51 protein-coding genes and 1 other RNA gene (1 of these 52 running past the window's edge) are annotated in these 57,671 nt (G+C 41.1%); 20 read left to right on the top strand and 32 right to left on the bottom strand.

Annotated elements, in window-relative coordinates:
- The 4 genes from GUY17_RS02185 to GUY17_RS21265 all read left to right on the top strand — a co-directional run.
- A protein-coding gene (locus tag GUY17_RS02185) for a YifB family Mg chelatase-like AAA ATPase (RefSeq protein WP_101087270.1) crosses the window boundary here: on the top strand, positions 1-288 show its 3' end. 1,236 nt of this gene lie to the left of the window's left edge; only the last 288 of its 1,524 coding nucleotides appear in the window; its start codon lies off the left edge, out of view; the stop codon is at positions 286-288.
- Between the two features lie 79 nt (positions 289-367).
- Positions 368-1,264: an acyltransferase gene (locus GUY17_RS02180; RefSeq protein ID WP_101087271.1), complete on the top strand. Its 897-nt coding sequence runs from the start codon at positions 368-370 to the stop codon at positions 1,262-1,264.
- 6 nt (positions 1,265-1,270) lie between these two features.
- Entirely contained in the window at positions 1,271-2,176 is a 906-nt protein-coding gene (locus GUY17_RS02175) for an acyltransferase (protein ID WP_162022164.1), read from the top strand.
- Positions 2,177-2,462: 286 nt separating this feature from the next.
- On the top strand, positions 2,463-6,923 hold the full coding sequence (locus GUY17_RS21265; protein ID WP_101087315.1) for an EAL domain-containing protein: 4,461 nt from the start codon (positions 2,463-2,465) through the stop codon (positions 6,921-6,923).
- Positions 6,924-7,056: 133 nt separating this feature from the next.
- On the opposite strand, the gene GUY17_RS02165 is transcribed toward GUY17_RS21265, so the two are convergent.
- Both GUY17_RS02165 and GUY17_RS02160 read right to left on the bottom strand, forming a co-directional pair.
- The gene (locus GUY17_RS02165; protein ID WP_101087273.1) at positions 7,057-8,148 is read right to left on the bottom strand and encodes a branched-chain amino acid aminotransferase; all 1,092 of its coding nucleotides are present in this window, start codon (positions 8,146-8,148) and stop codon (positions 7,057-7,059) included.
- Positions 8,149-8,385: 237 nt separating this feature from the next.
- Positions 8,386-8,739, bottom strand: coding sequence for a RidA family protein (locus tag GUY17_RS02160; protein WP_162022163.1), 354 nt, complete (start codon positions 8,737-8,739; stop codon positions 8,386-8,388).
- A 172-nt stretch (positions 8,740-8,911) separates the two neighbouring features.
- On the opposite strand from GUY17_RS02160, the gene GUY17_RS02155 reads away from it, so the two are divergent.
- Positions 8,912-9,133: a cell division protein ZapB gene (locus GUY17_RS02155; RefSeq protein WP_011635901.1), complete on the top strand. Its 222-nt coding sequence runs from the start codon at positions 8,912-8,914 to the stop codon at positions 9,131-9,133.
- On the opposite strand, the gene GUY17_RS02150 is transcribed toward GUY17_RS02155, so the two are convergent.
- The 7 genes from GUY17_RS02150 to GUY17_RS02120 form a co-directional block, all read right to left on the bottom strand.
- On the bottom strand, positions 9,130-9,342 hold the full coding sequence (locus tag GUY17_RS02150; RefSeq protein ID WP_101087275.1) for a DUF1107 domain-containing protein: 213 nt from the start codon (positions 9,340-9,342) through the stop codon (positions 9,130-9,132). The genes GUY17_RS02155 and GUY17_RS02150 overlap by 4 nt on opposite strands.
- Before the next feature lie 502 nt (positions 9,343-9,844).
- A complete protein-coding gene (locus tag GUY17_RS02145; RefSeq protein WP_101087276.1) occupies positions 9,845-10,462 on the bottom strand; it encodes a thiol:disulfide interchange protein DsbA/DsbL in 618 nt (205 codons plus the stop codon).
- Between the two features lie 131 nt (positions 10,463-10,593).
- Entirely contained in the window at positions 10,594-11,595 is a 1,002-nt protein-coding gene (locus tag GUY17_RS02140) for a serine/threonine protein kinase (RefSeq protein ID WP_162022162.1), read from the bottom strand.
- Positions 11,596-11,605: 10 nt separating this feature from the next.
- Positions 11,606-11,908, bottom strand: a complete 303-nt coding sequence (locus GUY17_RS02135) for a DUF3630 family protein (RefSeq protein ID WP_101087278.1) — start codon at positions 11,906-11,908, stop codon at positions 11,606-11,608.
- Positions 11,909-11,933: 25 nt separating this feature from the next.
- On the bottom strand, positions 11,934-13,415 hold the full coding sequence (locus GUY17_RS02130; RefSeq protein WP_162022161.1) for a YdiU family protein: 1,482 nt from the start codon (positions 13,413-13,415) through the stop codon (positions 11,934-11,936).
- Positions 13,405-13,737: a hypothetical protein gene (locus GUY17_RS02125; protein WP_162022160.1), complete on the bottom strand. Its 333-nt coding sequence runs from the start codon at positions 13,735-13,737 to the stop codon at positions 13,405-13,407. Before GUY17_RS02125 ends, GUY17_RS02130 begins: the two co-directional genes overlap by 11 nt.
- Positions 13,738-13,844: 107 nt before the next feature.
- Positions 13,845-14,807: a hypothetical protein gene (locus GUY17_RS02120; protein WP_162022159.1), complete on the bottom strand. Its 963-nt coding sequence runs from the start codon at positions 14,805-14,807 to the stop codon at positions 13,845-13,847.
- A gap of 358 nt (positions 14,808-15,165) precedes the next feature.
- On the opposite strand from GUY17_RS02120, the gene GUY17_RS02115 reads away from it, so the two are divergent.
- The 3 genes from GUY17_RS02115 to GUY17_RS02105 all read left to right on the top strand — a co-directional run bounded on the left by GUY17_RS02115 (position 15,166) and on the right by GUY17_RS02105 (position 17,307).
- Positions 15,166-15,558 carry a nitrous oxide-stimulated promoter family protein gene (locus GUY17_RS02115; RefSeq protein ID WP_101087282.1) on the top strand — a complete coding sequence of 131 codons (393 nt, stop codon included), beginning with the start codon at positions 15,166-15,168 and terminating at the stop codon, positions 15,556-15,558.
- 64 nt (positions 15,559-15,622) lie between these two features.
- Positions 15,623-16,564: a hypothetical protein gene (locus GUY17_RS02110; protein WP_162022158.1), complete on the top strand. Its 942-nt coding sequence runs from the start codon at positions 15,623-15,625 to the stop codon at positions 16,562-16,564.
- 161 nt (positions 16,565-16,725) lie between these two features.
- Entirely contained in the window at positions 16,726-17,307 is a 582-nt protein-coding gene (locus GUY17_RS02105; protein WP_101087284.1) for a lipid-binding SYLF domain-containing protein, read from the top strand.
- A gap of 729 nt (positions 17,308-18,036) precedes the next feature.
- Here GUY17_RS02105 and GUY17_RS02100 read toward each other — a convergent pair.
- Both GUY17_RS02100 and GUY17_RS02095 read right to left on the bottom strand, forming a co-directional pair.
- The gene (locus GUY17_RS02100; protein WP_162022157.1) at positions 18,037-18,462 is read right to left on the bottom strand and encodes a GNAT family N-acetyltransferase; all 426 of its coding nucleotides are present in this window, start codon (positions 18,460-18,462) and stop codon (positions 18,037-18,039) included.
- Between the two features lie 1,084 nt (positions 18,463-19,546).
- Positions 19,547-20,089, bottom strand: a complete 543-nt coding sequence (locus GUY17_RS02095; protein WP_254439902.1) for a hypothetical protein — start codon at positions 20,087-20,089, stop codon at positions 19,547-19,549.
- A gap of 72 nt (positions 20,090-20,161) precedes the next feature.
- On the opposite strand from GUY17_RS02095, the gene GUY17_RS02090 reads away from it, so the two are divergent.
- Positions 20,162-20,350 (top strand): hypothetical protein, encoded by a 189-nt coding sequence (locus GUY17_RS02090; protein WP_162022155.1) that lies wholly within the window; start codon positions 20,162-20,164, stop codon positions 20,348-20,350.
- 1 nt (position 20,351) lies between these two features.
- Here the strand turns inward: GUY17_RS02090 and GUY17_RS02085 are convergent, their stop codons facing one another.
- Positions 20,352-22,673 carry a YgiQ family radical SAM protein gene (locus GUY17_RS02085; RefSeq protein WP_162022154.1) on the bottom strand — a complete coding sequence of 774 codons (2,322 nt, stop codon included), beginning with the start codon at positions 22,671-22,673 and terminating at the stop codon, positions 20,352-20,354.
- 202 nt (positions 22,674-22,875) lie between these two features.
- Positions 22,876-23,271: an MAPEG family protein gene (locus GUY17_RS02080; protein WP_101087288.1), complete on the bottom strand. Its 396-nt coding sequence runs from the start codon at positions 23,269-23,271 to the stop codon at positions 22,876-22,878.
- 163 nt (positions 23,272-23,434) lie between these two features.
- On the opposite strand from GUY17_RS02080, the gene GUY17_RS02075 reads away from it, so the two are divergent.
- From GUY17_RS02075 to GUY17_RS02065, 3 genes are all read left to right on the top strand, one after another.
- The gene (locus GUY17_RS02075) at positions 23,435-24,655 is read left to right on the top strand and encodes a threonine/serine exporter ThrE family protein (protein WP_011635884.1); all 1,221 of its coding nucleotides are present in this window, start codon (positions 23,435-23,437) and stop codon (positions 24,653-24,655) included.
- Between the two features lie 254 nt (positions 24,656-24,909).
- Positions 24,910-26,589, top strand: a complete 1,680-nt coding sequence (locus GUY17_RS02070) for a ShlB/FhaC/HecB family hemolysin secretion/activation protein (RefSeq protein ID WP_162022153.1) — start codon at positions 24,910-24,912, stop codon at positions 26,587-26,589.
- 495 nt (positions 26,590-27,084) lie between these two features.
- Entirely contained in the window at positions 27,085-29,238 is a 2,154-nt protein-coding gene (locus GUY17_RS02065; RefSeq protein WP_162022152.1) for a TonB-dependent receptor, read from the top strand.
- A 100-nt stretch (positions 29,239-29,338) separates the two neighbouring features.
- Here the strand turns inward: GUY17_RS02065 and GUY17_RS02060 are convergent, their stop codons facing one another.
- From GUY17_RS02060 to rsmI, 3 genes are all read right to left on the bottom strand, one after another.
- A complete protein-coding gene (locus GUY17_RS02060; RefSeq protein ID WP_162022151.1) occupies positions 29,339-31,474 on the bottom strand; it encodes a TonB-dependent siderophore receptor in 2,136 nt (711 codons plus the stop codon).
- A 445-nt stretch (positions 31,475-31,919) separates the two neighbouring features.
- Positions 31,920-32,274: RNase P RNA component class A (gene rnpB, locus GUY17_RS02055), an RNA gene on the bottom strand.
- 54 nt (positions 32,275-32,328) lie between these two features.
- Entirely contained in the window at positions 32,329-33,171 is an 843-nt protein-coding gene (gene rsmI / locus GUY17_RS02050; RefSeq protein WP_162022150.1) for a 16S rRNA (cytidine(1402)-2'-O)-methyltransferase, read from the bottom strand.
- A gap of 89 nt (positions 33,172-33,260) precedes the next feature.
- Between rsmI and GUY17_RS02045 the strand changes: the two genes are divergently transcribed.
- The 4 genes from GUY17_RS02045 (at position 33,261) to GUY17_RS02030 (ending at position 36,696) form a co-directional block, all read left to right on the top strand.
- Positions 33,261-35,084 (top strand): penicillin-binding protein activator, encoded by a 1,824-nt coding sequence (locus tag GUY17_RS02045; RefSeq protein ID WP_162022149.1) that lies wholly within the window; start codon positions 33,261-33,263, stop codon positions 35,082-35,084.
- Positions 35,081-35,407 (top strand): YraN family protein, encoded by a 327-nt coding sequence (locus tag GUY17_RS02040; protein ID WP_162022148.1) that lies wholly within the window; start codon positions 35,081-35,083, stop codon positions 35,405-35,407. Before GUY17_RS02045 ends, GUY17_RS02040 begins: the two co-directional genes overlap by 4 nt.
- A gap of 129 nt (positions 35,408-35,536) precedes the next feature.
- Positions 35,537-36,130 carry a phosphoheptose isomerase gene (locus GUY17_RS02035; protein WP_011635877.1) on the top strand — a complete coding sequence of 198 codons (594 nt, stop codon included), beginning with the start codon at positions 35,537-35,539 and terminating at the stop codon, positions 36,128-36,130.
- A complete protein-coding gene (locus GUY17_RS02030; RefSeq protein WP_101087298.1) occupies positions 36,127-36,696 on the top strand; it encodes a BON domain-containing protein in 570 nt (189 codons plus the stop codon). Before GUY17_RS02035 ends, GUY17_RS02030 begins: the two co-directional genes overlap by 4 nt.
- Before the next feature lie 36 nt (positions 36,697-36,732).
- Here GUY17_RS02030 and GUY17_RS02025 read toward each other — a convergent pair whose 3' ends face one another.
- Positions 36,733-37,608 carry a DMT family transporter gene (locus GUY17_RS02025; protein ID WP_162022147.1) on the bottom strand — a complete coding sequence of 292 codons (876 nt, stop codon included), beginning with the start codon at positions 37,606-37,608 and terminating at the stop codon, positions 36,733-36,735.
- 141 nt (positions 37,609-37,749) lie between these two features.
- Here GUY17_RS02025 and GUY17_RS02020 point away from each other — a divergent pair, with 141 nt between their 5' ends.
- Entirely contained in the window at positions 37,750-38,619 is an 870-nt protein-coding gene (locus GUY17_RS02020; RefSeq protein ID WP_162022146.1) for a LysR substrate-binding domain-containing protein, read from the top strand.
- Positions 38,620-38,664: 45 nt separating this feature from the next.
- Here GUY17_RS02020 and trpS read toward each other — a convergent pair whose 3' ends face one another.
- From trpS to rpe, 3 genes are read right to left on the bottom strand one after another with little or no spacing between them, the layout of a single operon-like run.
- The gene (trpS, locus tag GUY17_RS02015) at positions 38,665-39,663 is read right to left on the bottom strand and encodes a tryptophan--tRNA ligase (protein WP_101087300.1); all 999 of its coding nucleotides are present in this window, start codon (positions 39,661-39,663) and stop codon (positions 38,665-38,667) included.
- Between the two features lie 40 nt (positions 39,664-39,703).
- Entirely contained in the window at positions 39,704-40,393 is a 690-nt protein-coding gene (locus GUY17_RS02010) for a phosphoglycolate phosphatase (RefSeq protein ID WP_162022145.1), read from the bottom strand.
- A gap of 30 nt (positions 40,394-40,423) precedes the next feature.
- Positions 40,424-41,095, bottom strand: coding sequence for a ribulose-phosphate 3-epimerase (gene rpe / locus GUY17_RS02005; RefSeq protein ID WP_101087302.1), 672 nt, complete (start codon positions 41,093-41,095; stop codon positions 40,424-40,426).
- A gap of 273 nt (positions 41,096-41,368) precedes the next feature.
- Between rpe and GUY17_RS02000 the strand changes: the two genes are divergently transcribed.
- Both GUY17_RS02000 and GUY17_RS01995 read left to right on the top strand, forming a co-directional pair.
- Positions 41,369-41,746 carry a hypothetical protein gene (locus GUY17_RS02000; RefSeq protein ID WP_242445156.1) on the top strand — a complete coding sequence of 126 codons (378 nt, stop codon included), beginning with the start codon at positions 41,369-41,371 and terminating at the stop codon, positions 41,744-41,746.
- Positions 41,746-41,925 carry a DUF2970 domain-containing protein gene (locus tag GUY17_RS01995; protein ID WP_162022144.1) on the top strand — a complete coding sequence of 60 codons (180 nt, stop codon included), beginning with the start codon at positions 41,746-41,748 and terminating at the stop codon, positions 41,923-41,925. The genes GUY17_RS02000 and GUY17_RS01995 overlap by 1 nt, the downstream gene beginning before the upstream one ends.
- A 32-nt stretch (positions 41,926-41,957) precedes the next feature.
- On the opposite strand, the gene GUY17_RS01990 is transcribed toward GUY17_RS01995, so the two are convergent.
- From GUY17_RS01990 to GUY17_RS01950, 9 genes are all read right to left on the bottom strand, one after another.
- A complete protein-coding gene (locus GUY17_RS01990) occupies positions 41,958-42,794 on the bottom strand; it encodes a Dam family site-specific DNA-(adenine-N6)-methyltransferase (RefSeq protein WP_101087305.1) in 837 nt (278 codons plus the stop codon).
- Positions 42,795-42,926: 132 nt separating this feature from the next.
- On the bottom strand, positions 42,927-44,330 hold the full coding sequence (locus tag GUY17_RS01985; protein WP_162022143.1) for an ATP-binding protein: 1,404 nt from the start codon (positions 44,328-44,330) through the stop codon (positions 42,927-42,929).
- A 50-nt stretch (positions 44,331-44,380) separates the two neighbouring features.
- Positions 44,381-45,457: a 3-dehydroquinate synthase gene (aroB, locus tag GUY17_RS01980; protein ID WP_162022142.1), complete on the bottom strand. Its 1,077-nt coding sequence runs from the start codon at positions 45,455-45,457 to the stop codon at positions 44,381-44,383.
- 8 nt (positions 45,458-45,465) lie between these two features.
- Positions 45,466-45,981, bottom strand: coding sequence for a shikimate kinase AroK (aroK, locus tag GUY17_RS01975; protein WP_011635865.1), 516 nt, complete (start codon positions 45,979-45,981; stop codon positions 45,466-45,468).
- Between the two features lie 446 nt (positions 45,982-46,427).
- Positions 46,428-48,476 (bottom strand): type IV pilus secretin PilQ, encoded by a 2,049-nt coding sequence (locus tag GUY17_RS01970; protein WP_162022141.1) that lies wholly within the window; start codon positions 48,474-48,476, stop codon positions 46,428-46,430.
- A 21-nt stretch (positions 48,477-48,497) separates the two neighbouring features.
- Positions 48,498-49,016, bottom strand: coding sequence for a pilus assembly protein PilP (locus GUY17_RS01965; RefSeq protein ID WP_101087309.1), 519 nt, complete (start codon positions 49,014-49,016; stop codon positions 48,498-48,500).
- The gene (locus GUY17_RS01960) at positions 49,016-49,633 is read right to left on the bottom strand and encodes a type 4a pilus biogenesis protein PilO (protein WP_101087310.1); all 618 of its coding nucleotides are present in this window, start codon (positions 49,631-49,633) and stop codon (positions 49,016-49,018) included. The genes GUY17_RS01965 and GUY17_RS01960 overlap by 1 nt, the downstream gene beginning before the upstream one ends.
- Positions 49,630-50,214: a PilN domain-containing protein gene (locus GUY17_RS01955; RefSeq protein ID WP_162022140.1), complete on the bottom strand. Its 585-nt coding sequence runs from the start codon at positions 50,212-50,214 to the stop codon at positions 49,630-49,632. The genes GUY17_RS01960 and GUY17_RS01955 overlap by 4 nt, the downstream gene beginning before the upstream one ends.
- Entirely contained in the window at positions 50,202-51,281 is a 1,080-nt protein-coding gene (locus tag GUY17_RS01950) for a pilus assembly protein PilM (protein ID WP_101087312.1), read from the bottom strand. Before GUY17_RS01950 ends, GUY17_RS01955 begins: the two co-directional genes overlap by 13 nt.
- Before the next feature lie 186 nt (positions 51,282-51,467).
- Here GUY17_RS01950 and GUY17_RS01945 point away from each other — a divergent pair, with 186 nt between their 5' ends.
- Complete coding sequence (locus GUY17_RS01945; protein ID WP_162022139.1) at positions 51,468-54,053, top strand: penicillin-binding protein 1A; 2,586 nt, start codon at positions 51,468-51,470, stop codon at positions 54,051-54,053.
- A gap of 79 nt (positions 54,054-54,132) precedes the next feature.
- On the opposite strand, the gene yjjG is transcribed toward GUY17_RS01945, so the two are convergent.
- The 3 genes from yjjG to GUY17_RS01930 all read right to left on the bottom strand — a co-directional run bounded on the left by yjjG (position 54,133) and on the right by GUY17_RS01930 (position 57,404).
- Positions 54,133-54,834 (bottom strand): pyrimidine 5'-nucleotidase, encoded by a 702-nt coding sequence (gene yjjG, locus GUY17_RS01940; protein WP_162022138.1) that lies wholly within the window; start codon positions 54,832-54,834, stop codon positions 54,133-54,135.
- A gap of 133 nt (positions 54,835-54,967) precedes the next feature.
- Positions 54,968-56,038 (bottom strand): phosphotransferase enzyme family protein, encoded by a 1,071-nt coding sequence (locus GUY17_RS01935; RefSeq protein WP_162022137.1) that lies wholly within the window; start codon positions 56,036-56,038, stop codon positions 54,968-54,970.
- Positions 56,039-56,114: 76 nt separating this feature from the next.
- The gene (locus tag GUY17_RS01930; RefSeq protein ID WP_162022136.1) at positions 56,115-57,404 is read right to left on the bottom strand and encodes a DUF805 domain-containing protein; all 1,290 of its coding nucleotides are present in this window, start codon (positions 57,402-57,404) and stop codon (positions 56,115-56,117) included.
- Positions 57,405-57,671 lie beyond the last annotated feature (267 nt).

Genomic DNA, 57,671 nt, shown 5'->3' with positions numbered 1-57,671 from the left:
GTCAAACAAGCACGCGATCTACAACTCAGCCGCGCTGGGGTATTAAACAGTGAATTAACCCCAAAACAACTCAAACAAGATGGCGCTATAACTCAACCAGATCTCGCTTTTTTGGAACAAAGTGTCGTGAGCTTAGGATTGTCTGTACGTAGTTTTCATCGGATTCAACGGGTATCTCGTACCATTGCCGACTTACAGCAATCCCCTACAACTGAGCGCAGTCACATAGCTCAAGCCCTTGGTTATAGGGCCATGGATCGATTACTGGCAAAATTGAATCAGCAATAAACGTAATTTAACCTATCGTATAGATTGAGCAAAACTGCGACTACGAGTAACATAGCCCTCCGCTTAATAGGAGAGAAAAATGTCGCTGCTTTCGAAAATCAAAGGTTCAATTGCATTCTTATGCTATTTATTTAATACCATTTTTTGGACCATCCCTATCTTGGCGTTCAGTATTGTAAAATTGATCCCGATTGGCATTTGTCAAAAAATATGTAGTTATATTCTCGATAATTGCGCTACTGCATGGATCAGTGTCAATACGATAGTAGAATCAATTTTTCATCCAATGCGTATCAATGTCACTGGCGACCAATCTTTTTCTGAACAAGAATGGTACATGGTTATTGCTAACCATCAATCGTGGGTCGACATCCTCATTTTACAGCGAGTATTTAACCGCAAAATTCCCTTTTTAAAGTTTTTCCTCAAACAAGAACTGATTTTTGTCCCAGTACTTGGCCTCGCTTGGTGGGCATTAGACTTTCCATTTATGCGCCGTTACAGCACATCACAGTTGCGAAAAAATCCTAAATTGAAAGGTAAAGATATCGAGATTACTCGTAAAGCATGTGAAAAATTTAAAACGAAACCTGTGAGTATTATGAACTTTGTTGAAGGCACTCGTTTTACGGCAGCTAAACATGATAAACAAGGCTCGCCTTTTCAGCACCTTCTAAAACCTAAGGCTGGAGGAATGGCATTCGCATTATCCGCTATGGGAGAGCACATTAATAAACTGGTTAATGTCACCATATATTATCCAGATACCGTACCGACTTATTGGCACTATATTTGTGGTGGATTATCAGAGGTAAGAGTGGACATTAAAATCACTGATATTCCTCAGCGTATGCGTGGTGATTACCTAAAAGATCGCGAATTTAAAATTGAATTTCAAGAGCAGCTCAATCAACTTTGGCTAGATAAAGACCTGCAGTTACAAAATTTTGCGTCACAAGCAAAACAAGAGGGTTAACAAAATATGCTGGCTTTTTTACCTGGTCCAATACTGTTTATTATCAGTCTGACGCTATTGATCATCAATACCATTGTATGGAGCTCATTATTAACCATTGGCGGTGTGGCTAAATTATTACTGCCGTTCTTGCCTGCTCGCCGATTATTAACGCGAATAATGAACCGTTTTATGTGGTCATGGGCCACATGCAATGGCGGTATTTTATATTTGATATCCAACATTGAATGGGATGTAAAAGGGTTAGATAAACTCGACCCAAACGGTTGGTATTTACTGATCAGTAACCATGTCAGTGGCTTTGATATTGCAGCCCAAACGTATTTATTGCGTAACCATATTCCAATGTTGAAGTTCTTTTTAAAAAAAGAACTATTATATGTACCAATAATGGGCTTAGGTTGCTGGGCGCTCGACATGCCGTTTATGGATCGTACGAGTGCAGCAAAACTGAAAAAAAATCCTAAATTGAAAGGCAAAGATCTGCAAACAACCCGCAAAGCTTGCGAGCGTTTTAAGGACATGCCTACATCGATTATTAATTATGTTGAAGGCAGTCGGTTTACCGAAGAAAAACGACTACGTCAGAATTCACCTTATCGCCATTTATTACGTCCTAAAGCCAGTGGGATAGCTTTTACACTCTCAGCAATGGGCGAACAGTTTACCGGCCTGCTAAATATCACCTTGGTTTATCCTGAAACCTCGGAAAAAGTATTGGCGAATGTGATGCACGGACGCACTAAAAAAGTGGTGATCCGTATTGAAACTCTGCCAGTACCCAAAGTGGACTCAGAGGTCTACTTTTCAAGCCCAGAAACTCGTGTCGAATTTCAGCGGTGGTTAAATCAGCTTTGGCTTGAAAAAGATCAGCAAATAGATGACATAATAAAAGCTTACCGACAGCAGTAACTGCATTGAAGAGGTTAAACTGTCATAAAACCGACAAATGACGATTTTCTGTTGCGTTAGAGGTGTAAAACTGTCAGTTTTATAAGGAAAAAGAGTTTATCGATAACTCAATTGATAAAATTAATTAACAATTGAATGTGTAAGACTTAATGTCGGGTTTTATTGTTAATATAATTGAAAGTTGTCACAGCCTTTCCAATAAATTTTTTATAGGTGAAATTTGAATTTTCGTGCATTCACGCTTTTAACACACTGGCTAATTTTAGTCATAACATTGAGTTTTTCAGTGTCTGTTTCAGCGCAAAAAAATGATCCTTATGACAGCTTAACCGAAGTAAAATTTGACCATTTCAGTACCGAAGGGGACCTTAATCAAAACTCGATTACTCGTCTGTTTATGGACAGCTCAGGAATGCTTTGGATAGGGACTCAAGACGGTCTACACAGCTATAATGGTGTTGAGTTTGATTTATACTTAAAACAGCCAAAAAATACCAACTCTATTTCAGGCAATTTAATTACTGATATTTTGCAGTCACCTGACGGCGATTTATGGATAGGCACCTTCAACAATGGACTCAATCGATTTAACCTTACTACAGGGGAGTTTACTGCGTTTAAACAACCCCAAGGCTTAACTGAACTTCAGGTAACCCATCTTGCCGTGATTGGCGATACCTTATGGGTAGGTACTCGTTCGGGTTTGTACATACTATCTTTAAAAACCGAAAAAATTATTCTCGTCAGTTTAGGCAATAATATCACGCCCAATATTACCAGCATTGCCAATATTGACGATAAATACATTGTCGTTGGCACTCAATCACATGGCACATTTGCCATTGATAGTAATACTATTATTCGGCTTGATATCCCGCTCAATATGACGGTAAACCAAATCAAATCCAGCTCTGTTTATTCCGTCTGGCTGGCCATCGACAACCAAATTTGGCGCTACAATCTCGATACCCATAAAAAAGAACTGATATGGTCGCATGATGATAGTTTTGGCGATAACCGTAAGATAATTGATTTTATCGTGGTTAATGCCAATCAAATTTTTGCTATCGGCAACAATACCGGTTTATTCAAACTCGATTTTATGGGTGGCAAGTGGCACAGCACGCTTTATAAACATGATCCGCAAAAACTCAATTCCATCAGTGCTAATACACTACAAAGCCTAATGCTAGATCAAAACGGCACCCTATGGATTGGTACAGGTTATTCGGGCATCGATAAACTAAATCTCAGCCATCAATATTTTAGCCATTTTTACGACTACCAAACCAATGCTCCGGGCATGGCAAACATGATCCGCGTCATTTTCAGGGACACACAGCAACGCCTGTGGATAGGCACCGATGGTGCTGGACTTAAGTATTTGGCCCCCGATGATAACCAATATCATTACATCAATGATTTATTTGCAAAAACATTAGCGATACCTACAGAACAATTATCCTTGATAGTGCATGACATTAAACAAGATAAACAAGGTTTACTATGGTTTGCCACCAACGTAGGGCTGTTTACCTTAGATAAGAGCAATACCCTGCAGCAAATTAAACCGGCAAACGCACAATTTTATGCCGATACCCAAATCCGCAGTTTAGCCTTTGATGACAAAGACCGTTTATGGATAGCCAGCTCACAAGGTTTGTATTTTATCTCTGAGTATACAAATCGCATGATGGCTTATAACTTCGGCTTTCAAGCTGATTTTTCGCCATTCAAATACCAAATTATTAAACTTTATTTTAGCCAAGGTTATTTATGGCTAGGCACTATGGGCGGAGTGGTAAGGCTTTCAGCTGAAGCACAAAAACTAGACTTTTTGAGCCATGATTCAGAAAACCCTTACAGTCTGAGTGACAATCGTGTCAGAGACTTTTTGTTAGCAGAAAATGGCGACTTTTGGGTGGCTACACATGGTGGTATAGACAAGCTAACAATAGAATACGGCACGTTTAAATTTGAAAGAATGGACGTCAACGCAGACAAAAGCAGTAATACAGTTTATGCGATTTTAGAAGACGAAAAACACGATTTATGGCTGAGTACTAACTCGGGTATTTCACGTTTTACCCCGAGTAATAAAAGCTTTATTTCTTATAATAAATTCGAAGGTTTGCAAGCCAATGAATTTAATGGTTCAGCTAAGTTTAAAGAGCTTAACGGTACCTTATGGTTTGGTGGTATTCGAGGCCTTAACCAATTTAACCCAAGCACTATTCCAAGCCAAAGGTCTGAGAACAAACTGGCGCTGACAAAATACACGATTGGTGAAACCCAACACCCTATTCGCGACTTAAGCCATGCTCCGCGCATTATCATGCCTTATGAACAACAACTCATCAGCTTTGAAGTCGGCTCGCTCAATTTCAGTTACCCAGGATTAAGCCGTTTTAGCTACTTTTTAGACGGTTATGACAACGATTGGCGCGAATTATCCCATGGCAACGAAATCACCTATACCAACTTACCACCTGGTGAATACAAGTTAGTGGTTCGTCATGCGCTAGGGACGAATAGATACAGCCAATACACACTTAATGTGAACGTGTCAGTAGTGCCACCAATGTATATGAGCAACACAGCTTATATTCTGTATATTACGGTCGGATTATTAATTATTGTTTGGTTTTTTTATGCCCGAAAGAAAAAACAGGCCAAGCAACGTGAATTTGACAACAGTATTCGCGCCTCTGAAGAGCGTCTAAAACTGGCACTTTGGGCTTCTGGCGATGGTATGTGGGATTGGAACATTAAAGACGATAAAGTCTATCGAACTAACATGATCGAGCCGATGAGTTTTTCGTTAAAAGATCAGTTATTGAATAAAAATATTGATCCAGAAGACCGACCACGAGTGCAAAAACTGCTTAACGATCACCTTAACGGTGAAAGTGAGTTCTTTGAAGCAGAGTATCGCGTTGAAACTAAACCTGGAGAATGGGCTTGGGTGTTAGATCGTGGTCAAATTGTTGAACGTGATGGCAATAATATTCCAGTGCGAATGGCTGGAACTCATAAAGACATTACTAGCCGAAAAATCACAGAAAACGAACTCAAGCTATCATCGCAAGTCTTGTTTAGTATGAACGAAGCCGTTGTCGTTGGTGAACTAGACTATCAAATACGCTCAATCAATCCAGCTTTTAGTCGCATTACTGGCTTTAAACATCGTGATGTTGTCGGTAAGCATTTCTTGTTTTTAACCATGGGAAAGCAGTCGCGCGAGTTTTATAACTCAGTTGAAACCCAGCTATTAAGACACAAACATTGGGCCGGTGAAATTCACATTAGAACCCGCAACCGTCGCGGTATTCTTGCATGGCTAGAAATTAACCAAGTTATCGATAATAAAGGTGAAACGAGCCACTTTGTGGCGGTGTTCACCGATATTACTGCCCGTAAAAAAGCCGAAGAAGATTTACGAGTATTGGCTAACTTTGATCCACTGACCGGACTGCCTAACCGCACTTTATTCCAGGACAGGCTCAACCAAGCCGTGACGAAAGCACACCGTGCCAATAGCATCGTAGCATTGTTATTTTTAGATCTTGACCGATTTAAACATATCAATGACTCAATGGGCCACCACATCGGTGATTTACTGCTTAAAGCCGTCGCGCATCGCCTGCAAAATGCTGTACGAGATGGCGATACCGTTGCACGCTTAGGCGGAGATGAATTTACCATCATTTTAGAAGGTGTTGCCAAAACGAAAGCCGCCACCATTATTGCCGAAAAAGTGTTACACGCTTTTCAAACACCTTTTTTACTTGACGATAAAATACTGACTATATCACCGTCGATTGGTATCAGTTTGTACCCAGAAGATGCAGATGATACCACCTCATTGATTAAGTATGCTGATACCGCCATGTATCACGCAAAATCACTGGGGCGCAATAACTTCCAATTCTATACCGAGCAATTAAACCAATATGCTACACGTCATGTTCAGTTAGAGGCCGGACTTAAAAAAGCGATTCAAGACAATGAGCTATATTTGGTTTATCAACCTAAATACGATGTAAAAACTGAAAAAATTATCGGACTGGAAGCGTTAATGCGCTGGGAAAGCCCAGAACTTGGTTTTATTTCACCGGTTGAGTTTATTCCGCTGGCGGAAGAAACAGGCATCATCAATCAGATTGGTCAATGGGCTATTCAACAAGCCTGTAACCAACTGGCGCAATGGCATCAACAAGGTTTTGAGCATATATCTGTCGCCGTTAACCTTTCAGCCAGACAATTGAAAGCCGATATCATTTCGACCATAGAAGTCGCATTAGCGGTATCTGGATTACCGGCAAGCGCCTTAGAACTCGAATTAACCGAATCGATGATTATGGGTAACCCACAGGATTCCGTTGCCGTGCTATCGCAACTCAAAGCATTAGGCTTAACCATTGCGATTGATGACTTTGGTACCGGATACTCAAGCTTAAGCTATTTGAAACGCTTCCCAATTGATACCTTGAAGATTGATCGTGAATTTGTACGTGATATAACTGAAGATCCTGACGATGCTGCCATCACTAGCGCCATTATAACCTTGGCACACAGTTTAGAGCTTAACGTTGTTGCTGAAGGTGTTGAAACCCAAGCGCAATTGAATTTCTTACGTGAGGGGGGGTGTGATCAAGTACAGGGCTTCTTGCTCAGTAAACCACTGAGTGCGGTTAATTGCCTTGCATTATTAACGCAAGACAAAGTTAAGATTAGTCATTCATAAGGCAAAATAAAAGCTCCATTTAGGAGCTTTTATGTGTATTTTACTGATTGAATAAACTATAAGCTATAAGCTATAAGCTATAAGCTATAAGCTATAAGCTATAAGCTATAAGCTATAAGCTATAAGCTATAAACTACGGTGCAACACGTTCAACGCGTTTTACCCAGCCTTGCGGTGCAGTAACGTTGCCTTTTTGTAGCTCAGTAAACAGCTTATAAATACGCTGAATATTAGGACCTACCTTACCGTCGCCAACGGTCAAAACCCGACCATCTTCGAAGATATATGAACTGACAGGCGATACCACCGCAGCAGTACCAAATCCACCCGCTTCAATAATTTCACCCGCTTCAATATCAGCAATGAATTTATCTAACATCACCGTTTCTTGTCTCACTTCACAACCCAGCATATCCCCAAGTTCCATAATGGACTGAGAGGTAATGGATTTTAAAATGGTGTCTGTGAATGTCGGAATAATCACAGTGCCATCTTTTAAAATGTGAAAGTGATTCATCGCGCCAGCTTCTTCAATTTGAGTATTAGTTGAATCTAAATACAATACCTGCGATGCGCCATATTCTACAGCGGCTTTACCTGCACGCAGTGAAGCAGCATAGTTACCAGCAGCTTTTGAAGCACCAGTACCACCAGATACTGCACGGTGGTACTTAGTACTGATTAACAAGCGAATACCATTATTAACCCCAGAGGCATAATACGCTCCAGATGGGCTTAGCATGACGCAGAATGTATATTGCTGACTAGGGCTAACAGACAAACGATCTTCTGTTGCAAAAATAAAAGGTCGAATGTATAAACACGCACCTTGTTGCTGTGGGAACCACAAACGGTCAACATCAATAAGGGCATTAATTGCCTTTACTTGCATACTTTCATCGATATTCGGAATACACACGATATCGGCAGAACGGTTCATGCGCTCAGCGTTTTTATTTAAGCGGAAGGTGTAAATCTCGCCATCTTCGTGCATAAAGGCTTTAGCGCCTTCAAAAATTGATTGGCCATAATGCAATGACATTGCACCGGGTGCCATTTCAAACGGGCCGTAAGGAACTATGCGCGGATCGCACCATTGACCATCACGATAATCCATCAAAAACATGTGATCAGTACGAAGCTTACCGAAACCCACATCGCCTTCAGGCTTAAATGGCTCTGTGCGGCGCTCTGACGCTGATTTTAAATTATATTTTATGTCCATTGCATACCACCTTAAAAACTGAGCTTGCAGACTATGGAGGCTAGAGAATAATGTCAAGTCGCAGCCCTAGATCCTAAATCAAAATACGTCAATTGAACGTAACAAGCATCAATATATTTATTCATACTGCAACAGACAAACTGTCAGTGCATATCTCATTCTGTCACTAGCCTAATCACAACGCATCAATCAAGATTAATCAAAGTTATGTCACCAAGAATGATTATCCATTTATGGCTAACTTGCCACTGCTGCAATCACCGAAATTTCAACCAAGTATTCAGGTTCGGCAATCGCTGCTTGTACACAAGCTCTTGCTGGGGCATGCCCTTTGGGTAACCAGTTGTCCCACACTTGATTCATTGCATCGTAATCAGCCATATCTTTAAGGTAAATAGTGGCTGATAAAATATGATCGCGTCGACTACCCGATTGTACGAGCAAGCTTTCGACCTCTTCAAGCATGGTAATAGTTTGGGTATTAATATCGGTGAACTTATCTTTAGCCACCTGGCCGCACAGATAAACGGTATTGTTGTGGATCACAATACTGCTCATGCGAGTGTTAACATCGAGTCGGGTAATTGTCATAAAAAGGTCTTTTACTGTCTTGGTTAGCAGATGAAAATAGCGCGATCTGAGATAAAGCACAATATAGTACGATTTATTGAATATATTTTAGCCACTTAGTTTTAAAGGCTATTCCTATAGGCCTTGTCACTGCTAGAATCGGGTTTCCATCCAGAAACGTATAGGACTCCCCATGAGCCTTGAATTATTGTCCCAACTGGAAACCAAAATCCAGGCAACTCTCGAAAATATTGAGCTACTAAAAATGGAGCTTGATGAAGAGAAGCAAAAGAACGAAGCGTTGCTTTCACAGCAACAAGAATTGACACAAAAAAACCAACAATTGCAGCAAGACCTAAACTCTTGGAGTGATAAGGTCAACGGCCTTGTTGGTTTATTGAATAACGAAATCTAAATGGATTGATACTGCTTTGATTGTATTTCAATCAAGGCATTTAATTCACTGATAGCCTGCTTAACTTTCGGCAGGCTTTTTTTCGTCTGTAAAAAGCGCCCTTTATCAAACTCGAGTAACCCTAAGTCTTTTACCCAAATCACGCCACTCAAAAAGATCCTAGCATGCTTAACTATCAATTTAGGTGCATAAACAGGGAACATTCTCATACGACTTCCTCCAAGAAAATACATGCACAAGGTGCAATGAAATAACGACGATAAGCCATGTATAAGTCGGAAATGTAAATGTTCAAAGCAGATATAAACCACTATTCACTTTCTTGTTAAGCACAACTTCAATGTCATCAAGTTTGACCACATGATGCCGAAAGAGTTTCATTAACATGCTATTTTTTATTGTTCTGATAAATCCCATAAATCTCAAGTGACACTTTAATGCCGCTTGCCAATATTTTGACGCCATGTTAAGATCTTTGATGTTACTCAGGGTAAAAAAGAGTCATTTGACTCATCTCCGTATCGTCTTTTATAGACATACGGTTTTTTTTTGCCTGCGATAAACTTCCATTCCGCGCAATCAACATCCCGCCTAAATCACAGCATCAGCCTCTTGTTTAAAAATATGAGTATTGTTTGATAACCTTTGCTGAAATTTAGACAACAAAAAAGGAGCCGAAGCTCCTTATTTAACAAACATAAGTTGTGTAGATTACTTTTTGTTCATTGATGTTAAGTAAAATGCGATATCAATTAATTCATCATAAGATTTAATCGAGCTGGTTTCGACGCGATATTTGCCGTTAACTACTAATGTTGGTACACCAGAAATTTTAGCATTTTCAGTATCACGCTTCATTTTCGACATCTGTGCGTTAACCATAAATGAACTTGCCGCTGCATCGTAAGCTTTACCATCTACGCCGTTAGCGATAAATACTGCTCTGATATCGTCTGCGCGAGTAAATTGCTGACGCTTGTCGTGGATAGCGCTAAATAAAGCTGCGTCCATTTTTTTCTCGACATTTAACTGCTGAGCAACCGCAAAAGCACGTGACATTTCTACGCCCATTTCACGACCGATAAACTCAACGTGGGACTGATTAAATGTGACACCTTCAGGTAAGTTCGCTTCAATTTTAGGCACTACTGTTTTAGAAAAATTAAAACAATGTGGACAATAGAATGAGAAAAACTCAGTAATTTCTGGCTTGGCAGTTTCAGGGCCGTCATTAATAACCGTGTAATGTACACCTTCTTTATAATCGGCAGCCATCGCAGCCATAGGCGCTAGCAGGAGTGCAGCAGCCATCAGTAATGCTTTTTTCATTTTACTTCCTTCTAAATAGGCAAAAATATAAATACGCTGGCTCTATCATAGTCTAGCGTTAGCCTGTAACTCAATCGCTAGTCAATTGTATTTGTAACTAAATACTATTAGGTAGTGATTATGAAATATTGTTAATTAAAACTAGGTAAACTCAATGGTGGCTCATTAAGCGCAGATAACTGCTCCTTAAACGCCAGAGTTTGTTGTTCCCAATACTTAATATCGCCAAACCATGGAAAATTCATCGGGAATGCAGGGTCATCCCAGCGCTTGGCTAACCACGCATTATAATGCACCATCCGGAAAGCCCTTAACGGCTCAATGAGTGCCAACTGTCTCGCATCAAAATCACAAAACTCTTGATATCCCTCTAATAAAATATCAATTTGTAATAATTGCTGCTGACGATCTCCGGTCAACATCATCCATAAATCTTGTACTGCTGGCCCTTGCCTGGCATCGTCTAAATCAACAAATCCAGGTCCATCTGGTGTCCATAAAATATTACTAGGGTGTAAATCTCCGTGCAAGCGTATAGAGGTAAAATTGTGCTGCTGCCATATCTGCTTGGCTTTCTCTAAAACTTGCTCTACTACGGTGAAAAAAGCTGTCTGCATCGAACTGGCAACAATACCACTTTCGCGTAAATAGCGATAAGACTCATCGCCCAAAATGGCAGGGGTCAGCGATTCACGGTATTTAAAAGGCTGCATTGCGCCATATTGATGAATTCGGCCAATAAAGCGGCCAACCGATTCAAGTTGTTCAAGATTGTCTACTTCAAATGCCCGCCCGCCAATAGACGGAAAAAGACCAAAACGATAACCTTGATACTCAAATAAGGTTTTACCTTCAATAACGACAGGAACGGCAATAGGAATATCTTCTGCCGCCAATGCCAAGGCATAATCGTGCTCTTCTTGAATTTGTTCATTGCTCCAACGATGCGGCCGATAAAACTTCACCACATAACGAATGCCTTGATCGCAGCGGAATTGGTACACCCTATTTTCGTAACTGTTTAATGCTAATAGCCCCGTCTCAGGGAAGACGCCGATGCTTTCGATGGCATCTAAAATGAGATCGGGTCTCAATGCCTGAAAATGAAACTCTGCGCCTGTACCGTTGTCCATGTATACCTTCTTAAGCAGTTTGAATATGTGGGGCAAGTAGCGTTAATAAAAACGCTAATACGTCTAACTCATTTGCGCTATCGGTGGAAATCCAACAAATATCACCATAAAACTCATAATGTAACCATAAAGGGCTGCCTTCAAAGTTGAGTAACCATTGATGACGATCTGCGCCCCATTGGCGCTCTCGAATATCACAATCAAGTGCAGCCGCTAGCGGTTCTGCAAATCGTTCAAATTGCTCAAAATCCACTTCAGCTTGAATAACAATACTCAATGCTGCGGGATCTAATTTGGCTGATAATAATTTCATAATCGACTCAGATAAAATACATCAATTAACTGCTACAAGACATTATTAAGCCTTGTCCCCATTTAGGTGGGCGTTTGGCAAAATCTTCCATCTCGGGTTGTTCGTCAAAAGGACGTTGCAAAAGTTGTTGAAGTTGCAATGATTTACTGTTGTCGCCATTTTCTTCAATCGCGATAATAGCTTCCTGGGCGAGGTAATTGCGCAAAATATATTTAGGGTTGGCACTATTACGATCACTTTGCCATGTATTCACATCCGCCACCTCACCGACTCGGTTTTGGTAAGCTTTATACCAAGTGTCAAAACCAGCAAGGTCGAGCATATCGTCTCGCAAACTAGAATGTGCGCTACTCGGGTCTAGTTGGCCAAAACGGCGTAAACTATTGGTATAATCAAGTTGGTTAGTTTCGAGTAATCCGGTTAATTGCCCCACAAGCTGCAAATCTTTGTTATCGAATTCGGCCTGTTCCTCTGCATTAACAACATTTGGGTTAATATTGGATTGAGAAAGGCCTAACTTAGCGCGCATGAGTAATAAATACTGCTGAACTAATTCAAATTGATAAGTATTTAGCGCTGCGATTAAATCATCCGACTCGATAATAGGCGTTAATGTTTGCGCCAAACGCTTGAGGTTCCATAATCCAATTCCTGGTTGCTGTCCAAAGGCATAACGACCTTCGTGATCGGAGTGATTACAGATAAAGTCTTCTTTAAAGGTGTCTAAGAAAGCAAATGGGCCAAAATCGAAGGTATCACCAAGTATCGACATATTGTCGGTATTCATCACCCCGTGAGCAAAACCAACAGACTGCCAATGAGCAATCATTTTAGCGGTAGACTGCACCACCTCATAAAACCATTTTTTGTAACCTGCTGCATCGGTTGATAAATGTGGAAAATGCTGTTGAATGGTAAAATTAACTAATTGAGTCAGTTTGGCTGCATCGCCTTGCTCGCTATGAAAGAAATATTCAAAATGGCCGAACCGAATGTGACTTTTTGCCAAACGTACCGTTATTGCGGCCGTTTCTTGGCTTTCGCGCCATACGGGTAAATCGGAACCAATAACGGCTAACGCACGGCTGGTAGGTACATTTAGCGCAGCAAGCGCTTCGGATACTAAAAACTCTCGTACTGCTGAGCGCATTACCGCCCGACCATCACCTTGGCGAGAATACGGTGTTGGACCGCCGCCTTTTAACGCGACATCCCAAGCCCCATTTGGACCAATAGCTTCACCTAATATAATTGAACGACCATCGCCCAATCTTGGTGTATAGCCACCAAATTGATGGCCACTATAAACTTGAGCGTAATAACAGGCACCAGGAGCGGCATAGTTGGCCGATAATTGCATCAACAGTTCAGTATTGGGTTTTTCTAAACCAATTAATTGAGCCGCGTCATCACTCCAACCCAGCCAATGAGGATTACTGATGGGTAAAGGATAAACTTGCGAATAAAAGCCTTCTAGTTGCTCAAAAAAATCTTGCTTAAACTGCATTATGCTTTGTACCCACGACCTGATTCTCACACTGCAATTGTTGCTTTTCATCTATCTGACACAACTCGCCACATGCAAACGCTTGCTCTGCAGGCACTGACGAGGCTTGCAAGCGTAACATTCCAGCACCTTTAGCTTGGCATTGCTCCAATGAATCGTAAAAACCGGCAATGTGGTCTTGCAGTACTATTTGGGTCGGTATAGGCGTTCTGTCTGCAACATAAAATAGGGTCCATTCAGGTGTACGAATACAACCGGCAAGTAAAACTACTGTGGCAGTAAACAGCAATGTTTTTGTTAATGTACGAGTCATTAATGTCATTTTAAACCTTGAAAGCATTGGATTTGAAGCAACAAAAAAGCGAACCAAGGTCCGCTTTCCTTTTGAATATCATACCTGATATCCATCCAACAGTATTGATTAGCCTATTAGCTCGCTTTGGTTTTGGCCTTTTCTATCCGCTTTATGCGTCCTTCAAAGCCAGTGACAGTGCCGTCGGTTAGCTGGTATTCAAGCGCTTGCTCGCACACCTTAATCGCCTCATCAAACTGACCAACATCATTTAACAATGTCGATAACTGCATAAACGCTGGCGATTTGATTTCATCAGTGCTTTTTTGAGAGACATATTGTTGATGTAATGAGCGATATAACCATACATAGGTTAATTGTAACGCCGCACCATATTGACAATAATCGCTCTGTTTACGCATTTTATAGCAATGATTAATCACACTGGCTAAGCCATTATGCTGGCTTTGAAGATCGTTAGCGTTATTGGCAGCATCAACCTGTTGCAGAAAACTTTCGCTGGCCCAATCGCCTTCAACACGGTTTAGACTCAAGGACAAGCCTTGATCACTTGGTGCATCAACCTCTGCAGTAGCAGATACTTTAGGCTCGGCATCTGCATTGCTCACGTTAGCATTGTTCTCGCTAGCATTGTTCTCGTTTGCCGTAGCAACATCCTTAGGGGCAACTTCAGGCGCAGAAACCACCTCAGTGACTATACTTTCGGATTTAGGAGTTTTGGGCTTAGTCGGTTCCGGAGCAATTTCGACAGCATCAACTGGCTCACTAAGCAGCTCAACTGGCGCTGTTGGCTTTTCGCTGAACTCGTCAACAGGATCAACATCAACTGAAATAAGTTCATCGGTCTTCACTGTAACCTCAGTTAATACCTCATCTGCTGCCGACTTATCCATAACGACATGCTCAGACTCTGCCATAGTCGTATCGTCTGCTGCCGTTAAAGGTTGATCAACCTCACTGGATGAATGCGATGTGGCATTACGATCGGTTTTATCACGTTCTTGTTTTGCCACCGCTTGAGTACGTCTGTACAAATACAGAGCAATTGCAATCAATATGACAGTTAAAATTACCTTCATTAGGCTTCCACCTTGCTGATTATGTGCCAGAGCACATTGTTTTAACTCACTCACAACAGCATTCATTGTGAGGCAATGTAATGGTTTAATGATACTGCGCTGTTTTTTTAAGCACTAGCCATTATTATTTCAATGTACACTATAAAATCAAGTATTTATCTATTTTAATCTGTAACAAGTCGTAGACCACTCGCCATTTCGCATCAGTTTTAATCATTTTTGCGATCTCAACCTCAAAAAAAGGACATTTTGAGCCAAAGATCAAAGTTAAATAAGCGGAGTTTGTCAGCTACTATTGCCAAGTTTACACTACTAATATCCGACTGTTTTACTAAGGTATTTAATAAGAGATAACACTATGGATGATACAGAACTATTAAGCGGTAAATTACTCTACGAATTTCGAACCATGCAAGCTATGGTCGAAATCTACTGTAAAGCGCACCATCCTCTTAAACCCTCCCAGGGTGTATGCCTGCAATGTAGTGAGTTTTTAAGCTATGCCAATACTCGACTCGATCGGTGCCCCTACGGCCAAGACAAACCCACTTGCAATAAATGCCCGGTGCATTGTTACAAACCTCATATGAAACAAAGAGCACGTGAAATCATGATGTATGCAGGGCCAAGAATGCTGTTGCCTCATCCAATTTTTGCCATTAAGCATTTATTGGCAGAACGCAAACCGGCACCAGGCCTGCCGCCAGAAAGAGTTTCAAACAGACATTTACGTAAAGTAAAGCAAAGTTAATAACCGAGAACTACTCGGTTTACACAAAGTAGGTTAGTATTCACTATCGTCAAAGAGAGTGAAAATGAACCAATTTAACGATTTATTCATTCAAACATACTGGTGGCTCTCCTTGCTAGGAGGCATTCATTGTCTTGGAGTAGGCTTGTATGTTCATTATATTTACCAAAGTGCCACCCGCAGCCATAGCCTGTTGGCTGGGATCTTTTTACTTATCGGCTGTTATTTTTTAACCGGTTTACTTACCCCTGAAACCACCCCTATCCCGATACATTTAACCCTTACACTGTTTATCCCTATCTATTTTTTACTAATGCCAATGCTGTATTTATATTGTAAAAGCAGCCTAACAGCACAAGATTACCAACCACTGTTAATCAAACATTTTGGCTTTGCCATTATCATCGCCTTAGTGACCAGTTCAACCATATTATTTCATATTGGTATCGATCCAAAAAATTCCAATAACACCATTGGAACTCTGGGTGAAATAAACAGTATTAATCTATTAGCTGTGGTTTTACCCATCCTATTAATGCTACAAACCTTTGGCTATTTTGGGGCTATTTATCGTTTATTATCCCACTATCGCCCACAATATTTGGCCAATAGGCAGCCTAACTTACAAGTAATACGATTTCGCTGGCTAAGTGTATTAACTATCGGCATTCTCATTAATTGGATACTGCGTATCGTGTTGGTCTATTTACCGTTTTACTTAGGCGACTCCGTTTTATTATTAACCCAAGCGGTAACACGTTTAAGCCTATTATTAACCGTATATGTGTTGGCGTTATATGGCATCCAGCAAGTCACCCGATCGGCCTATTTGCGAGGGTCGCTCAATGCCTCCAACCAAGCTACACCATCAAGCAAAGAGCCGCACACTGATCCACTGCTGGACGAGGAAGAAATAACTTACTTACATCATTTAATGGTCGATGAGGATGGGCGCGACCCAAACGATAATTCAGCTGTAGAGAGGGATAAAAAAAAGGATGAGTAAGACAGAAAACTGACTGATTTCCCCGTACACATCACACTGAAAAAATGTTCAACCGTTTACCGATGTTCGCCGAGTATAAATGTTTATTAACTCGCACCCATTAGGGGTTATGCTACTCTATGGCGAGTTTTACCATGACAATTTAGTCACTGAGGTTATTTATGAAACGTTCAATTAGCTTAGTTTTTTCCAGTTTACTCGTGTTATTAAGCTTCGCGTTTTCAGCTCCTAGTTTTGCAAACGAAGATGCTTATAACGATGCCATCACTAATTTTAAAAAGGCCAATGAAAGCCGACATTTATTTAATACGGCTTATGGTTATGCAGTCTTCCCAACCGTAGCCAAAGGCGGTATCGGAATTGGTGCCGCATATGGAAATGGTCGTGTATACCAAAGCGATGCTTATATGGGGGATTCCACATTAACCCAACTATCTATTGGCTTTCAGTTAGGCGGACAAGCCTATAGTGAAATTATCTTCTTTAAAGATGCCAAAGCTTATAATGAGTTCACCAGCGGTAGCTTTGAATTTAGCGCGCAAGCGTCAGCAGTGGCCATTAACGTTGGTGCCAATGCGCAAGTTGGTACTACAGGTAATTCAGCAGGTGCAGGACAAGCAGGCAGTAATCATGCCGCAGCCGCAGCCTATATAAATGGTATGGCGATATTTACCGCCGCTAAAGGTGGATTAATGTTTGAAGCCGCTCTCGCAGGTCAGTCATTTACCTTTGATGGTAAGTAACCACTGCGAGTCTTAACACTCGTTAAGTACATAACATTCAGGCTGCCATTGGCAGCCTGAATTATTTGGAATAAGTGGTTTATTATCGCAGAGTCCAAACAATGGCATTAGCATATACACAGTGGTCAAATTAACCTTGCTGATACATTTGTGGACAACCTTCTTGTCATCCCGGTAATGCTTTTGAGCCGGGATCCAGGTTTATTCTTTTATGTTTGGTATTGATGGCCTGCGGCCACTAACGTCGTGGCGCTTCGCCCACACCAGACTAACATCGCAAGGTTCCACCCTGCACGGGCCAAAAGGGGATCAACAGCAATCCCCTCTTGGATCACCCCTGCCGTTCCGGCAACATTTTCGCTATTTAACCAAACAACAGCAGCGAAAAAATTGCCACGGAAATTTATCCAGCTTGAAACCTCATTGACATCCTACCTCGGCCTTATTCAAAAATGCTAACGCTTCCGATGGTACATCCTGTACCGCGAAAGCTAAGCTCACATCCATGTGAGCTTCACGCTATTTTCTTCAACGGCCTCAAGTTCAGAGGTAAATTTATCCATTTTCAATCATAACTTCTGACTCATTTATGGACATTTCCGAGTTAGATCTTTAACTCTAATCCGTGAGTTTCAGGTTAAATTTTCTATGGGTAACACTTAATATAACTGGAAATAACGAACGTTTTTGGGCGAAGCCCAGCGAGTGATTTTCCAGTTGATGTTTTTGCTAGTTGCCAATGTTTAAATAATACCTCAATGACGCTTTATTAAAACCTAAATGCTCGTAGTACGCTTGTGTGGCTTCACGAGACAAAGAAGTCGTAACTTCAAGTTGTACGCATGAACTACTTTGTGCCTTGGTAGCCGCAAACCGAATTAACTTTTTTCCGATACCTGAATTCCTAAGATTTTTGTCAACAACAATCGCAGTAATGCGGCAGACATGTTTTTGCAAAGGGAAGTAGTAAAAATAAATAAGCGACATGAAAGCAACTACCTTCGTTGAGGAAACAACGACAAATGCTTCGGACTCATTATGCGGTAATTCTAATGCTGAGATTAAACCTGTTTCCTCACTTTCATAGCCCAGTTGCTCTAAAAGATTTTTGATAGATGAAACATGAGTATGGTCTGCCTTGATAATATCTATCATTGTCAAATTCCCTTAGAGGCAACTAACGTTTTAGTATTTATGCGTTGCGCTGTTTGCGACGCATAAATCGCTTGCTTGACTTGGCCGATGCCTAGTCCAGATTAATTGGTACGCTTTATGCTACAGTAATTTGATTTTTTTGATGCTAGCTCTGGGCTGTAGAGCAGTTTTGAACTGATTCTGTGGCTTGATTTTTACGTGTTTCATTGAAATTCCTTTGTCATTGTGGTGTTCCATCACATATCTTTAAATCTAGCTGACTCAATAAGGATAATATACTCGATTGAGTCATCATTTGGCTCCGCGCAGCGGCTTAGTTCAACAGCTTATTGAACGGCTCGCCAAATAAAGTCGGCCGCTTAAGTTATTGATTAATATCATCCTACATTTCCTATATCATTGATGTAAAGCGATAAATCATTATCAAAACCCAAAAATAAAGCGAGGTTGCCTAAATAAAGTCATACTATAAAATAATTAAGCTTATCCATTTAACTCTCACTTACCACTTCAGGCTTATTTATTGAGCTGTTTTATTAGAGTTAAGCTAAAACTCGTAAATGAGTAAATAATGGTCTCTGTAGAAGAGCAATATCGATTAGCTTTTGTATGGAAAACGAAGGTAAGCACTGTTAAATAGAGCTTTGGTCCTAAGTAGTTTTGGGGCAAAAACGAGTTAGTTTTCTTTACTTGAAAATGGACCGATTCAACTCTGAACTTGAGGACGTTGAAGAAAATGACGTGAGCTGGCCAAGGATGGCCAGCTAGCTTTCGAGGGGAAGGGACGCCCCATCGGAAGCGTTAGCATTTTCGAATAAGACCGAAGAACACTAAAATAGAGTTTAAAGCTGGATTCAACCACGTATCGAAATTATCGTTTTTCAGATGATTTTGATGTGGCGGCTGGGAGTTCCAAGAGGGAACAGCCGTTGGTTTCCTCTTGGTCTGGTGTGGGTGAAGCGCCACGACGTTAGTGGCCGCAGGCCATAAGTACATAAGCATAAAACACAAAAAAATAAACCTGGATCCCGGCTCACGAGCATTGCCGGGATGACGATTAAATTAGCCTGCGTAAGTAGACAACCTATTTATATCCCCAAGGTGCTGGCGGTAATGCTACAGGCTTAGAGAGGTCAAACTCGACTTTAAAATCTCGATCCTCACGACTTAAACGATAAGTAAAAGTATGCGCTTCAATCATCATCTGCCACTCATTAGTGACCGATTGCGTTAAGCCATGTTGCTTGAAGTTGGCAATAGACTCATCGTCCACAGGAAACGTTTGCAAGTTGGCAGTACCAGTATCGCGGGTCTCTCCACCATACATGGTCACTTTGTCATCGGTGCCATCTTTATGGCGATGATCATGCTTTAAGCGCAATCCGGTATCAGTTTGAGTTATCACCCAAGTGCGAGAGTGATCATCGCCAACATGAAATGGAATACGCAACTGATGATCGGTGCAATCTCTTACATGCATAATTAATGTTTTGCCACTAAAGCCATCTCCTTCACTGCCACCAGCAGTGATTTTACCGGCAAAAGCTTTGCCACAAAGAGCGCTAATAGCTTCAAAAAATTGCTGTTGCTGTACCGAGTTTGCGGCATAAGCAGGATTAACCAACATAGCGCTACCACACAGTAATGCACCACTGAGATATGCGCTAAGCCTAATTAACGTTGGCATAATGATCATTCCTTGTTTATCAAACCATTGAGTAATTTAATCAATAAAGTGCAGTCGTGTAACACAACGGCTACTGAGCAGACTAAATTAAAAGACGAAAGTACCGAACAAGATTACCTTGTTATTGAATCTATTGCTGCTAGAAAAACAAAACCCGCAAACGTTAATGCGGGTTTTTATGACAAGAAGTTAACGTGTTAGCTTACTTAGCGTATTTAGACTTAGTCGCCCAAGTGGTCGCTTTAGCTGGACGCTTGGCGCCTTGGCTTGTGGGCGCTTGCCCTTTTGCCGCTTGGCCCGAAGCCTTAGCTGGAGACTTTGGTTTCTGCCCTACTGGCTTAGCACTGCCTTTATCCGCTTTAGTGTTACCTTTACGGTCTTCAAACTGATCGGCAGAAAAACGGGTCATGGCTTTTTGGCCGCTTTGTTCTTTCGCTTTAGCCGATGGCTTTTGGCCCCACTTCACTTTAGTTTGCTCGTTACGCGTTTCGGGTGGTACCAAATGATTTGGACCATTACCAATTAACGACTCTTTACCCATCGCAACTAAGGCTTCACGGATCATCGGCCAGCCCATTGGGTCGTGGTAACGCAACAAGAATTTATGCAATTTACGCTGACGACCTTTTTTAGGCACTGTCACTTGTTCACTATCATGCTTAATGTTTTTCAGTGAGTTAAGTTCGGTATGATAAATCGTGGTCGCATTTGCCATCGGAGATGGATAAAAGTTTTGCACCTGGTCGAGCTTAAATTTCTGCCCTTTTAACCATAATGCCAAATTAACCATGTCTTCATCGGTAGTACCAGGATGCGCCGAAATAAAGTACGGAATTAAAAACTGTTCTTTACCCGCTTCTTTAGAAAACTTATCAAACAGTTCTTTAAACTTGTCATAGGTTCCCATACCTGGCTTCATCATTTTACTGAGCGGGCCTTCTTCGGTATGTTCAGGAGCAATTTTTAAATAACCACCCACATGATGTTTAGCTAACTCTCTAATATATTCAGGGTTTTCGATCGCCAAATCGTAACGAACACCCGAAGCAATTAACACCTTTTTAATACCAGGTACTTCACGTGCCGCTTTGTATAAGTCGATGGTGTGTTTATGGTCGGTGCCTAAATGGCCGCAAATAGACGGGAACACACATGATAAACGTCGACAGGTTTTCTCCGCTTTCTCACTGGTACAACCTAAACGGTACATGTTCGCCGTTGGGCCACCCAAGTCAGAAATAACGCCGGTAAAGCCTGGCACTTTTTCTTGAATATCTTTAATTTCTTTGATGATCGACTCTTTCGAGCGACTTTGAATAATGCGTCCTTCATGCTCGGTAATCGAACAGAATGAACAACCACCAAAACAACCACGCATGATATTAATTGACGTCTTAATCATGTCGTAGGCAGGAATTTTTTCTTTGCCGTACACAGGGTGCGGGATGCGTTGATAAGGTAAATCGAATACTGCATCCATTTCGTCGGTGTTTAATGGCCACGCAGGTGGATTTACCCATACACCACGGTTGGCATCATGTGGCTGAAACAGCGCACGAGCACAGCCAGGGTTTTGCTCTTGGTGCAAAATACGCGAGGCATGGGCATACAAATACTTGTCTTCGCTGACCTTGTTATAGGCAGGAAGCAGTACATAGGTTTTTTCCCATGGCTTTGGACGAGGCGGTTGAACGCTAATGGCTTTAGGTGCCTCGTTATCAAAAATCTTTTCGTCTGTTGGACCTGACAAATTACTGCAACCAACATCATCAGCACCATATGGGCTAGGTAATGGCTCAATTTTATGTAATTGGTCAATTTTGCGTGAATCCATGCCACGCCAACCGGGCATAGGTTCTTTACGCATTGTTGCGGTACCACGAACATCGTCAATATCGCCAATGGCCTCACCCGCAGCAATACGGCGTGCAACTTCCATTAATGGTCGTTCAGCATTGCCGTAAATTAAAATATCGGCTTTGGCGTCAAAAATTACACTGCGACGCACTTTATCTGACCAATAATCGTAATGGGCAATACGGCGTAGGCTGGCTTCAATGCCACCGATAACAACCGGTACGTCTTTAAAGGCTTCTTTACAACGCTGGGTATACACGGTCACGGCACGATCGGGGCGTTTGCCGCCAATATCACCAGCAGTGTAAGCATCATCATGACGTAACTTACGGTCAGCGGTATAACGGTTAATCATCGAGTCCATGTTGCCAGCGGTTACCCCAAAAAATAGATTTGGGCGACCTAGCTGCATAAAGTCTTCTTTGTTTGACCAATCAGGCTGCGAAATAATACCCACACGGTAACCTTGGGCTTCTAACATTCGCCCAATCACCGCCATACCAAAACTTGGGTGATCAACATACGCGTCGCCAGTCACGACAATAATATCGCAACTATCCCAACCTAAAATATCCATCTCTTTACGAGACATGGGTAAAAAAGGTGCTGTTCCGTAGCATTCAGCCCAAAACTTTGGATAATTAAATAACGTTGACTCAACTTGCATGTATATGACCTACATAAATGGGGAAAACCAGCCTAGCTGATCCGATGACAACATCAGCCTACGGCTGAATTTAACGGACGCGGAGTATAGCAGTAGAGCGACACTAAGTGTGACTAAAAAAACACCAAAAGTGAAATATTTTTATCCTTTTATAACCTTGTAAAACACGTGGGAATATTGCTATTCCCTTATGCTTTCAATGTTATAACCCAATAAAGAAGCCAATATTAGCAACCGCTAAGATTAATAGTACTATCCAAGTCGTTAATACACCCCAAAAACGGCCGAAGTGATGGCCGCCTTGACCTTGGTTTAATCCAATAGCATGTAATAAACGCGCCACAATCCAAGCTGTGCCCAAACAGTGTATCAAGTAAACCGGCATGCCATTCAATTCAGCCAGTGCTAACAAAATGAGTACTATGGGTGCATTTTCAATTAAATTGCCATGAGCTCTGATCGCAATGGATAATCCTTGATGGCCACCATCACCAATACCTATTTTATTCACTCGACGAAATTTAACCACTTTGTAAGATAATGCTAAAACCAACAAAGCTGTTAGGCCTGCATATAAACCCGATATCATCAATGTCATGTGTTATTCCTTAAGTCGTCTATATTATTGTTATTATACTAATCTTTGATTTGTTGATGTTATCACTACATTTTGAATCAGTTTGGCTGTAAACACACGCCTTAATCGGTTAATATTCGCGCCAAAATAAGCTCAATACCTTAACAAGAGTGACTACTGCCCAGTGGATAATCAGGATTTTTTAGAAAAACGTAGATTTATCATTAAACTAGGTAAGTACCTGCATAAATTTGGTACTCCTGCGTATCGCTTAGAATCCCACTTGCAAACGGTATGTAATACCCTTGGTATTGAAGGATATTTTTTAATATCGCCCACATCGATGACATTTGTACTCCAACATGACACTGAGCAAGAATACAATCACGTTGCACGCGTTAAACCTGGCGACTTAGATTTAGGCTCGTTAGCACGTACCTTTGAATTGGTTGAAGAGCTCAGTTCTGGGCAGCGAACCTTGCAAGAAGCATTAGAACGCTTAGAAGAAATCGCCAATAAACCCAATCCTTATGGCCATAAACTGACGCTGTTAGCTTTTGGATCCAGTGCGGGTGCTTTCGCCATGTTAATGGGTACCGGTTGGCATGACGTTTTTTGGTCAGCTATTTTTGGTTTACTGGTATACAGCTTAGTTTTTTGGGCTGAACGCTCAAAACGTATCGCAGAGATGCTCGAACCCATGGCGGCGGTAGTTTGCGCTATCTTAGCGTCAGGGATTGCGCAATTGGACCCGAGTATCAATTTACCCGTAACCATTTTATCGGGGATTATTATTTTTGTTCCCGGTCTTGCACTCACTCTCGGCTTAGCGGAACTTGCCGCCCGCGATTTAATCTCCGGTACGGCACGTATCATGGATGCTGTGATGCAGTTATTTAAACTGTATTTTGGTGCTGTGCTTGGCATGACCATTGGTAAAGCCATCTTTGGTGAAACTATCTATGTAGAACCTATACCGTTGCCTCGTTGGGCGATTTGGTCTGCGGTGCCGTTATTGTCGATGTCGTTGGTTATTATCTTTAAAGCACGCTTAAAAGATTCCCCTTGGGGCATATTTGCCGGCATTGTGGCATTTTTCTCTGCCATGTTAGGCGGGATTTATTTAGGTGAATCTATTGGTATTTTTGTCGGTGCACTAGCCGTGGGCATCTATTCAAATCTGTATGCGCGTTGGATGAAGGCGCCAGTGTCGATTGCGTTACTGCAAGGCATCGTTATTCTGGTCCCTGGTAGCAAAACCTATATTGGTCTCAATGCATTAATTTCGGGCGAAACCATGCTCAATCAAGCCCATTTAGGCTCACAAATATTCTTAATTTTTATGTCCTTAATCGCTGGGCTTATTTTTGCTAACGTTATCGTGCCCCCTCGCCGTTCGTTATAAATCTTACAAGTTAACATTACCTTCCTATCGGTATTAAAGGGCAGCTATAAATGCTGCCCTTATTTTTTAACAACTCAAATACCCACATAATTTAAATGGATTAATGAAATATTTATTCAAGCTAAATGCTTGACTATTATGTTATTCAGGTATGATATGAAACAAAGAGGCAACATAAAAAGTTCATATTGAAAACAATAGTTCTATTCTTACAGGCCTCTCAAAAACATAACAATAAAAATAAGGACGAAGCTATGCCAATCATATTTATGGCAGTATTTTTTTTCGTCATCCTGCTTTCTTCGTCTGCTGTTCAAGCAACTATTGCTGACAGTGAAGCACAGTTAAAAGCCAACGATGACTCTGTCACCACGCCCTCTAGTCCGTCGACAACGAATAAACATGATGTCGAAAAAGTCGCGAACATTGTAGTCGTTAGTCATCCTATTTTTGATGAGTCAGCTCCGGATGCTATTTTCCTTCATCGTTGGGCAAACTATCTGCATATCAATACCAAAGAGTCGACTATTCTCAATAGCTTAAGCTTTGAAAAAGGTGAAAAAATCACTCAGAAAGATCTTCAAGAAGCGCAGCGATTATTACGCTATGAACCTTACATTCGTGATGCTGATATCAACATTGCCAGAAAAGATCCACTCGCCGACGACAACGTTGAAGACGTGGTATTAGTCGAAACGTGGGATAACTGGTCATTACTGCCAACGGTCAGTTTGAGTAAAAATGGCGGCGACACTAAATACTCGTTTGGCATGAAGGAAGATAACTTACTGGGATTAGGGGTTAAAACTAAAATAAAATACCAGTCAAGTGCCGACCGCACCGGGTATAAGTTTGCCTTTGATGCTCCAGTAAGATGGATTAAACACGGTAATGTGTCGGTCGATTTTTACGACAACAGTGACGGCCAAGCGTCTGCTATCGCCTTTAATAAGCCCTTTTATACTCTTGATACTCAGAACATGTACGCCCTGTCATGGTTAACGGATACCCGCATCGACACCGTAAGACAAAATGGCCAAGACATTAACGAATTTGAACATGTTATCGATTATGCTAACGTCGGATTTGGTTGGTTAGTCGATAAAACGCCAGATCAATTGCACCGTATTAGCCTAGGGATAACCCAAGACCAACATCAATTCAATAACATCGACGAATACCCCATTTCACCGTTACCTTTTGATCGTGAGTTTGTTTACCCTTGGATCAGCTACGAATACCTGCAAGACCAATACACAGTGCTGAACAATATCCACCTGATTAATAATAACGAAGACTTTAACTTAGGTTGGCATCACACAGTAAGTTTAGGATTGGAAACCAATGACGTTGCCGACAATGCTGCTGTGGGCTATCACATAACGGCTTCAAGCAGTCGCGGTTGGCAGGAAGACAATCAATTATTGCTAATGACCGTTAATGCTCGAACAGATATTCAAACTGGCCAACAAGACTTTTATAATGTCGGTTTAGCCGCTGAATTCTTTCACCAAATCAGCCCTAAGTGGACCGCTTACTCCAAGGCGCGTATCGCAACCTCACACAATAACTATCTTGATCAAACGTTTGCTCTTGGCGACGAAACAGGTGTACGGGGATATCCCAACGACTACCAACATGGTGACAATCAATGGTTGCTCACGAGTGAAATCCGATACTATCCAAACATTAATTTATATCAATTGGCCGAGTTAGGTTGGGCTGTATTTGCCGATATAGGTCAAGCAAGCGGTGGCCCAGATGAACAAAATGAAGTTGATGGCCCTATTGGTAGTATTGGTATTGGCGCACGGATTTACTCTTCTAAATCCAGTTACGGTAACGTAGCCCATGTTGATATTGCCGTCCCGATCACTACGGGCAACGACATCAACGCTTGGGAGTTCAGATTTCAAGTGAAAGACCATTTTTAATTAGGTAAACCGTTCAATTGTTATCGTGTCTAACGAGAACGGCTGGCTAACGTGTGAAAAATGTAGATTAAACGCTAAAAACACACCAAGTGCAGCTGATCTTTAGTGATTACGATTCGCCAACAAAACGGTTTGCTTTATACAGAAATGCGCGACAAGGTTGCATAATCATTATTCACGAATCACTTGTCGTAAACTTTTACTACAAAAATAAGCAAAAACCGCTTAACAGACCTCTTCTAACTGAATTTATAGTCTCTTGCTTCTGCGTTATCGCCTACACCTACAGAGCAACGACATATCTCACAATCAGATGTTTATAAACGTCCATAAACCACAGTTAAATTCATTATGAAGATCTGTGGCTCTTAGTTAAGTGAATGATTAATATCTAACTGATTTAATGCAAAAAAGTAAAAAATGTAAATAATGTGTACTTTTTAATGATAATGAATATCATTACCTTTTATTCATTATTTGTTAATCGGTATACCTATGTTATTCAAGCCTAGCCAACTGGCTATTGCGACACATTGTGCATTATTTTTATTAGTACTCCCTGCAACGCATGCCAATGCAGAATCTTCAACACAAGCCACAGAAAACAAAGCTTCAATGGAGCGAATGATTATTACAGGCAGTCGCTCTGCTGAACGGATAGATGAAGTCCCTTCTTCTGTCACACTTATTGAACAACAAACCCTCGAACGAGATATGTTAGTCACCTCGCAGTTACAAAATTTACTCGCATTTCGCGTTCCTGGATTAGCACCAAGTACGGGCACATCAAGTAATTCTGGGCAAAATCTTCGTGGTCGCGCAGCGTTAGTGATGATTGACGGCGTGCCTCAGTCAACGCCATTACGTAATGGTCAATTAGGCATAAGCTCTATCGATGCCGGTGCCATTGAACGTATCGAAGTGATTAAAGGAGCCACCTCTATTTATGGCAATGGTGCCTCTGGTGGCATTATTAACTACATCACTAAGCGTGCCAGCGAAGACAAAGCACGAATTAATGTTGGGGTTTCCAGTAAATTTAGCGCAGTAAAATTACAAGATAGTGCCGGTTATCGAGTCGATACGTCCATAGACGGTACGATTGATGACTTTAGCTATGTATTTAGCGCCATTACTGAAAAAACAGGTTTAGAACGTGATGCCGAAGGCGACGTTATCGGATTGGTCTATGGTTTATCAGAAACTAAATCGAATAATTACTTTACTAAACTCGGCTATCAACTCGACGATGACAAGTCAATTCAACTGACTTATAACTACTACGAAGCCCAACAAGACGCAGACTTAATTGATGTTATTGGCAGTGTTAACTCTGGCGAAAAAACCTACGCCATTGAAAATACTAGCGGCATAGTAAAACCCGGTGTACCTCAAGGGCCGCGCGGTAATCATAACCTAATGTTAAAATACGTCGACCAAGAGATATTTATTAACACCCAATTAACCGTTGATGGTTATATGCAAAAAATAGAAAATATGTTTTTCTTCTCAACTGCGTTAGCTAATCCAAGTGAAGGTTACGAAGGAGGTCAATCAATCATCAAGTCCGAAAAGAAAGGCTTACGGATTAACTTTGCTAGCCAAATTGACTGGGATAACATCGAATCAACCTTTATCTACGGCATTGATGCACTTGAAGATGTTAGCTCACAACCTTTGGAAGATGGTCGAATTTGGGTACCAGAAATGGACATGCGCAACTTAGCGGCCTATTTGCAAACCAAGTTTGTTGTTGCTGATGATTGGGTTTTTAAAGCCGGTATTCGCCAAGACAGTGTCGACTTAAGTGTTGAAGATTATCAAACATTGAAACTATGCAGTACCGCAAGCACTTGCTCAGTACCTTTTGATGTTACAGGCGGCGAGCTTAACTATGACTCCACCACCTATAATGTTGGTTTGCGCTACAATATGAACCCGCTATTTAGCCCTTTTATTAGCTTCTCTCAAGGTGCTGACATATCAGATATCGGTCGCCTGTTACGCTCAGCCACGGTTAATGATATTGCCCTAATCCGCACCGAAGCATCAATTGTCGATAACTACGAAGTTGGCTTTTCAGGTCAGGTCGGTGATGTAACTTATGAAATTGCCGCGTACCGAAGTGAATCAGAACTCGGCACCAGTAATACTTTTGATGCAACTACAGGCGTGTATTTACCGGTTCGTGCACCGCAAAAAATTTGGGGCTACGAAGCACAGCTAGACTACCATGTACAAGATAATCTGAGTACGGGTTTAAGCTATAGCTGGATTGAAGGTAAAGACACTGAAAATGATACCTATCTAGATGGTAGCACCATATCTGCGCCTAAATTTACTGCTTATGTAAACTGGCAACCAGTTGAAGATGCGAATGTCGGCATTAATTACATGTATGTCGGTGACCGCAAACGCTTTGAGCAAGTTAATGGCCAATATGTTGGTAGCCAAGGTCCTATAGAACATTATAACGTTGTTAATCTTGCCAGTAGCTATCAGATCAATAACTGGCAATTATCACTTGGAGTAGAAAACTTACTCAATGAAGATTACTTTTCAGCAAGATCACAAGCTTATACTTACGGGGGATACAATACTAAATCTCTGGGCACCACCATTAATGTGGGCGTAAAGACCAGCTTCTAAAGCTAAAAAGTCACCATAAGAAAGGGCGTAAACAATAATTTGTTTACGCCCTTTTTTAAATTCAGCAAGGCGTTAATGCAACCCCACGAGTAGTCCAGCATTAAAAGTGATGCGATACCTGCAACACCACTTCTCGTGGTGCACCCGGGAAATGACCATTACGTTCAGAGAAACCGCTCACGGCATATTCTTTATCAAACAGGTTTTTCACATTTAGCTGAAACTGGGTATCTTGCCACGTAGTTGTCCAGCTCATATCAAACACGGTATAGGGTTTAACACGCTGCGCATCTGCACTCATTTGCTCACTGACATAATCTGCACCCAGTGCAATAGCAGAATTCAAACTGTCAATATCATAACGCGTCCACAAACCTGCTTGATGACGCGGCGCATTAATAAACTTACTGCCATCGGCATAGGTATCGCCAATATCGCCTTGAGTAACACGAGTATCGTTATAGGCGTAATTAGCCATAACAGTCCAATTAGGTGTTATATCTCCCACCAACGTAAACTCAAGTCCTTTACTTTCAACTTCACCTAAGCTTACTAACGCAGGGATTCCGTCATCATTGCCCGTGTCAGCAGGATTATTCATGGCGACATCTTTTTTATTAATTTGATACACAGCTAACGTGGTCATCATGCTGCCATTAAACCACTGATTTTTTATCCCTAGTTCAACTTGTTCACCCATTTCAGGTTCTAAGCTACTGTCTTCACTCGCCGTTTCTTGATCGCCAAGCGAGGTCGGATTAAAACTTTCTGCATAATTAACATAAAATGATGTATCGGTGGAGTATTTATAAACAATACCACCACGCGGTGATACATGATTATCACTAAACTCAAATCCAGTTTCTTTATCAAAATCGTTAAAATGATCGTAACGTAGCCCCACCAATAACAACCATTTCTCGCTTAAACTGATTTGATCTTGAACATATAAACCCGCGCGTTCGGTTTTAGTGCCATCACGTTCTTGGTCTTGTAAGTTATAAGTCGAAGGATCAGTTTCACCGTAATTAAGATCAAAAATGTTTAGATTAGCGACACCATCAGCCTCATAACGGGCACGCCAATAATCATAATCGCTGTTTACGTGATGGTAATCTGCTCCAAATAATAAGGTTTGCTCAATACCAGTATCTAATCGATATACAAAATCTGAAGTCACACTGACTTCTTGGTTAGCGCGATACTGTTTACGATATTCACGTTTAATGGTTTTATCATCAATATTGGCTTCGCCATCACCATTAACGTCAACCCAACTTTGTGATTCGTGATATCCCTGAACACGCTCGTTATCAAGGTAACGCACTGTGGTATTAACACTTAACTCATCGCTAAAATGATGCTGTAAGTCAGCTTGTAATATTGTTGCTTCAAGGTTTTGATAGTCGGATTTTTCATTAGCGTTATAGCTTGGATCAACCAAAAAGTTACCATCATCGTCAACGGGAACGCCACGCAAACGATTACCACCTAAGTCTTGTTTGATATAATCAATCGTTGTTGTGAGTGTAGTGTCATCGTCAAGTTGAAATAATAATCCACCTGTTAACTCGGTATTTTCAGAGTCGGCATTATTTCGAAAACTGTCTTTTTGCTCATAAAAACCGCCTAAACGATAAGCAATTGAATCCGTTAAACCACCTTTAGAATCAATTGACCCGCCCATACGGTCGTTATCGCCTGTGGTTAATGTCACTTCAGTATCTTGGACAAAACTCGGCTTTTTGCTGACATAATTAATCATCCCGCCAGGCTCACCACCACCGTATAACGCAGCTGCTGGACCTTTTAACACTTCAACTCGTTCAATATTAAATAGCTGTGGTACCCCGAAACCAGAAAAAGGGTCGCCTCTTACACCGTCATAAAACACATTGCTGTCATCACGAAAGCCACGAAAGGTCACCCCTGAATAACTATAAGTGCTCACACCCGCAATAGAGCGGTATAAATCGGTGATTTCGCGTGCTGCTTGGTCAACTATCAACTGTTCATTCAACACCTGCACCGATTGCGGTAAATCCATAATATCGGTTTCAACTTTGGCACCCACAGACGTAGAAGATTCACGATAAAAGGTTTGTGCCCGCCCCATTACAGTTATTTTCTCAATCGACTCAGTCAAATCAACGTCGGTCGCTTTCTCGTTCGCACTGACACTCAGTACAGGTAGCAGTAGACTTAACATCCCAATATTAATGACGTTCAAATGCATAACAGTTTACTCATCGGCAACAGTAAAATTTGGCCGCAATATATCACCAAACACTAATGAAAACCATTCTCATCTGATAATTTACATTTGTGCTTGTTTGTTAACGATAAAGTCAGTTTATGTTTAAAGGTTTTGTTGTTGAATGAGTATTTATTATCGACTAGGTCAGGAAGATCGAGGGGCATAGCTAACAATAGAGTAGAACACTCGTGTTAATAAATCATCCATTTGTAAATACTTAGCGTTCCGACGACGTTTACTGAACGGATGTAGTCAACTCCAACAGTAGATCGACTGCCGCAAGTATTGGATAGTAATGAAGCTAAAACATAGAGAAACAATAACCAACATCAACTTGGGTTGACTATTATAAGGTTACGACACCAATATTTTCGTACTAACGATAAAAAAAGGCCTCGCATTGCTGCGAGGCCTTTTTTATAAAGAGGTGAGTTGGCCGATAAGCCGGGTCCTGTCGTGGACAGTTATTCATCTAGGCCTGCAATCGCTCACAGGCTCAAGCAACCTACCCGGTTCCAACGCGAGCAGCGCCATGCGGAACCCTATTTGGTCTTGCTTCGGGTAGAGTTTACCTTGCTACGGACTATTGCTAGCCGCACGGTGCGCTCTTACCGCACCCTTTCACCCTTACCATCTTTAGCCTAAGCCAAAATGGCGGTTTCCTCTCTGTTGCACTTGTCGTCGGTTCACACCGCCCAGGCGTTACCTGGTACCCCGCTCTTTGAAGCCCGGACTTTCCTCCCCGTACTTGCGTACGCGGCAACTGTCTGGCCAACTCGGCGCGGATTATAGCCTAAGCAGCGCAACAAACCAATGCCAAAGCGAGCGGCTTTTTATAAATCCAGTTCTAAACCGTATTTATATAGGGCATTTTTCTTTAAACCATGAATTTGCCCTGCTATAGCGGCGGCTTTTTTAAGCGGCAACTCTTCACAAAGTAACTTTAGGGTAGCAACGGCAACCGCTGGAATACCTTCTTCATCAGATAATGTAAAGCCATGGCACATAATGACCATTTCGCCTTTTTGCTGATTATCATCAGCTTCAACCAGCGTTAATACCTCTGCAGCGGTGCCAGATAAGAAGGTTTCGAAGGTTTTAGTGACTTCTCGTGCCATTACCACTTGCCTATCGGCGCCTAAAACGTCAACAATAGCGGCGAGGCTATAAAGAATACGGTGAGGAGATTCGTAAAATATCAAAGTACGAGGATCTTCTTTAAGAAATTCAAGTTTATCGATACGGGCTTTTTCTTTTGACGGTAAAAAACCTTCAAAACTAAAGCGATCAGACGGTAAGCCTGATGCACTTAAGGCCGTAATCGCTGCGCATGCCCCAGGCAAAGGTACGACTCGATGGCCAGCTTGACGAACATGGTTAACTAAATGGTAGCCGGGGTCAGAAATTAACGGCGTCCCAGCGTCAGAAATGAGCGCGATTGATTTGCCTTCATTTAATTGTTCAACTATCCATTGTGCTCGGTCACGTTCATTGTGATCATGTAATGCCGTTTTACGGGTTTCAATACCAAAGTGACTTAGCAGCCTTCCGCTGTGGCGAGTGTCTTCACAGGCGATTAAATCAACCTGTTGCAGCACCTCTATTGCCCGAGCGCTGATGTCGCCAAAATTACCAATTGGGGTGGGAACAATATACAGCGCGACCATTTGGTCCATAATTACCTCGATAATGAATCTACCTGATACTTTCGCCAAGCGTAAGAGCAGGTTAAACTAGTGACAGCATCTTACCAGAGTGAAGCCAAGTGTTAAAAAGACTGAATACTACAAAATTCGTGTGCGCGTTGATTTTCTCTGTATTGGTGGTCGGTTGTGCCACCAAAAAACAGCAGGATAATGTTGACGCTAGCGCATCGCTCGTTGCCGCTGAACATCCAGCTAAAATTTATTTGGCTGAGGCAACGAATAGCAGTTTACCAGAAAAGCGTGATCGTTATTTATTACTCGCCGCTCATGCTTATATCAATGATGGTAACTTTAATTCTGCCGCTAATGTATTAACGTCAATGCAGAAGTCGATGGTGAACGTTCCCTCGCTTCAAGCGGAGCATATTTACTTGCGCGCTCGCATTGTCGAAAAAACCAATAGCAGCCAAGCCGCATTAGATATTTTACAGTATCCACCACATTGGCAACTACCACGCTGGCAAATGGCAAGTTATCACCAATTTAAAGCCAAGCTGTACAAAAATACTCAACAGCCAATTGATCAGGTTAAGCAGTTAAGTCTATTAAGCAACTACTTACCAAAATCTGAAACCACAGCGATCAATAATGTTATTTGGAAGTTACTACAACCTTTATCCGAAGAAACTGTGCAGTCGTTTATGCGCGATCAATCGAATCCGATTTTTGCTGGTTGGTTACAATTAACCTTTATCGCTAAACATTACGCGGTTGAGCCGACGCAATTGGTGCGTTATTTAGGTGAGTGGCAGCGTAATAATCCTTATCATCCAGGCGCGGTTAAGTTACCTGCTGATTTAGAAAAAGCGCTTAATGCCAAACCGTTTAGACCGCAAAATATAGCGGTATTATTACCGTTAAGTGGCCCACGCGCTGTGGTTGCGGAACCTATTCGTCAAGGTCTTTTATCGAGCTATTTATCTGATTTTGATAGCAATGTCTCACTTAACTTTTATGATACTCAGCAAGGGGTTGCGGCCGCTTATCAACAAGCTGTAGCCAAAGGCGCAGAATTTGTCATTGGGCCATTGTTACCCAATGAAGTTGAAGAACTACAGAAAATTAACGATAAACAAAAGACCACAGTGCCACAGCTGTATTTGAACCAAACAGATACGTTTACGCCACAACCAAACCTGTTTTACTTTTCATTGTCCCCAGCACAAGAAGCCAGTGACGCTGCACATAAGCTCTATAGCGATGGGGTAAAGTTGCCACTATTATTGGCCAGTAACGATCCGATTGGCAAACGTATGGCCGACAGCTTTAAGCAAACTTGGCAAACCTTAACCAGCAATGATGCCGAAGTGTATTTCTATGATGCTGGCGACCAAATGAAGGTAACAGTTCAAGAAGCATTAGGTGTGAAAGATAGTCAAGCGCGTATTAGCAGAATGCGTGATTTATTGGGTAGCCGCTTAGAATCAGATTTTCGTTCTCGCCAAGATATTGATGCGATTTACATGATTTCGGGTTCACAAGATTTAGCCCTGCTAAAACCCTTTTTAGACGTTAACTTTAGTGTGTTCTCTGAACCCGTAACCTTATATACCACTAGCCGTAGCCGTCTTGAAAGCGAGTCAGCGCAGTCGGCACAAGAGTTAAATAACTTGATCATTAGCGATGTACCTTGGCTAATGCAACCTAGCAGCGAAACACAGCTGGTTTCTGAGCTTTGGAGTGGTTGGAATAACAGCCAAAAACGCCTATATGCAATGGGTTTTGATGCCCTTGAATTGGTTAATCGTTTAGCGCAAATGCGCGCTTTCCCGGGATACCAATTTATTGGCCGCAGTGGTGCATTATCAGTGAAACCTAATGGAGTGATAGATCGTCAACTTTCTTGGGGAAAATATAGCCAAGGACAATTAACACCACTATGAACAGTGGACAATTAGCTGAGCAACGTGCGCGAACTTACCTTGAACAACAAGGTCTAACGTTTGTAGATGCTAATGTTCGATACCCATTTGGTGAAATAGATTTAATTATGCGCCAGCAAGATGTCTGGGTGTTTGTAGAAGTAAAATTTAGGTCGTCAAATCAGTTTGGTGGCGCCTTAAATGCGTTAACAAGTAAGCAAATCACCCGGATAAGATTAGCCGCTGAGCATTATTTACAACGACAAAAATTAAATCCACCTTGTCGCTTTGATGTCATTGCGATGAATATTGATGAAATAAACTGGCTACAAGGCTGTTTTTAAGCGGCAATTGATTACCATAACCTTGATTTATGGCATCATATAGTCAAATTACCGAGTCTAACTGATGAGCGACGATAAAAAAGCTGATCAGAGACATACGTAGACATAATTTAGCGTAAGGATTGTTGCATGTTAGAACGTATTAGAGATAGTTTCACCGAATCGATTCAGACTAAAATTGATGCTGCTGAAGCATTACCTGAGTCTATTGAAAAAGCTGCAGAGATGATGGTGCAATGTCTACTTGGCGGTAATAAAATTCTGTCATGTGGTAATGGCGGCAGTGCTGGCGATGCTCAACACTTCTCTGCTGAATTATTAAACCGTTATGAAATTGAACGTCCACCGCTGCCTGCTATTGCATTAAGCTGTGACACTTCAACGATTACTGCTATCGCCAACGATTATAGCTACGATGAAATCTTCTCGAAGCAGATTTTTGCACTGGGTCAACCAGGCGACATTTTATTGGCTATTTCAACCAGTGGTAACTCTGGCAACATTATTAAAGCCATGGAAGCAGCGTTAAGCCGCGACATGACTATTGTTGCACTAACCGGTAAAGATGGCGGCGCAATGGCGGGCTTGATGAGCGCAGGAGATGTCGAAATCCGCGTACCGTCAAATGTTACTGCACGTATTCAAGAAGTTCACTTACTGGTTATTCACTGTTTATGCGATAACATCGACCGCACCTTGTTCCCACAGGATGAACAAGCATGATAAAAAGGTTACTCATCATCTCAGTCCTGGCGATGCTGCAGGGGTGTGCTGGTGCAGTCATGGTTGGTGCCGTTAGCGGTGCCAAGATGGTTAACGATGAGCGCAGCATGGGCACTCAAATCAGCGATACTAATGCAGACTTTGTTATTGCTAGCGCGCTATCAAAACATGATGACCTTAATAATCAAACCAATATCGCCGCGGTTGTGATGAACAACAATGTATTGATGATAGGTCAAGCACCTAACTCAATGCTGCGTGATAAAGCGATTAAAGTGGTGCAAGATTTACAAATTGGCGGCAAAATACATAACCAAATTCGTATTGGCACGCCAACGTCATTTACCACTCGCAGCAACGACACTTGGGTAACAACCAAAGTCAAAGGCCGCATGTTAAATGAAAAATCGCTCGATATTACTCGAGTGAAAGTGATTACCGAAAACGGCGAAGTCTTCTTACTTGGGTTAATTGACCGCAAGCAAGCTGATTTGGCGGTTGATATCGCGCGAAATACTGCAGGCGTTCGCAAAGTGATTAAGGTTTTTGAATACACTGAATCTTAATCCTGCAGTACATTTTTATTATCGCGATTTAGAAATTCATCCTGCATTTTGCTCGATGAATTTTTTTTGGGATCTTTTGGCTTGTATCCACGGGATAATCAGCGACGGCAACACAATAAACCCAGCCCCAACCCAACTTAAACCATCAAGCCATTCATCAAAAAACAACCAACCAAAAAAGACACAAAATAATAGTCCTGTGTATTCAGCCACCACAATTTGACTGGCTTGTGCTTGGCGATAAGCCAACGCGCAAAACCACTGATACGCCAATAAAAACACATTACTCGACACCGCAATAGCCACTAAAGACCAACCAATTGCCTCTATGCCTTGCACCAATGCCATGACCAACACCAAAGGAATACTGAGTAAGTTATATAGCATTAACGTTACAACAGGGCTTTCGGTACTGGGGAGTTTGCGCAATGCCAACTGGTTTATCGCAAACATAAATGCAGAGATGAGTACTGCAATTCCAAACCAATTAATTTCACTTGGTCGTAGCAAAATAATGATGCCCAGAAATCCTAAAATAGCTGCCAGCCAATGTGCAGCGGTGACGCTCTCTTTTAAAAATAGAAATCCCATTAATACAATCATTAATGGCGCCGAATAAAACAACGAGCTTACAGTGGCGATAGGTAGCGCAATTAACCCCATAATTAAGCATACAGCTCCAATAGCGCCAGTATTAGCTCGCACTAAGTGCACCTTTATATGGCGACTGATTGGTTTTTTAGCTACAAACCACAATGGCAGTAACATTAATACTGATGTTAACTGTCTGATTAACAGAAATGTTGCAGCGCTACTGCCCTCTGGAAGCCATTTTATAGACACATCATACATAGCACTAAAAAGGTTACCGACAACTAATAACATCATGCCAATCGCTATTGTGGATTTCATTACACTTACAACCTTAGGACCAATAATTGGCTGCATCATATAGTTATCAATTAATAACGAATAATGATGTTTTTAATCCATTCATGAGTTAAATTCATACCTCATAAATTTCAATAAAATAAATTCATATTTGAGGTGTATATGCGCAAACTGCCGCCATTGCGGGCACTACAAATTTTTGAAGCGGCCGCAAGGCATGCTCACTTTTCTCGGGCGGCAACTGAACTGTGCATTACTCAAAGTGCGGTATCGCACCAAGTAAGACTGCTTGAAGCGCATTTTGGCGAACGATTATTTATCCGCGAAGGTAGGCAGCTCTGCTTAACCAGTAAAGGCAATGTGCTTTACCATGAACTGGAGCGAATATTTAATGAGTTGAATGATTTAAGCATGCAAATCACTGGCGATTGTAATGATCAGCTCCGCTTAGCGGTATACAGTTCATTTGCCATTAAGTGGCTGATTCCTCGCTTAAGCGATTTCCATCGCTTACATCCACAGATTAAAACTCGCCTGGATATGATCACCGATGACCCGCTGATGAGTGATAGTGTTGCTGATATGTTTATTACTGGTCAAAGTGGACAACCGGGTTATGTGCATCGCATGTTACACCAAGAGAGACTGATCCCAGTGATCTGCCCGGGGCTATTAAATACCGACCACTCGGCGCTGAGTGTATTACGGCAACATGCATTACTCACTGTAGATGAAGGGCCAATTGGCTTTGATTGGGAGCGTTGGTTAAAGGTTAACAGCATCAGCATAGCGGCTACGCAACAACAGCATGTATTTAGCCATGTGTTGTTAGCTATTGAAGCGGCAATTGCAGGTCAGGGGATCGCGCTGGCATCAGATTTTATGGTAGAACGGGATATTAGTAAGGGAGCATTAGTCGCACTTGATTTACCCGCTATGTTGACTGGATTTGAATTCAATTTTAGTTGTAAACAGCGACGTTTAAAGGAGCCCGCTATCGCTGCATTCGTGCAATGGTTAACCAAAAAATAAGCCAGCACGTTGCTGGCTTATAGATAACATTAGCTGAAATAATACTTACACAATCAGACCAATTTTTTCGTACACTTTTTTAATGGTGACTTCTGCACGAGCTTGAGCTTTTTCAGCACCTTCCGCCATCACTTGGCTTAGATATGCATTATCGGCGCGGTACTCTTTAAAGCGAGCTTGTAATGGCTCAAGCATTCCTACGACAGCTTCACCAGTAGCCACTTTTAAATGACCGTACATTTTGCCTTCAAACTCTGCTTCTAAAGACGCAATCGACTGACCAGTACAACCTGACATTAAGCTGAGTAGATTCGACACACCTGGCTTTTGTTCCATATCAAAACGCACTACTGGTGGCTCTTCGCTGTCGGTCATGGCTTTTTTCACTTTCTTTAAAATCGCTTTAGGATCTTCAAGTAAACCAATGACGTTATTACGATTATCGTCAGACTTAGACATTTTCTTAAGCGGGTCCTGCAATGACATGACCTTAGCGCCGTGTTCAGGAATAAACGGTTCTGGGATAGTAAACGTGTCGCCGTAAGCATTGTTAAAACGAGTTGCGATATCGCGGGTGAGTTCTAAATGTTGCTTTTGGTCTTGCCCAACAGGGATCTCATTGGCTTGATAAAGCAAAATATCTGCAGCCATTAGAACAGGATAACCGTATAAGCCAACGTTAATGTTATTGGCATGCTTTAACGATTTATCTTTAAACTGGGTCATGCGGTTTAACTCACCCATTTGGGTGTAACAGTTTAATACCCATCCGAGTTGAGTATGCTGCGGTACTTGCGACTGAATAAACACGGTGCTTTTTTTAGGGTCAACACCGCAAGCAAGGTATAACGCTAACGTATCTAAACACGCTTCACGCAGTGCTTTAGGATCTTGACGCACGGTAATGGCATGTAAATCAACAACACAATATAGGCAATCATGGCTATCTTGCATGGCAACCCATTGACGAAGTGCGCCCATATAATTACCTATGGTTAATTCGCCTGATGGCTGCGCACCGCTAAGAACTATGGGTTTGGTCATGTGTTTATTGCTCCAGATTATCTTTTTAAAATTCAAATTATTATGAAAGTAAGTATTGCTCTATATCAGCAAAGTTTTCGCATATCGCATGCGGGCTGCTAAGACCGATATCTTCGCCGTAGTTGTATCCGTAGGTCAAGCCAATAGACATAACATTCGCAGCTTTAGCCGCTAAAATATCATTCTTTGAATCACCTATCATCAGTAATTGCGATTCATCCAACTGCCATTGTTTAAGCAAATGTTGTAATGGCATTGGGTCTGGCTTCATTTTGGCCAATGAATCACCACCGAGAACTTCAGAAAATAGGTCATCAAGACCAAAAGCTGTTAGTAACGGCACGGTAAAACGATATGGTTTATTGGTAACGATAGCCAGTTTAAAACCTGCTTGTTTTAACTGCTGTAACGTGTCGACAACTCCCGGATATAAACGACTATGTTTTTGTAAGTGCTCACCATAATGATGCATAAATTGTGGCATAATTTGCTCAAGTATTACCTGCAGATCAGGAGCATCTTCTGGCATAGCAGACACATAACTTAACGCACGTTGCATTAATACTTGAGCACCATTACCTACCCAGCTACGAACCAATGCTTCAGTCACTGGTTGGTATTGGTTCTGTGCTAATGTGGCGTTTGTGGCCGCTGCCAAATCAGGCACACTGTCGATTAACGTACCATCTAAATCAAAAGCGATTGCGCGAATATTTGACCATTGCATCATGTAAAGTCCCACTGGATATGGATAAAGAAATTATGATATCGAAGCGAGTTCGGCACGCATTTGATCAATCACCACTTTATAATCGGGTTGATTGAAAATTGCCGAACCAGCTACAAACATATCTGCACCCGCGGCCGCTATTTCAGCAATATTATCGACCTTAACGCCACCATCCACTTGCAAGCGAATATCAAAACCACTGGCATCAATAAGCGCGCGAACTTGGCGAAGCTTTTCTAGCGTATGTGGAATAAATGACTGACCACCAAAACCAGGATTAACTGACATCAATAAAATAACATCGAGCTTGTCCATTACATGATCTAAATAATGCAGTGGTGTGCCAGGATTAAAGACTAATCCAGCCTTACAGCCAGATTCTTTAATCAACTGCAGTGTGCGATCAACATGTTCTGACGCTTCTGGATGAAAAGTGATAATTGAAGCACCGGCTTTGGCAAAATCAGGAATAATGCGATCAACGGGTTTAACCATTAAATGTACATCAATATCAGCGGTGATCCCGTAATTACGCAACGCAGTGCATACCATTGGGCCTATTGTTAAATTTGGTACATAGTGATTGTCCATAACGTCGAAATGAACAACATCTGAACCCGCATCTAATACGGCTTTAACATCGTCACCTAAACGGGCGAAATCAGCAGACAAAATCGATGGTGCAATTAAAAATGGGCGCATAATCTTCTCTATTGGCAGATCAAAGTGACGACATTTTACCCTTTGCAGCCGCAAGCCTCTAGTCTAACAAGGGAAATAACCACTATCCTCAATAGAATTTAGTTAAAAACTAGACCATAAGTCGGATTTGCTATCTTTTATACAGAAACCAGTGTTCAATAACTAAGCTATTTTGCTATAATGTAAAAAGTTGTTATCTTATAGTGGTCCAACTGAATATTTAATACCTGTTGTAGCATCAATCGAGTTTACACCATGGATAGGGCACCCTTTATGGTAAAGCAATTATTACGCAAGTTTTCTGGTCGTGATGGCAAATTATTGTCAGCACCGGTTTTTGCTGTATTTGCTACGTCTGCATTGGCGTTATTGTTAAGCCAAGTATTGATGGCCAACGAAAGTAATTCGGCCAATAGTAAGGCCTGCGTCTGCAACAGCACCACCAACTACAATGCAAGTTTACCCAGTAGTCACCCTACAAATCGTTGTGCAGAGCAGTCGAATGATGTCAGTTGGGGTAATTGGATTACGGGTAATAGCCGTTCAAGCCAGTTTCACTTTATTGATTTACTTGAGTTAATCCACGGTCACAAAGACAAACCTTTGAATGACATGCCAACCTCAGGCAACCCAACTCAGATATCGCGTTAATGTCACTTTGGCGGGTATTTAGCAGCACTGTAGCGGCCTTTTTTGGCGTGCAGACAGAAAAAAATCGCCAAAAAGATTTTCAAAATCAATCCCCATTACCGTTTATCATTATGGGCATTATCTTAGCCATTGCCTTAGTCATTTCCCTAATACTCATCGTAAACCAAGTATTAAGTTAACGGATAGCTTTCGTTATCCGCTCTTTGCAGCATTACTCTTCTTCACGATAATGATGATCATATAGCGCCATAATTTCATCCACTTTATTGCGTGAACCGCCTTTAGGGCTAATATTACGCTGTACCGAAATCGTTGAACAAGATGCACCACGATATAATTCTCGCGTTAACGGAATATCATGATTACTGATCAATACCGGAATATTTCTCTCATGGGCAATAAGCCGTGAATGACGAGCAAGTAATGCTTGATCATCTAAGCTAAAACCCGGACCTGCATAAGTGGTGAAACTGGCTGTAGTTGATAACGGCGCATAAGGCGGATCACAATAAATAACGTCACCGCTGTTCGCCATATCAAAGGCTTGTTCGTAACTGATACATTTAAAGGTCGCTTTTTGCGCTTTTAATGAAAAATAACGAATTTCAGTTTCTGGAAAATAAGGCTTTTTGTACGAACCAAACGGCACGTTAAAACCACCTTTGCGATTATATCGACATAAGCCATTAAAACCATGGCGATTCATGTACAGAAAATATACCGAACGAATGAAAGGATCGCTACAGAGATTAAATTCAGCACGAATACGGTAATAAGCATCTTTGTCATTCATATGATCGACAAACATGGCCTTTGCCGCTTGAATATATTTATCTGGCTGTTGCTGAACAATTTGATATAAATTGATTAGGTCTTGGTTGATGTCACACAATAAATAGTCATCAAACTGTGTATTGAGGAATACCGAACCTGCCCCAACGAAAGGCTCAATCAGTCTATTTCCAGCTGGAAGGTGTTTTGCTAGCTCATCAACGAGCTTATATTTACCGCCTGCCCACTTTAGAAAGGCTCTATGCTTTTTTATCATGAATAGGAATTATGCCAGCAAAATTAAAGCTGATGATTGTACTCTGTTTAACGACAATTATCATCGGATAAAGCAGATTTATTCGTTGATTTTTCATCCTATTGACTTGGATGCTGCAGAATATGAAGATTGTTAATCTTGTCGCTTATAATCACTTAAGTCAGCCCACTTTCTTACCCAGGGAGCCGCTAATCCATATTGTTTCTGAAGGCTTTTAGCTTTTGCGGAGGCTGCCGATGCGGTTTCAAAATCACCCAGCAATATAACGTGGCGTTGTTTGTAACTCATTATGTAAACTTGCGGCTCTTTTGCCAGTTTAACTAAAATCGGTGTAAGTGAATCTTTGTCATTCACACTGGCAAGTTGCAGCGTAAAACCTTTCACTTTTAAATTCGGGGTATTATCTCGCTCAACAATATCATTCGGCTTACTTACCGTATTAACTTGCGCTTTGGGTAACTTACCTTGGAAAGATAAGCCTTTTAATGATGAATTAACCACTATGTCAGTATGATTATCTGCAAGAATATTTTCTATGAGGTTAGTCTCACCTTCCTCTACTAGCGAACTGTCAGCAATGATTTGCTGCTCTATGATTAAGTGCGCTTGTTCATTGGCTCTCGACTTAGTTAAGGCCAATTGCCTATGGGCAAAATAAGCGCTTAATGAACTGTCGGCATAACCAATGACATATTGAGCTGCTTTAACACGCACAGCGGATTGTTCTGCTGTTAATACTGGCGACAATGATGCCGAAATAGGAGGAGGTAATTGTGTACTTATGCCCCACCAAAGCGACACACCAGCCAATACTGTGATAAAAGCTATCATCATTCTAACTGACAGAGACCAAGATGATTGCTCTGTTTGTGGCTCTTCTAATGCTAACGCTAATAATTGAACCACTTCAGCTGGCGTCCCCTGCTGCTTCTCTAATTGCTTATGGATAATTTCACGTGGAATAAACGGTGTTTGCCGACTCCGCAATAATAAACTTTGATAGAGGCCATCGCGCTCGGGTACCGATAAAGGTTCAATAGTCACAGGCAGTAATCTAGCACGAATATCATCAGTTAATTCAGCTACTAAGGTATGCCAAAAACTGGGGGTAACAGTCACTGTAACTGCAACAGGTTTACCTGCACAATGAATTTGGCTCAGCAGAATACACTCAGCCCAAATATCTTTAGGCAATAAATCGGCATCATCGATGATGATATGTAATGGTTTTTTTAAACTAGATTGGATTCTCAGTACGGTGTCCATCAAAGGACGTTCATCATCAAAAATTGGCGCGGAGATTAATTGAACCAGAATTTTTCGACGAATTTCAGCGCTATCAGCGTGTTGAGGACAAATGATCAATGCTGAATTGTAGTCATCTAGCTCACTGGCTAATGCAGCCGTCAGTGTCGACTTACCTGAACCGTTATCACCACAAATAACCAACAACTGTTCGCTATAACTAGCAATATGCTGTAAACGCTGAATGAGCGCTTCTTGGGTAGGGAGTAACAATAGTCCTGGAGTCGTCAATGATTCACCACACTATAATTTATAGCTAGCATAGTTATATGCGGAATAATTTATACGCAGCTAATAACCCGTTTCAATAAGTCTTCACTCACATCACTAAAGACATCAGCTTTGCCTATTTCTGTAGGTAATACTAAGCGGATTTTACCACCTAATACTTTTTTATCTCGACGCATATGCTTGATAAACTGTTCAAAACCCATCGACTCTGGAGCCGTTATAGGTAAATCAAACGCTTGCATCAATCGACAAATACGCTCGACACTTTGCTCATCTAATAGATTGAGCTTACATGCTGTTTGAGCCGCTAAAACGGTACCAGCAGAGACAGCTTCGCCATGTAACCAAACACCGTAGCCCATTTCAGCTTCGATAGCATGCCCGAAGGTATGCCCAAGGTTTAATAACGCTCTTACACCTTGTTCAGTTTCATCTTGTGCGACAACATCTGCTTTAATCTGACAACATTTAGCAATAGCATAATTTAACGCGTCAGTTTGAAGCGATTTTAACGCATCTACATTTGCTTCAAGCCACTGGAAAAAGTCAGCATCCCAAATAATACCGTACTTAATCACTTCAGCCATACCTGCAGCAAACTCATTTGCGGGTAATGTCTGTAAGCAAAGCGTATCGATAATCACTGATTTAGGCTGATAAAATGCACCAATCATATTTTTCCCAAGAGGATGATTAACAGCCGTTTTACCACCAACTGAAGAATCAACTTGGGACAGTAATGTAGTTGGCACTTGAATAAACTCAATTCCACGCTGATAACACGCAGCCGCGAAACCAGTCATATCACCAACAACACCACCACCTAGTGCGACTAATACCGAGTCTCGGGCAAAGTTATGCTCAAGTAATGCGGTAAAAATATAATCTAGATGTTGTAAATCTTTAAATTTTTCGCCATCCGGCAAAATAACCGTTTCAATGCGCGCGCAAGCGCTCATCGCTTGTTGTATCTGTTGAAGATACAACGGAGCAATGGTGTCATTTGAAACAATTAAGGCTTTTTTGTTTGTTAGGTAGCGAGCAAATAGCCCGCTATCATTCATCAAATCCTGGCCAATATAAATGGGGTAACTTCTATCACCTAATTGAACCTGAATCTGTTGCATGTTGTTACCTAAAAGCCAAGTTGCTCGATAATTTGGTTTGCGACGATTTTCGCGCTTTGCTCATCAGTCTTAACGATAACATCCGCAATTTCCTCATATAGAGGGTTGCGAATTTCCGCTAAGCTTTCAAGCACTTCACGTGGATCATCTACTTGTAACAACGGGCGACGCTTATCACGCTGAGTGCGCGCGACTTGTTTGTCGATAGTTGTTTCTAAGTAAACCACTATACCTCGAGCAGAAAGATAGTTGCGGATATCTTTACTCTGAACAGAACCACCACCTGTCGCGAGAACGATACCTTGCCTTTCTGAAAGATCACCGATGACTTGAGCTTCACGTCTACGGAAGCCTTCCTCACCTTCGACGTCAAACACCCAGGCAATATCTGCACCGGTACGTTGTTCAATCTCATGATCTGAATCGTGGAAATCTAAATGCAGCATTTGCGCCAGATGGCGACCAATTGTGCTTTTACCTGCGCCCATAGGGCCTACCAGAAAAATATTGCGTTTTTCAGCCATTTCGTATACGTCTGAATCTTATATGAAAGAATGCCTTATCGACTTAAACTCAAGCCGACCTATAATTTAACCTTGCTCTAATGAGACTTGACGGAGGATTATCTCAGTTAAGGGCTACCGCTTGCAAGTCATCACAGCTATTTATCATGATTTTATTATGTCACTGATGTTTAAAACCTCAAATAAAAGGTAATGTTTTCGATTAAGTCTTTGTTAATACAAAGACTATAGGCCGATTAGCACTGCACTATCTAATTAAAGTTAATACCTTAAAACTTTAAGGAAGTTGCCATGATTACCACTAAAACGATAATTTGTTCGATTGGAGTAACGTTTAGTGATGCGCTATTTAACGCATTTAGCCATTACTCCCCCATAAATCACTGTCATAAAAAAGCCAGCAATTAAGTAGCTGGCTTTTTATTATTGCTATAGCGTGTAAAAAATTAACGTTTGTCAGCAACAATCTTAGGGGTTACAAAAATTAATAGCTCTTGGCGCTCATTTGTGTCGGTTGAATTTCTAAATAAGAAGCCAACTAACGGAATATCACCCAGAACCGGAACTTTGCTTACTCGGCTAATGAGGTTTTGCTGGTAAATACCACCTAACACAATCGTTTCGCCATTATCTACGAGTACCTGAGTACCAATACGCTGAGTATCAATCGCAACCGCTTCACCCGTTGCTGTAGCAACCGTTGTTCCTTGAGAATCTTGGGTAATTTCAAGATCTAGGATAACCCGGTCATCTGGAGTTATTTGTGGAGTCACACGTAGCGATAACACCGCCTTCTTAAAGGTCACTGTTGTTGCGCCGCTTGATGCTGACTCAACGTATGGGATTTCAACACCTTGCTCAATGTATGCCGACTTCTGGTTAGATGTGGTAATACGTGGGCTGGCAATGATCTCACCTTTGTTTTCTTGCTCTAATGCACTTAATTCTAAATCGAGTACTGTACCGTCTGCCAATTTAGCCACATGGAAAGCGATACTGGTCGCCGAGCTTGCTGCTGCCGGTAAATTAACATTGAGGCGATCGTCAATGCTTGGAATAGTACCGTTAGCAATACTCGTTGCTCCTCCAATGGTGCCAGATGTGCCCTTAGAACCTTGTTGATCGGTTATGCCCCAGCGAATCCCGAGATCTTCAGATACGTCGTCTTTCACTGTCACCATACGCGCTTCGATTAGCACTTGTTTAATAGGAATGTCTAATACTTCTATTAAGCGGTGTACGTTTTCTAAAATCTCAGCCGTATCTTTTACCAGTAACGTATTTGTACGTTCATCAACAGCAACACTACCACGAGATGATAATAACGTTGAATCCGTAGTTTTAAGTAACTCGGCAATATCGATCGCTTTAGCATAGTTTATTTGTAAGTATTCAGAATATAGTGGTGCTAACTCTTTTACTTCTTGGCGATTCTTCAGATCGTTACTTTCGCGAATGGCAAGCTCTTCACTCGGTGCCACCATTAAAATATTGCCTTCAATACGCTTGTCGAGACCTTTAGTTTGCAATATAAGATCTAAAGCTTGATCCCAAGGCACATCATCTAAACGTAAGGTAATCTCACCTTCAACGGTATCGCTGGTCACTAGGTTAAAGTTGTTATAATCAGCAATAATTTGCAACACAGTACGCACTGAAATATTTTGGAAGTTTAGTGATAATGAACGACCATTATATTTCTTTGCCTCTTTAGCGACAGAGACACGCTCAACTTTATCGACGCTAACTTTAAACACATTGCCATCTTGGCGGTAGTTATAATCATAGTTGCCATCAACATCCACCAAAATACGGGCAGTTAAATCATCTTTAAATGTTTCAAAACTATTTACCGGTGTAGCAAAGTCTTGTACATCCATAACGTAAAGTAAGTCATTGCCAATATCGGTGTTATAAAGTTTTATTTCAAGCTTTGAACCAACTTGTTCTACATTCGCCGCTACAGAACGATTGCTAAGATTGAATAATATTTCTCCACCGCCGGTTTTATTGCGGCGAAAATCAATACTACTAATACCATTAACAAATGGATTGTTTGCTTCTACCGGACCAGACACATCATCATTAATAGTTAATCTATAACTATTACCAACAATTTTACCTTGATATGGTTTTACGTTAGACATTGCAACAATGATTTGTAAATCGCCACCTTGTTGTTGTGTAGTTAACTCTATTACACCAACAGCGTTTATCGGAATTTTACTTTTATTTAAATTAGAAATAGTGTCTGAGAAATTCAACATAATTTCTGCTGGGTCTGCAGATAAATCCACAGACGGTGACACTATTGATGATTCAAAAATTAACTCTAATTCTAATTGGTGATCAACCATTGAATGATATTTGACGTCCATAAGACGATTAGCAGCTATCGCACTAGGTATTAAACCCATTAATAATACTGCGCCTAAAAACGCTCTAAAAAATAATAACTTTGTTATTGCTTTTTTTATCGCGGCAGAAGATTCCATTATTCTCTCATCCTTCGCACGTTATTTTCCTGATAATTCTAAATTGCTGGATCTTTCTGCCCAACAACCTGAACCATCAGGGATTAATTCTATAATTTCGATAAATTGCGGCGTTACTTTAGCAATTCGGCCATGATAAAGCCCTAAATACTCACCTACACCCATGCGATAAACATTGGCATCACTAGATTCGACTAAAGCCCAAATAGTACTCTCTTCACTCAATGTTCCGCGCATTCTTAAATTGTCTAATGCATAAGTTTCTAAGCGACCTTTGCGACGTTTCAAGTCTGGTTGTAAACAATCTCTAGATGTATCAATCACCTCTTCTGTCAATTCCCTTGATGGTGGAACAAAAGGACTGCGCATTAATTCAGCTTGATAAGCAAAATGTTCAAACTTCGGTGTTTGCTTTAATGGTGGTATACGGGCAACGTGTTGCGCCTTTGTAGTAGTAACAAATAGCTCTAAATCGCTGCGTTCGCCAATACAACCACTCAATAAAAACACCATTGATAACAATAAAGGCAAAAATTTCATTATTTCTGCCCCTTATCGGCCTGTTTCGTTAATTCAGCCCCTTCTTTAAAACGATACGTTTTGGCGAGAATATCCATTGATAATCCACCGGCATCGTTCTGCTTGATAGTAAAATCATGCAAACTGACAATTCGAGGTAATTTGGCAACACCACTGACCATATTACCCATTTGATGATAATCACCTACTACTGACATCTTTATCGGAAATTCAATATAGAAATCACGTTCAATTTCATCATCCCAATCTAGGCTATTAATTCTGAGGCCAGCATCTGTTGCAACAAATGTTAAATCATCTAATAAACCTGGCATTTCATTTTCGGATGGTAGCATTTTAAGCAATTCGGCAAACTGCACCTCCATCACGTCTAATTGTTCACGGTATAGCTTAAGATTAGCTGCTAAACGATATTTAGTTTCAAAATCTTCACGAAGTTGAATTTCTTTTTGCTGTTCCGCTTCCATTTGATCGATCGAATCTGAAATAAACAAATAATAACTAGCACCGATAACACACACAGATAAAAATGCAGCAAAGACAATTTTTACCAGCTTGGGCCAACCACCAATATTTTCAAAATCGATATCGTTAAATTGATCTAGGTCGAGATTCATTTTCTCGCTCCTTGGTTCGGATCAACATTAGTGACTTGTGAATCATCACGGATAGTGACACGTAATTTAAACCGCTGTAACTGTCTTAATTCTTCATTTTGCGTCACAATCGATTGCATACTCGGATCGTTAAGATAAGAAGATGTTTTAACTTTTCTCATCATATTCGCGACGTTATTATTTGATTCGCTTCGTCCTTCGATTAATAACACGCTACCTTTTTTCTCTATACTTGAAAGATAAATACCCGGTGGCACTATTCGGACTAATTCATCTAAAACATGAGTAGGTAAATTACGCGACTGCTGTAAGTTGAGAATAATTTCAGTTCGACGTTCAATATCTTTTTTACGTTCGGTAATTTTTCTAATTTCTGCTATTTGGGTATCAAGTAAGGTAATTTCTGATACTAAATATGCATTACGCTGACGCTGATCATCAGTGACAACCTCTAGAAAACCCAAAAATAAATATACTACAAGTGATGTCACTAAAAAAACTAACGCTAAAATACCGATAAAATCGCGTTTTTGCTTCTCTCTAGCTTCTTCACGCCAAGGTAATAAGTTTATGTTCGCCATTGAGCATAACTCCTTAGCGCAAGACCACATGCCACCATATATTTACTCATATTAGGTTGAAGTTGACTTTTCATAACATCATCTGCATGCAAACACCCCTGAAAAGGATCTGCAACTATGGTATGAGTGCCTAACTCGTTAGTTAGTAATTCAACCATTCCTTCTAGCTTAGCTGTACCACCACACAAAACGATATAGTCAACTTTTTCACGTCCACTGGCAGTACAATATATTTGTAAAGTTCGTTTAATTTGTTGTAACAATTGCATTTGAAACGGAGATAAAACTTCGAACATATAATTACGCGGTAATTGTCCAGTAATCTTAGCGCGTTCAGCCTCATCATGGGGCATCCCATAAAATGACACAATTGACTGAGTGAATAACTCACCGCCAAAAGCTTGCTCACGTATAAACGTCGTGTCACCATTTTCAACCACAGAGAATGTGGTCATATTGGCGCCGATATCAACCATGGCGATTGATTTATCTTTAGCGCCATCAGGTAACTGACCATAAATTAATTCTGCAGAGCGTCCAAGTGCATAAGCTTCCACATCAACAACTTTAACGTCTAGTTCAATGGCATCCAAAGAGTCTACACGTGAATCAATATTTTCTGTGCGGCATGCGCTCAGTAATACGTTAACTTTGGTTGGGTCGGTAATATTCGGGTTAAGCCTTTCAAAATCGATGCTGACTTCATCAAGTGAATAAGGAATAAGATTGTCAGCTTCAATTTCAATTTGAGCTTCCATCTCCTCTTCATTTAACGCTGCATCCATATAAATGACTTTAGTCATAACGGCAGAGCCAGAAACCGCGACAGCTGCAAACTTTAGGGATTTAGGTAAACCCCGTCGAATCTGTCTTAGCGACTCAATTACCGCTTCAGTATCACGAATATCATGATCGACCACAGCTCCCTTTCTAACAGGAACTGACGCATGATTTTGAATTTTATATCCATCCGCAGTCTTGCTCAACAAAATGGCTTTTATTTCATGGGACCCAATATCAATCCCAACCATCTGAGGTGCTTGACGCTTCCACAATTTAGAAAGCATAGTCCGTCATCACAATTCTATTATTATTTTCTAAGAGATTAGCACATAATCAACTCGTTATAAGTATTTGTATAAAATGTTTCAGCATTTTACAAATTATATTTAGTTATTTCATGTTTTACTTCACCAAAAACTCTCCCGCTTATATACTACCGCTACTATTTTTGATTTATCTGGAATTATTGAGTGAAGTGGTTTAAACGTTTATTAATTGCATTTTTTAGCCTATCACTACTTGGCATTGCTGCTATAGCTGCCGCTTACTTTTATGTGCTACCTGACTTACCCGATGTTAATTCGCTAAAGACGGTCCAATTACAAACTCCGCTGCGTATTTACAGCCGCGATGGCAAACTGATTTCTCAATTTGGTGAGAAACGTCGCATACCTGTCGAGTATGAAGAAGTGCCCTTTCAGTTAATTAATGCCGTACTCGACACTGAAGATGCGCGCTTTTTTGAACATAATGGTATTGATCCGATTGGTATTATCCGCGCGGCAATCATATTAATAACAACAGGTAAGAAAAGCCAAGGTGCAAGTACGATTACACAACAGGTTGCCCGAGGATTTTTCTTATCTAACGAAAAAACATACATTCGTAAAGTAAAAGAAATCTTCCTTGCATTGAAAATTGAAAAGGCGTTATCGAAAAAAGAAATTTTAGCTCTTTATTTAAATCGTTCATTCCTAGGTAACCGCGCTTATGGTGTTGGTGCTGCTGCTCAAGTCTATTATGGTAAAGAACTGAGCCAATTGACACTACCAGAAATGGCAATGATAGCAGGCCTACCACAAGCTCCATCTGCAGCTAATCCAATTAGAAACCAATCACGTGCGATATCTCGTCGTAATTGGGTATTGAGTCGTATGCTAGAGAAACGCAATATTACTCAAGCAGAATATCAAGAGGCTATCAGTAGCCCGTCGACCGCGAAATACCATGGTGCTGAAATTGATTTATACGCTCCGTATGTTTCAGAAATGGCGCGTGATTACATGATCCAGAAATACGGTGAAGAAGCAGCCTATACTAACGGCTACAATGTCTACACCACTATATCATCCGAACTCCAATTGATGGCGCAGGAATCACTAAGAGACAACGTTTTTGCTTATGATCAACGCCATGGATTCCGTGGTCTTGTGACTGAATTATGGACTGATACTCCGCTCGACCATGATGAGATTGTCGCTACGTTAAAACGCACCGACTCAATGCAGGGCATTATGCCCGCTGCAGTTATAAGCGTTCAAGATCAACAAGCACAGGTAATGGATGACAAGGGCGAACTGATTACACTTGAATGGAAAGGCCTAAAATGGGCGCGTAAGTTTATAAGCGATAAACGCCAAAGCTTACCACCAAAACAAGCCAGTGATATTTTGACCGCTGGTCAACAAGTGTGGATCCGTCATAATGGTAAGTATTGGCAATTGTCTCAAATACCACAAGTCTCTAGTGCGACAGTGTCACTTGAACCTCATGACGGTGCGATTAAAACCCTCGTCGGTGGATTTAGCTTTAGTCAAAGTCAATTCAACCGAGTGACTCAAGCTAAACGCCAATTAGGTTCCAATATTAAACCTTTTATTTATGCTGCTGCGTTAGAAAAAGGTTACACACTGGCTACGCTCATCAATAACGCTCCGATTAACAAACCAGATACCCGTCAGGGCACTGCGTGGCGTCCTAAAAACTCACCAGACATTTACGGTGGTCCAACACGTTTACGTGTCGGTTTAGCTCAGTCTATTAACGTTATGTCAGTCAGAGCGATGCGCCACACAGGCTTAGATGACACTATCAAAAAACTAGTACAGTTTGGTTTTGATCCGAGTGATTTACCCCGAAATGAATCGTTAGCATTGGGTTCACCTTCAGTGACACCGTTACAGGTCGCCACTGCATTTAATAGCTTTGCAAATGGTGGTTATTTAGTTGAACCTTACTTTATCGATCGCGTGACCGACTCATACGACAACACGATTGAACAAACCATTCCCGCTATTGCATGTAGCAAACCAGTCCCCTCTGTTGAAGATGATGTGGTTATTGAAGATCCATTTGCTGCGATGGCTGAAGAATTATCTCAGCAAACTCCAGAAGCATCAGTAGATACATTAGATGGAGAAGTTGAAGCAACGTCCATTACCGCTGAACAAAACATTTGCAGTAATCCACAAGCTCGCTTTGCTAAGCGAGTCGTTTCAGAACAAACTGCATTTTTGATCACTGAAGCGCTAAAGAGCGTAATTTGGGGCGGCGGCGACTGGAGCAAAGGTACTGGTTGGAATGGTACAGCTTGGCGTGCATCTAAATTAATTAAGCGTCATGACATTGCGGGTAAAACAGGTACAACTAACGAATCTCGAGACACTTGGTTCAGTGGTTTTAACCCTACACTTACAGCAACTTTCTGGGTTGGCTTTGATGACCATGGACGTCAGCTAGGACGCTCAAGCTGGATGGCTACCGGCGAACCAGATCAGATATCAGGTGCGGAAGCGGGTGCTAAAACCGCTGGTCCTGGTTGGAATGACTATATGAATAAGGCCCTGTCTGGTACGCCTGAACCTTCTGTTATCCCGCCAAAAGGAATTGTATCTGCACGTATTGATTTAGCGACTGGCAAATTGACTCGCAAGACAGACCACACTACCGAGTTTGAGTATTTTGTTGAAGGTACAGAACCCAAAGAATATGTTACTGAAACACAGCAAAGTGGCGATATTTTTATCGACAATGTTGCTGAAGATTTATTTCAATAATAGGGTTTAAAATACATTGATTAAAAAAGCCATTCAGTCGAATGGCTTTTTTATTACTGATTTTATAGCGTATTTAATCTTAGACAATGGTGTTGGGTATCAGTAATTGATGCAGTTCAGTTAAATTACGAACCTGATAACTTGGAGAGATATCATCACTTATAGGTTCGTCATGATGATTTAACCAACAAGTGTCGATACCTGCATTGATACCGCCTAAGATGTCAGAATGTAAGTTATCGCCAACCATAAGTACTTGATGCTTCTCCGGCTTTCCCATTAAGCTAAAAGCATGATGAAAAATAGCAACATCTGGCTTTGCTATACCTAGTTGTTCAGAAATAACCACCGGATTAAAAGCATCTTCAAAACCAGTACGGCTCAAGCGGATATTTTGTAGCTCGGTAAAACCATTAGTAATTATACCAAGGTTAACTTTACCGCTTAGAGAATCAATCAGTTCCCGGGCACCAGGCAATGGCTGACAAATATCGGCCATAGCCGCAAGAAACTGACTGTTTAGATGCTGTGGAGTAACAGATAGTTTGTTCGCCCAGTGATGGAATCGGGTATGTTGTAAATGCGTAGCACTAATTAAACCGTTTTGATACTCGACCCACAATGGTTTATTTACTTGCTGATAAACAGCAAAGTCATCAATATTAAAATCAACTTCAAAGCGCGAAAACATTAATTTCAATCCAGCAAAAGCATCGAAATGAAATAGCGTTTCATCGGCATCAAATAAAATCCATTTATATTTATTGAGCAAATTCGACATCTACAAAGTCCTTCTTTTGTTTAAATGAATAACTAACCTCAGATCAAAATAATGCCCATTATTATAAAACTTTTTGTGCTGCTACTTATGGTAATAGGTATGATCTCAAGCTGAAGTGAGTTAACGATGGTGACTACGAGTTAAATAATGACATTAACTGCGCTTCTTGCTGCAGTAGACTTTGATAAATAGTTAACTGATTTATAGCGCGATCAAGATTGTGAGTTTGATATTTGATCCCAAAATAAGTATCGCCATTTAAATAATCCGTTAAAAACCGTACCCCAAGCATTAATGGCATCACTTTAGTGCCGAGCCATAAACTACGTTTTTCGAGCGGAGTAATAATGTCAGCTAGAGATTCCATGTACGATTTTGCTGCGGCAATAATAATCTCAGGTCGGGCATATACATTGGTTAAATTAGTTGAGTCTTCTGGCTCTGGAGAGCAAAAAGCGCGCACCATATCACCAAAGTCATACATCAAATATCCTTTCATGCAGGTATCTAAATCAATAATGGCCATGCTGGACATATCTCGCCCATCAAACAGCATATTATTGATTTTAGTATCATTATGACATATTCGAACCGGTAATTCGGCTTCGTATTGTACCAATGCTGCCAGTAAATCTGTCTGTGACAAACACAAATTGACCCAATCTTTACAATGACTTAATCGATTGTGAGTGTCAGCTGCCTTTGCATCACGCAATTGAGCGATACGTTGAGGTAAATTCAAAAAATCAGGGATAACATCGACAATGTAACTAGGGTTCAAATCACTTAATGCTGCGGCAAAATGACCAAAAGCCTCAGCTGCCAACTTAGCTTGAGCTGGTGTATCAACCACTTCAATCGTGTTGCTATGAGGTAAGTAATCTATTGCTCGCCAAAAACCTTGTTCGCCTAAATCCAAATATAGTGCACCTGCTATAGTGGCTATTGGACTAACCACTTGTAATGGATAATGCTGCTGTTGGCGTTTAATCAGTAAGTGCTGGCTGATATTGGCAGCATTTTGAATGACCACCTTAGGTTCAATAAATACTTGGGTATTAATGCGCTGCAACACCAACGATTTTGATTTATCACTCACCAAGAAGGTTTGATTAATATGGCCATTACCCAATGGATAAAGCGTACTATGCTCACGACTAAAACCAAACTGAGGCAATACATTTTTACGGATAAAATTGACCAATCAAAAACTCCAAATCATGTTCATCAAAGCCAAAGATAACCAACACATTTCTTCTGTTTGGTTACCTTAATAATGGTTACTGGCTTAGTATCATTTCAAATTGAGGGTTTTGCATTAATGTTGCTTGGCTGCCCTTTAAACTAAATTCATAACCACACAACTTAAAGCTACCTCTAAGCGCAACATGATTAACAATGGCATCTTTATCCAGTGGCGTAAATCGAGCTTCACTGGCACCATCATCTAGTAGATCAACCGTTATTGGTCGGTAACGGCTACCGTCATTAAATTCAAGGTTGGTACAGGTTTTATCACCTATTGCAGTCGCTAAACGCCATAAATTTTGTTTATCACCACTTTCACCTAACCAACGTACGATAAGGATTTCGCCCTCTAAAGCGAGCCAAAACCCATCAGGCAGTTTGATCATTTGTCGAATGCTTGCTTGTTGTTGATTACTCATATCATCAACATGCTCAGTTTGCTCTGTGCCGTCGCCAGAAAATACACTGATTAAAGTGAAAACCAAATACACAACCACACTAACAGCAATAATAGCCGCAGCAATTTTACCGATTAAAATCAAATTTGTCTGGTGTAACTTAGCCACATTCAGCCAAGATTTTGCAAGTTCAGTAATCGACCCTGACTGCAACGCATCTTGATCAACATAAAGCGGCTGATGACTACGTTCTTGCGACGTCGAAAACGAATTGACCGGATCATCTTCTGTTGCTGTATCGAAATGTTGATCCATGTGTGTGCCAGCTTGCTCGAAACTTGTTTGCGGCACAGCATCATCATTAAATGGATGTTTGTCTCTATCGGCAGAATCTGGATGAGTTACCCCCGTAAACGCTACTTCATCAGCTGGCTCTCTTGATGAAAAAGTGTTATCAGGCTGCTCATGAACAGGCATAACCTGCCCTTTCATTACCGGTTCTTGTCGATGAAAAACCGAGCCCGAAATGGATACTGATACCATGCTTGGTCCATAATATCCTTGCACATAGTTAATTGAATTTTTAGCCGGTAAGAATGCTAAGTAGCCACCACAAGCCAGGCCAAACAAAAACACTCCTGCTAGTGCGCCTAAAGGCGCCATTAAGTAGGTTAATATGCCAAAAACCAATACCGGAACAACACATACCATTGCCAATTTAATCGACTTATTGGCATCATTTAAGCGACGAACAGCCGATAAACCAACAACAGGCATTACTGCTAGCGTCACAATCCAATTAATTACACTTGCCGGAAATACAACAGCAGAGATTATTAGCAACAAAAATGCAGCTAAAATAACTCCCATTAACCTTAAGCCTGTGTCACGACCATCTCGGCACAGTAGGGTTTTTACAGACATCAATCATTCCTATTCATTTACAAAAAAATCAAAAAACAGCTGGCTACATAACAGAATGAGTCGGTGATTATCGTGCGTTATTACAACACAAATGGATTGTTCTCATCATCAAAATCGACACCCGCTATTAATAGCGCAAAGCCTACAGAATTTATCTTATAAAGCCATACCCAACCTAGATTTTGCGTTACTTTTTTATTCACTATCGCGTAAGTCACTTTTAAGCAATCCAAGAGTTGATTTCATTAATCTAATAGCTATTTGAGC

It is taken from the genome of Shewanella sp. Arc9-LZ (assembly GCF_010092445.1).
Lineage (GTDB): Bacteria > Pseudomonadota > Gammaproteobacteria > Enterobacterales > Shewanellaceae > Shewanella.
The sequence above is the reverse complement of the archived record's forward strand: the minus strand, read 5'-3'. Positions and strand labels throughout refer to the sequence as shown.

Coding starts and splice junctions, on each gene's coding strand:
- GUY17_RS02180 (WP_101087271.1), top strand. CDS start 368: ATGTCGCTGCTTTCGAAAATCAAAGGTTCAATTGCATTCTTATGCTAT.
- GUY17_RS02175 (WP_162022164.1), top strand. CDS start 1,271: ATGCTGGCTTTTTTACCTGGTCCAATACTGTTTATTATCAGTCTGACG.
- GUY17_RS02165 (WP_101087273.1), bottom strand. CDS start 8,148: ATGGACATAAAATATAATTTAAAATCAGCGTCAGAGCGCCGCACAGAG.
- GUY17_RS02160 (WP_162022163.1), bottom strand. CDS start 8,739: ATGACAATTACCCGACTCGATGTTAACACTCGCATGAGCAGTATTGTG.
- GUY17_RS02155 (WP_011635901.1), top strand. CDS start 8,912: ATGAGCCTTGAATTATTGTCCCAACTGGAAACCAAAATCCAGGCAACT.
- GUY17_RS02150 (WP_101087275.1), bottom strand. CDS start 9,342: ATGAGAATGTTCCCTGTTTATGCACCTAAATTGATAGTTAAGCATGCT.
- GUY17_RS02145 (WP_101087276.1), bottom strand. CDS start 10,462: ATGAAAAAAGCATTACTGATGGCTGCTGCACTCCTGCTAGCGCCTATG.
- GUY17_RS02140 (WP_162022162.1), bottom strand. CDS start 11,595: ATGGACAACGGTACAGGCGCAGAGTTTCATTTTCAGGCATTGAGACCC.
- GUY17_RS02135 (WP_101087278.1), bottom strand. CDS start 11,908: ATGAAATTATTATCAGCCAAATTAGATCCCGCAGCATTGAGTATTGTT.
- GUY17_RS02130 (WP_162022161.1), bottom strand. CDS start 13,415: ATGCAGTTTAAGCAAGATTTTTTTGAGCAACTAGAAGGCTTTTATTCG.
- GUY17_RS02125 (WP_162022160.1), bottom strand. CDS start 13,737: ATGACATTAATGACTCGTACATTAACAAAAACATTGCTGTTTACTGCC.
- GUY17_RS02120 (WP_162022159.1), bottom strand. CDS start 14,807: ATGAAGGTAATTTTAACTGTCATATTGATTGCAATTGCTCTGTATTTG.
- GUY17_RS02115 (WP_101087282.1), top strand. CDS start 15,166: ATGGATGATACAGAACTATTAAGCGGTAAATTACTCTACGAATTTCGA.
- GUY17_RS02110 (WP_162022158.1), top strand. CDS start 15,623: ATGAACCAATTTAACGATTTATTCATTCAAACATACTGGTGGCTCTCC.
- GUY17_RS02105 (WP_101087284.1), top strand. CDS start 16,726: ATGAAACGTTCAATTAGCTTAGTTTTTTCCAGTTTACTCGTGTTATTA.
- GUY17_RS02100 (WP_162022157.1), bottom strand. CDS start 18,462: ATGATAGATATTATCAAGGCAGACCATACTCATGTTTCATCTATCAAA.
- GUY17_RS02095 (WP_254439902.1), bottom strand. CDS start 20,089: ATGTTGGTTAATCCTGCTTATGCCGCAAACTCGGTACAGCAACAGCAA.
- GUY17_RS02085 (WP_162022154.1), bottom strand. CDS start 22,673: ATGCAAGTTGAGTCAACGTTATTTAATTATCCAAAGTTTTGGGCTGAA.
- GUY17_RS02080 (WP_101087288.1), bottom strand. CDS start 23,271: ATGACATTGATGATATCGGGTTTATATGCAGGCCTAACAGCTTTGTTG.
- GUY17_RS02070 (WP_162022153.1), top strand. CDS start 24,910: ATGCCAATCATATTTATGGCAGTATTTTTTTTCGTCATCCTGCTTTCT.
- GUY17_RS02065 (WP_162022152.1), top strand. CDS start 27,085: ATGTTATTCAAGCCTAGCCAACTGGCTATTGCGACACATTGTGCATTA.
- GUY17_RS02060 (WP_162022151.1), bottom strand. CDS start 31,474: ATGCATTTGAACGTCATTAATATTGGGATGTTAAGTCTACTGCTACCT.
- rsmI (WP_162022150.1), bottom strand. CDS start 33,171: ATGGACCAAATGGTCGCGCTGTATATTGTTCCCACCCCAATTGGTAAT.
- GUY17_RS02040 (WP_162022148.1), top strand. CDS start 35,081: ATGAACAGTGGACAATTAGCTGAGCAACGTGCGCGAACTTACCTTGAA.
- GUY17_RS02035 (WP_011635877.1), top strand. CDS start 35,537: ATGTTAGAACGTATTAGAGATAGTTTCACCGAATCGATTCAGACTAAA.
- GUY17_RS02030 (WP_101087298.1), top strand. CDS start 36,127: ATGATAAAAAGGTTACTCATCATCTCAGTCCTGGCGATGCTGCAGGGG.
- GUY17_RS02025 (WP_162022147.1), bottom strand. CDS start 37,608: ATGAAATCCACAATAGCGATTGGCATGATGTTATTAGTTGTCGGTAAC.
- GUY17_RS02020 (WP_162022146.1), top strand. CDS start 37,750: ATGCGCAAACTGCCGCCATTGCGGGCACTACAAATTTTTGAAGCGGCC.
- trpS (WP_101087300.1), bottom strand. CDS start 39,663: ATGACCAAACCCATAGTTCTTAGCGGTGCGCAGCCATCAGGCGAATTA.
- GUY17_RS02010 (WP_162022145.1), bottom strand. CDS start 40,393: ATGATGCAATGGTCAAATATTCGCGCAATCGCTTTTGATTTAGATGGT.
- rpe (WP_101087302.1), bottom strand. CDS start 41,095: ATGCGCCCATTTTTAATTGCACCATCGATTTTGTCTGCTGATTTCGCC.
- GUY17_RS02000 (WP_242445156.1), top strand. CDS start 41,369: ATGGTAAAGCAATTATTACGCAAGTTTTCTGGTCGTGATGGCAAATTA.
- GUY17_RS01995 (WP_162022144.1), top strand. CDS start 41,746: ATGTCACTTTGGCGGGTATTTAGCAGCACTGTAGCGGCCTTTTTTGGC.
- GUY17_RS01990 (WP_101087305.1), bottom strand. CDS start 42,794: ATGATAAAAAAGCATAGAGCCTTTCTAAAGTGGGCAGGCGGTAAATAT.
- aroB (WP_162022142.1), bottom strand. CDS start 45,457: ATGCAACAGATTCAGGTTCAATTAGGTGATAGAAGTTACCCCATTTAT.
- aroK (WP_011635865.1), bottom strand. CDS start 45,981: ATGGCTGAAAAACGCAATATTTTTCTGGTAGGCCCTATGGGCGCAGGT.
- GUY17_RS01970 (WP_162022141.1), bottom strand. CDS start 48,476: ATGGAATCTTCTGCCGCGATAAAAAAAGCAATAACAAAGTTATTATTT.
- GUY17_RS01965 (WP_101087309.1), bottom strand. CDS start 49,016: ATGAAATTTTTGCCTTTATTGTTATCAATGGTGTTTTTATTGAGTGGT.
- GUY17_RS01960 (WP_101087310.1), bottom strand. CDS start 49,633: ATGAATCTCGACCTAGATCAATTTAACGATATCGATTTTGAAAATATT.
- GUY17_RS01955 (WP_162022140.1), bottom strand. CDS start 50,214: ATGGCGAACATAAACTTATTACCTTGGCGTGAAGAAGCTAGAGAGAAG.
- GUY17_RS01950 (WP_101087312.1), bottom strand. CDS start 51,281: ATGCTTTCTAAATTGTGGAAGCGTCAAGCACCTCAGATGGTTGGGATT.
- yjjG (WP_162022138.1), bottom strand. CDS start 54,834: ATGTCGAATTTGCTCAATAAATATAAATGGATTTTATTTGATGCCGAT.
- GUY17_RS01930 (WP_162022136.1), bottom strand. CDS start 57,404: ATGTCTGTAAAAACCCTACTGTGCCGAGATGGTCGTGACACAGGCTTA.